The 55,523-nt window shown below is 54.6% G+C and carries 64 protein-coding genes and 1 pseudogene (1 of these 65 cut by a window edge); 2 read left to right on the top strand and 63 right to left on the bottom strand.

The window, feature by feature from the left end:
• Positions 1–177 precede the first annotated feature (177 nt).
• The 16 genes from H9X81_RS06295 to H9X81_RS06220 form a co-directional block, all read right to left on the bottom strand.
• Entirely contained in the window at positions 178–1,338 is a 1,161-nt protein-coding gene (locus tag H9X81_RS06295; RefSeq protein WP_191392790.1) for a M20 metallopeptidase family protein, read from the bottom strand.
• 209 nt (positions 1,339–1,547) lie between these two features.
• Positions 1,548–2,036 carry a hypothetical protein gene (locus tag H9X81_RS06290; protein WP_204720651.1) on the bottom strand — a complete coding sequence of 163 codons (489 nt, stop codon included), beginning with the start codon at positions 2,034–2,036 and terminating at the stop codon, positions 1,548–1,550.
• 47 nt (positions 2,037–2,083) lie between these two features.
• Entirely contained in the window at positions 2,084–2,959 is an 876-nt protein-coding gene (locus tag H9X81_RS06285) for a hypothetical protein (RefSeq protein WP_204720650.1), read from the bottom strand.
• Between the two features lie 39 nt (positions 2,960–2,998).
• Positions 2,999–3,682, bottom strand: a complete 684-nt coding sequence (locus tag H9X81_RS06280) for a hypothetical protein (RefSeq protein WP_204720648.1) — start codon at positions 3,680–3,682, stop codon at positions 2,999–3,001.
• Between the two features lie 329 nt (positions 3,683–4,011).
• On the bottom strand, positions 4,012–4,437 hold the full coding sequence (locus tag H9X81_RS06275; protein WP_204720646.1) for a hypothetical protein: 426 nt from the start codon (positions 4,435–4,437) through the stop codon (positions 4,012–4,014).
• The gene (locus H9X81_RS06270; RefSeq protein ID WP_430673031.1) at positions 4,434–5,957 is read right to left on the bottom strand and encodes a DNA methylase; all 1,524 of its coding nucleotides are present in this window, start codon (positions 5,955–5,957) and stop codon (positions 4,434–4,436) included. The genes H9X81_RS06275 and H9X81_RS06270 overlap by 4 nt, the downstream gene beginning before the upstream one ends.
• Positions 5,958–5,995: 38 nt before the next feature.
• Complete coding sequence (locus H9X81_RS06265; RefSeq protein ID WP_204720642.1) at positions 5,996–6,451, bottom strand: low molecular weight phosphotyrosine protein phosphatase; 456 nt, start codon at positions 6,449–6,451, stop codon at positions 5,996–5,998.
• Positions 6,452–6,805: 354 nt separating this feature from the next.
• Positions 6,806–8,380, bottom strand: coding sequence for an ABC transporter permease/substrate-binding protein (locus H9X81_RS06260; protein ID WP_204720640.1), 1,575 nt, complete (start codon positions 8,378–8,380; stop codon positions 6,806–6,808).
• A 4-nt stretch (positions 8,381–8,384) separates the two neighbouring features.
• Positions 8,385–9,524, bottom strand: coding sequence for an ABC transporter ATP-binding protein (locus H9X81_RS06255; protein ID WP_204720638.1), 1,140 nt, complete (start codon positions 9,522–9,524; stop codon positions 8,385–8,387).
• 188 nt (positions 9,525–9,712) lie between these two features.
• Positions 9,713–10,603 carry a hypothetical protein gene (locus H9X81_RS06250; protein ID WP_204720636.1) on the bottom strand — a complete coding sequence of 297 codons (891 nt, stop codon included), beginning with the start codon at positions 10,601–10,603 and terminating at the stop codon, positions 9,713–9,715.
• A gap of 23 nt (positions 10,604–10,626) precedes the next feature.
• Positions 10,627–11,280 carry a potassium-transporting ATPase subunit KdpC gene (gene kdpC, locus H9X81_RS06245; protein WP_204720634.1) on the bottom strand — a complete coding sequence of 218 codons (654 nt, stop codon included), beginning with the start codon at positions 11,278–11,280 and terminating at the stop codon, positions 10,627–10,629.
• Between the two features lie 18 nt (positions 11,281–11,298).
• Positions 11,299–13,353, bottom strand: coding sequence for a potassium-transporting ATPase subunit KdpB (gene kdpB, locus H9X81_RS06240; RefSeq protein ID WP_204720632.1), 2,055 nt, complete (start codon positions 13,351–13,353; stop codon positions 11,299–11,301).
• Between the two features lie 15 nt (positions 13,354–13,368).
• Positions 13,369–15,120, bottom strand: a complete 1,752-nt coding sequence (locus H9X81_RS06235) for a potassium-transporting ATPase subunit KdpA (RefSeq protein ID WP_204720630.1) — start codon at positions 15,118–15,120, stop codon at positions 13,369–13,371.
• A gap of 21 nt (positions 15,121–15,141) precedes the next feature.
• Complete coding sequence (gene kdpF, locus H9X81_RS12090) at positions 15,142–15,219, bottom strand: K(+)-transporting ATPase subunit F (protein WP_177502764.1); 78 nt, start codon at positions 15,217–15,219, stop codon at positions 15,142–15,144.
• 271 nt (positions 15,220–15,490) lie between these two features.
• Entirely contained in the window at positions 15,491–16,189 is a 699-nt protein-coding gene (locus H9X81_RS06225; RefSeq protein WP_191392803.1) for a response regulator, read from the bottom strand.
• Positions 16,182–18,839, bottom strand: coding sequence for a sensor histidine kinase (locus H9X81_RS06220; protein WP_243424046.1), 2,658 nt, complete (start codon positions 18,837–18,839; stop codon positions 16,182–16,184). Before H9X81_RS06220 ends, H9X81_RS06225 begins: the two co-directional genes overlap by 8 nt.
• Positions 18,840–19,041: 202 nt before the next feature.
• Here H9X81_RS06220 and H9X81_RS06215 point away from each other — a divergent pair, with 202 nt between their 5' ends.
• Positions 19,042–19,293 carry a hypothetical protein gene (locus H9X81_RS06215; RefSeq protein WP_204720626.1) on the top strand — a complete coding sequence of 84 codons (252 nt, stop codon included), beginning with the start codon at positions 19,042–19,044 and terminating at the stop codon, positions 19,291–19,293.
• 253 nt (positions 19,294–19,546) lie between these two features.
• On the opposite strand, the gene H9X81_RS06210 is transcribed toward H9X81_RS06215, so the two are convergent.
• Genes H9X81_RS06210 through H9X81_RS06200 form a run of 3 tightly spaced genes read right to left on the bottom strand, consistent with a single transcriptional unit; the run spans position 19,547 to position 22,188 of the window.
• Positions 19,547–20,266, bottom strand: a complete 720-nt coding sequence (locus H9X81_RS06210; protein WP_204720624.1) for an SDR family NAD(P)-dependent oxidoreductase — start codon at positions 20,264–20,266, stop codon at positions 19,547–19,549.
• A 17-nt stretch (positions 20,267–20,283) separates the two neighbouring features.
• Positions 20,284–20,826: a flavodoxin family protein gene (locus tag H9X81_RS06205; RefSeq protein ID WP_204720622.1), complete on the bottom strand. Its 543-nt coding sequence runs from the start codon at positions 20,824–20,826 to the stop codon at positions 20,284–20,286.
• Between the two features lie 27 nt (positions 20,827–20,853).
• The gene (locus tag H9X81_RS06200; RefSeq protein ID WP_204720619.1) at positions 20,854–22,188 is read right to left on the bottom strand and encodes an MATE family efflux transporter; all 1,335 of its coding nucleotides are present in this window, start codon (positions 22,186–22,188) and stop codon (positions 20,854–20,856) included.
• A gap of 144 nt (positions 22,189–22,332) precedes the next feature.
• On the opposite strand from H9X81_RS06200, the gene H9X81_RS06195 reads away from it, so the two are divergent.
• On the top strand, positions 22,333–22,707 hold the full coding sequence (locus H9X81_RS06195; RefSeq protein ID WP_204720617.1) for a winged helix-turn-helix transcriptional regulator: 375 nt from the start codon (positions 22,333–22,335) through the stop codon (positions 22,705–22,707).
• A 284-nt stretch (positions 22,708–22,991) separates the two neighbouring features.
• Here H9X81_RS06195 and H9X81_RS06190 read toward each other — a convergent pair whose 3' ends face one another.
• The 44 genes and pseudogenes from H9X81_RS06190 to H9X81_RS05975 form a co-directional block, all read right to left on the bottom strand.
• Positions 22,992–23,471, bottom strand: a complete 480-nt coding sequence (locus tag H9X81_RS06190) for a hypothetical protein (protein ID WP_204720616.1) — start codon at positions 23,469–23,471, stop codon at positions 22,992–22,994.
• A 574-nt stretch (positions 23,472–24,045) separates the two neighbouring features.
• The gene (locus H9X81_RS06185) at positions 24,046–24,552 is read right to left on the bottom strand and encodes a hypothetical protein (protein WP_204720614.1); all 507 of its coding nucleotides are present in this window, start codon (positions 24,550–24,552) and stop codon (positions 24,046–24,048) included.
• 463 nt (positions 24,553–25,015) lie between these two features.
• Positions 25,016–25,729, bottom strand: coding sequence for a YjfB family protein (locus H9X81_RS06180; protein ID WP_204720612.1), 714 nt, complete (start codon positions 25,727–25,729; stop codon positions 25,016–25,018).
• A 12-nt stretch (positions 25,730–25,741) separates the two neighbouring features.
• Positions 25,742–26,521: a hypothetical protein gene (locus H9X81_RS06175; protein WP_204720610.1), complete on the bottom strand. Its 780-nt coding sequence runs from the start codon at positions 26,519–26,521 to the stop codon at positions 25,742–25,744.
• Between the two features lie 24 nt (positions 26,522–26,545).
• A complete protein-coding gene (locus H9X81_RS06170; protein ID WP_204720607.1) occupies positions 26,546–26,851 on the bottom strand; it encodes a barstar family protein in 306 nt (101 codons plus the stop codon).
• Positions 26,842–27,177 (bottom strand): hypothetical protein, encoded by a 336-nt coding sequence (locus tag H9X81_RS06165; RefSeq protein WP_345941527.1) that lies wholly within the window; start codon positions 27,175–27,177, stop codon positions 26,842–26,844. Before H9X81_RS06165 ends, H9X81_RS06170 begins: the two co-directional genes overlap by 10 nt.
• 69 nt (positions 27,178–27,246) lie before the next feature.
• Positions 27,247–27,606: a hypothetical protein gene (locus H9X81_RS06160; protein ID WP_204720603.1), complete on the bottom strand. Its 360-nt coding sequence runs from the start codon at positions 27,604–27,606 to the stop codon at positions 27,247–27,249.
• Between the two features lie 20 nt (positions 27,607–27,626).
• Positions 27,627–28,205 (bottom strand): hypothetical protein, encoded by a 579-nt coding sequence (locus H9X81_RS06155; protein ID WP_204720601.1) that lies wholly within the window; start codon positions 28,203–28,205, stop codon positions 27,627–27,629.
• Between the two features lie 13 nt (positions 28,206–28,218).
• The gene (locus H9X81_RS06150; protein WP_204720599.1) at positions 28,219–28,731 is read right to left on the bottom strand and encodes an SF0329 family protein; all 513 of its coding nucleotides are present in this window, start codon (positions 28,729–28,731) and stop codon (positions 28,219–28,221) included.
• Positions 28,732–28,798: 67 nt separating this feature from the next.
• A complete protein-coding gene (locus tag H9X81_RS06145; protein WP_071432728.1) occupies positions 28,799–29,149 on the bottom strand; it encodes a hypothetical protein in 351 nt (116 codons plus the stop codon).
• A gap of 54 nt (positions 29,150–29,203) precedes the next feature.
• Positions 29,204–29,953: an SMI1/KNR4 family protein gene (locus H9X81_RS06140; RefSeq protein WP_204720597.1), complete on the bottom strand. Its 750-nt coding sequence runs from the start codon at positions 29,951–29,953 to the stop codon at positions 29,204–29,206.
• Positions 29,954–29,982: 29 nt separating this feature from the next.
• Positions 29,983–30,312 (bottom strand): DUF4274 domain-containing protein, encoded by a 330-nt coding sequence (locus tag H9X81_RS06135; protein ID WP_071432732.1) that lies wholly within the window; start codon positions 30,310–30,312, stop codon positions 29,983–29,985.
• 16 nt (positions 30,313–30,328) lie between these two features.
• Positions 30,329–31,438 (bottom strand): hypothetical protein, encoded by a 1,110-nt coding sequence (locus H9X81_RS06130; protein WP_204720595.1) that lies wholly within the window; start codon positions 31,436–31,438, stop codon positions 30,329–30,331.
• A 19-nt stretch (positions 31,439–31,457) separates the two neighbouring features.
• Positions 31,458–32,321, bottom strand: coding sequence for a CbrC family protein (locus tag H9X81_RS06125; RefSeq protein WP_204720593.1), 864 nt, complete (start codon positions 32,319–32,321; stop codon positions 31,458–31,460).
• 15 nt (positions 32,322–32,336) lie between these two features.
• Positions 32,337–37,931 carry an immunity protein Imm33 domain-containing protein gene (locus H9X81_RS06120; protein ID WP_204720590.1) on the bottom strand — a complete coding sequence of 1,865 codons (5,595 nt, stop codon included), beginning with the start codon at positions 37,929–37,931 and terminating at the stop codon, positions 32,337–32,339.
• Between the two features lie 15 nt (positions 37,932–37,946).
• Positions 37,947–38,297, bottom strand: a complete 351-nt coding sequence (locus H9X81_RS06115; RefSeq protein WP_204720588.1) for a DUF6547 family protein — start codon at positions 38,295–38,297, stop codon at positions 37,947–37,949.
• Positions 38,298–38,322: 25 nt separating this feature from the next.
• A complete protein-coding gene (locus H9X81_RS06110; RefSeq protein WP_204720586.1) occupies positions 38,323–39,171 on the bottom strand; it encodes a hypothetical protein in 849 nt (282 codons plus the stop codon).
• 79 nt (positions 39,172–39,250) lie between these two features.
• Positions 39,251–40,225 (bottom strand): hypothetical protein, encoded by a 975-nt coding sequence (locus H9X81_RS06105; protein WP_204720584.1) that lies wholly within the window; start codon positions 40,223–40,225, stop codon positions 39,251–39,253.
• Positions 40,226–40,238: 13 nt separating this feature from the next.
• The gene (locus H9X81_RS06100; RefSeq protein WP_204720582.1) at positions 40,239–40,517 is read right to left on the bottom strand and encodes a hypothetical protein; all 279 of its coding nucleotides are present in this window, start codon (positions 40,515–40,517) and stop codon (positions 40,239–40,241) included.
• Positions 40,518–40,530: 13 nt separating this feature from the next.
• Positions 40,531–41,217: a hypothetical protein gene (locus H9X81_RS06095; protein WP_243424045.1), complete on the bottom strand. Its 687-nt coding sequence runs from the start codon at positions 41,215–41,217 to the stop codon at positions 40,531–40,533.
• 16 nt (positions 41,218–41,233) lie between these two features.
• Positions 41,234–41,530: a DUF6881 domain-containing protein gene (locus H9X81_RS06090; protein ID WP_204720578.1), complete on the bottom strand. Its 297-nt coding sequence runs from the start codon at positions 41,528–41,530 to the stop codon at positions 41,234–41,236.
• Between the two features lie 18 nt (positions 41,531–41,548).
• Positions 41,549–41,878, bottom strand: coding sequence for a hypothetical protein (locus tag H9X81_RS06085; protein ID WP_204720576.1), 330 nt, complete (start codon positions 41,876–41,878; stop codon positions 41,549–41,551).
• Positions 41,868–42,311 (bottom strand): Imm51 family immunity protein, encoded by a 444-nt coding sequence (locus tag H9X81_RS06080; protein ID WP_204720574.1) that lies wholly within the window; start codon positions 42,309–42,311, stop codon positions 41,868–41,870. Before H9X81_RS06080 ends, H9X81_RS06085 begins: the two co-directional genes overlap by 11 nt.
• A gap of 23 nt (positions 42,312–42,334) precedes the next feature.
• Positions 42,335–42,793, bottom strand: coding sequence for a C-GCAxxG-C-C family protein (locus H9X81_RS06075; RefSeq protein ID WP_243424044.1), 459 nt, complete (start codon positions 42,791–42,793; stop codon positions 42,335–42,337).
• Positions 42,781–43,650 carry an NADAR family protein gene (locus H9X81_RS06070; protein WP_204720572.1) on the bottom strand — a complete coding sequence of 290 codons (870 nt, stop codon included), beginning with the start codon at positions 43,648–43,650 and terminating at the stop codon, positions 42,781–42,783. The genes H9X81_RS06075 and H9X81_RS06070 overlap by 13 nt, the downstream gene beginning before the upstream one ends.
• Positions 43,651–43,691: 41 nt before the next feature.
• Entirely contained in the window at positions 43,692–43,910 is a 219-nt protein-coding gene (locus H9X81_RS06065) for a hypothetical protein (protein WP_430673030.1), read from the bottom strand.
• 12 nt (positions 43,911–43,922) lie between these two features.
• Positions 43,923–45,404, bottom strand: coding sequence for a hypothetical protein (locus H9X81_RS06060; protein WP_204720570.1), 1,482 nt, complete (start codon positions 45,402–45,404; stop codon positions 43,923–43,925).
• A 15-nt stretch (positions 45,405–45,419) separates the two neighbouring features.
• Positions 45,420–45,656, bottom strand: coding sequence for a hypothetical protein (locus H9X81_RS06055; protein ID WP_204720568.1), 237 nt, complete (start codon positions 45,654–45,656; stop codon positions 45,420–45,422).
• A 66-nt stretch (positions 45,657–45,722) separates the two neighbouring features.
• Positions 45,723–46,454: a DUF4241 domain-containing protein gene (locus tag H9X81_RS06050; RefSeq protein ID WP_430673029.1), complete on the bottom strand. Its 732-nt coding sequence runs from the start codon at positions 46,452–46,454 to the stop codon at positions 45,723–45,725.
• A gap of 36 nt (positions 46,455–46,490) precedes the next feature.
• Entirely contained in the window at positions 46,491–46,838 is a 348-nt protein-coding gene (locus tag H9X81_RS06045) for a hypothetical protein (protein WP_204720564.1), read from the bottom strand.
• A gap of 5 nt (positions 46,839–46,843) precedes the next feature.
• Positions 46,844–47,170 carry a DUF5713 family protein gene (locus H9X81_RS06040; protein ID WP_055270415.1) on the bottom strand — a complete coding sequence of 109 codons (327 nt, stop codon included), beginning with the start codon at positions 47,168–47,170 and terminating at the stop codon, positions 46,844–46,846.
• A 16-nt stretch (positions 47,171–47,186) separates the two neighbouring features.
• Positions 47,187–47,733: pseudogene (locus H9X81_RS12085) on the bottom strand (hypothetical protein).
• A gap of 16 nt (positions 47,734–47,749) precedes the next feature.
• Positions 47,750–48,754 (bottom strand): DKNYY domain-containing protein, encoded by a 1,005-nt coding sequence (locus H9X81_RS06030; RefSeq protein ID WP_204720562.1) that lies wholly within the window; start codon positions 48,752–48,754, stop codon positions 47,750–47,752.
• Positions 48,751–49,305, bottom strand: coding sequence for an SUKH-3 domain-containing protein (locus H9X81_RS06025; protein WP_204720560.1), 555 nt, complete (start codon positions 49,303–49,305; stop codon positions 48,751–48,753). Before H9X81_RS06025 ends, H9X81_RS06030 begins: the two co-directional genes overlap by 4 nt.
• 32 nt (positions 49,306–49,337) lie before the next feature.
• Positions 49,338–49,775 carry a hypothetical protein gene (locus H9X81_RS06020; protein WP_204720558.1) on the bottom strand — a complete coding sequence of 146 codons (438 nt, stop codon included), beginning with the start codon at positions 49,773–49,775 and terminating at the stop codon, positions 49,338–49,340.
• Positions 49,765–50,268: a DUF2004 domain-containing protein gene (locus tag H9X81_RS06015; RefSeq protein ID WP_204720556.1), complete on the bottom strand. Its 504-nt coding sequence runs from the start codon at positions 50,266–50,268 to the stop codon at positions 49,765–49,767. Before H9X81_RS06015 ends, H9X81_RS06020 begins: the two co-directional genes overlap by 11 nt.
• Before the next feature lie 13 nt (positions 50,269–50,281).
• Entirely contained in the window at positions 50,282–51,121 is an 840-nt protein-coding gene (locus H9X81_RS06010) for a DUF2262 domain-containing protein (protein WP_204720553.1), read from the bottom strand.
• Positions 51,122–51,135: 14 nt separating this feature from the next.
• Positions 51,136–51,726 (bottom strand): hypothetical protein, encoded by a 591-nt coding sequence (locus tag H9X81_RS06005; RefSeq protein ID WP_204720551.1) that lies wholly within the window; start codon positions 51,724–51,726, stop codon positions 51,136–51,138.
• Positions 51,727–51,739: 13 nt separating this feature from the next.
• Complete coding sequence (locus H9X81_RS06000; protein WP_204720549.1) at positions 51,740–52,360, bottom strand: hypothetical protein; 621 nt, start codon at positions 52,358–52,360, stop codon at positions 51,740–51,742.
• Positions 52,357–53,451, bottom strand: a complete 1,095-nt coding sequence (locus tag H9X81_RS05995) for an ankyrin repeat domain-containing protein (RefSeq protein ID WP_204720547.1) — start codon at positions 53,449–53,451, stop codon at positions 52,357–52,359. The genes H9X81_RS06000 and H9X81_RS05995 overlap by 4 nt, the downstream gene beginning before the upstream one ends.
• Positions 53,452–53,467: 16 nt before the next feature.
• Positions 53,468–54,055 carry a hypothetical protein gene (locus H9X81_RS05990; protein ID WP_204720545.1) on the bottom strand — a complete coding sequence of 196 codons (588 nt, stop codon included), beginning with the start codon at positions 54,053–54,055 and terminating at the stop codon, positions 53,468–53,470.
• Between the two features lie 16 nt (positions 54,056–54,071).
• Entirely contained in the window at positions 54,072–54,614 is a 543-nt protein-coding gene (locus H9X81_RS05985) for a hypothetical protein (RefSeq protein ID WP_204720543.1), read from the bottom strand.
• A 13-nt stretch (positions 54,615–54,627) separates the two neighbouring features.
• Positions 54,628–54,861, bottom strand: coding sequence for an Imm17 family immunity protein (locus H9X81_RS05980; protein ID WP_204720541.1), 234 nt, complete (start codon positions 54,859–54,861; stop codon positions 54,628–54,630).
• An 18-nt stretch (positions 54,862–54,879) separates the two neighbouring features.
• Positions 54,880–55,523, bottom strand: the 3' portion of a protein-coding gene (locus H9X81_RS05975; protein WP_204720539.1) for a DUF2262 domain-containing protein. It continues 199 nt past the right edge of the window; 644 of the gene's 843 nt are visible here — the last part of the coding sequence; its start codon lies beyond the right edge, outside the window; its stop codon occupies positions 54,880–54,882.

Genomic DNA, 55,523 nt, shown 5'->3' with positions numbered 1-55,523 from the left:
TCCCTCTTTCCGTTCCGATGTTCCGGCCTCTGCCGGGAAATTTCTGTCAGTTTCAGTTTAATGCTTTCACTGCGAAAAAGCAACCGTTCGGGCTCTGCTGTCCGGGCAGAACTTCCGAATAAAACGAAAAGGGGCGGACAGCTGTCCGCCCCCTTCTGATGATTCTGACCGGGAAACTCAGTTGTTTTCGCCGTTGAGGAAGTCCCAGGCCACCTGGCAGTGCAGAGCTACGCCGGTGGGGAAGCTGTCCTCGTCAAAGACTACATAGTCGCTGTGGTTGGGATATTCTCCGCCGGCACCCAGACGGGCAAAGGCAGCCTTTGCCAGGACCGTGTACTCGGAGAAGTCCTCGCCGCCCATGCCGGGCTGAGCCTGCAGAACCTGAGCCGGGTCGCTGACAACCTTACCGGCAGCCTTGCGCACCAGATCGATGGCATCGGGGTCATTGACCAGCACTTCGGTGAGCATATCATATTCCACCTCTGCCTCACAGCGGTAGGCAGCGGCGGTGTTCTTGGCAACACGCTCCACAATGCCGGGCAGCTGATGATGCAGATCCACATCGTAGCTGCGGATGGTGCCTTCCAGCACAGCCTCACCGGACACGATGTTGAAGCGGCTGCCCGAATGCAGGCTGCCCACTGTTACAACCAGCTGGGTAGCAGCTGCAACTTCCCGGCTGACAATGGGCTGCAGGTTCATGACCAGAGCCGCAGCCGCAACAGTGGCGTCAATACCGGCTTCCGGACGGGCGCCATGGCTGGCCTTGCCGGTCACCTTGATGGTGAAGCGGTCAGCGGCAGCCGCACTGGCGCCTGCCATCATGGCAACGCTGCCCACATCCATCTGGGAACCGATATGGATGCCGAAGATGAAGTCCACGCCGTCCAGACCGTGCTGCTGGATTACAGCCTTGGCGCCTCTGCCGATCTCCTCCGCAGGCTGGAACAGCAGCTTGACGGTACCGCACAGCTGATCCTTGACCTGCATCAGCACCTTGGCAGCGCCCACCAGCATGGCGGCATGGGTATCATGTCCGCAGGCATGCATGAATCCGTCATTCTTGGAGGCAAAGGGAAGCCCGGTCTTTTCCGTGATGCTCAGCGCGTCAATATCCGCACGCAGCGCAATGGTCTTGCCCGGCTTGCCGCCCTTGATCTCCGCAATCAGTCCGGTCGGCTCGAACCGGCGATAGGGAATCCCCAGTTTGTCCATTTCCTTGGCGATCTGCTCTGTGGTGCGGAACTCCTGGAAGCTCGCCTCCGGATGCTCGTGAAGATCCCGGCGAAATGCCACTACTTCCGGCTGTACAGCCTCTGCCATTGCTCTAAAATCCATATCAAACCCTCCCTGGTCTTGTTGGCTGCGGAAAACAGGTATCTGCTGTTTCCTTGTAAAAATATTGCATTTATTGTAGCACGGTAAAGTGAGAAAGTCAACGGAAAATATTCGCTGGATGCGATGTTTTCTTCTGTCTTCCTGTCCGGCGGCATACAGAAAGAGCCGCCTTCCGGCAGCTCTTCCTGCAGATTTCCGTCTATGGCGCTTCACGCCTCACAAAGCAGATGATCCAGTTCGGCCCGGTATCCACGCTGCCAGACCTCGAAGATCAGATAGGACAGCACCCCGAACAGAACACTGGGCCAATAGGAAGCTGTCCCGGATATGCCCAGCTCCAGCAGCAAAAATACCGGGGAAACCATCGCAAAAGTCCGGAGCTGATCCAGCCCATCCTGGCGCTGGACCCGGAGATCCTCGATCCCCTCGCCCATATCTTCCGGCGGAGCGGTGCTCAGTTCCTGGATCTTATCCTGCCAGGTCCAGACCAAGCCAAACTGGGTTTTGGGCTGCAGGAAGGTGAGGACAAACCCCATCAGGAGCATGCCTCCCACCTCTGCTTTGGAGCCGGAGGAAAACACACCGTTTATATAGAGCACCAGTGCCAGTGCCGCAAACAGCTCCATCAGAATCAGCGCCTTCATCGGGCCGAGCTTCCGGCGCAGAACCATCAGCCCATTCTGAAGATTCTCTCTCATAGTGCTCCCTCCTGTCGTCCGGCATCCTTACCGCCGCCTGCCCGGGTTTATGAGAATACCCCGGACAGCGTGCTGAATGCCTCTTTCTCCACCAGATACCAAGCGGAGTCATGCTTCATCAGTCCGGCTCCATCCTGTGTCTGGCTGCTGAATATATAGGAATCGCCTTCCCCGAAGCTCACTTCGATGGTTTCGCCTCCCGTATCCGGGGTGAACTCGCCCTCCAGCGGACGGGCATCCGCAATCCAGCCCCGGATCTGCTCCTGGAGCGCTGTATCCCAGACCACCCGCTCGCTGGCACGGTACAGGCTGGACTTTTTCAGCACAATCTGTTCTGTGCCCGAGGTCTGCGCCGCATCTGCCCCTTCCGGTACAGCCGGCAGCGCAGGAATCACTGCGTCCGCCCATGTGCTCAGTCCGGCGCCGCCCTGGTACAGAACCCCGTCCTTGGCAATGTAATCCGCATCGCTTTCCCGGTAGAGCTGGTAGCGGTGTTCACCGCCGTCCATGCTGTACACCAGCAGGATCTCCACCGGCTGGGCATCGCTGGGAATGGCCTGATCACTGGGAACCACGCTCTGCAGCTCTGCCGCAAATTCCGCCGCCTTCTGCCCGTCGGAGACGACAACCATTTCGGCCGCAATGGCATTCCGGGCCGTTACATTGACCTGCACCGGTTCAGCTTCCGCCGATGTGACAGGCCGGATGCTCACCGTCCGGGGCTGACTGGAAACAGGCTCCTCCGGCTCAGCCGTTTCCTCCGGCTGGGAATCTTCGGAGGGCTGCTCCACGCTATCTGAAGAGGACTCCATCGTCTGGGAGCTCTCCTCCTGGGAGCCGGACACCTCCTCCCCGTTCTGGGAACAGGCGGTCATCATCAGCAGGCAGCTGACGCACAGAATCCCTGCAATCCATCGTTTCATTGGATCTTCCTCTCCTCACTGATATAAGGCTGCGATATGTTAACCCGCAATATTCTGGATGGGCATCCCGCTGGTTTCATCGATCTCCAGAATATGCCGCTCACTCTCCCCGCCGATCTGCACAATCAGCCAGTTGCTGTTCAGCGTAACACTCCACAACCGGCTGCCGCTCTGGTCGAATGCCGCCACATTGGTGGCTCCGCCTGTGGCAGGATTTCCCAGCTCCGCCATCACGGCAGGAGAAAGCCCCTCCAGTGTATCGAGGACAGTATTGACCTCCTCTTCGGTCAGATCCCGCTCGGTATTCATTGTGGAAACCAGTACCCGGGCAATGGAATCCCGGTCCGCGATGGCCTGATTCCAGGCTTCCAGGTCCGCCTCGGTTCCCAGCACTTCGGTGCCGGTTCCAAAGATGCTGCCGTCATTCATCACAACGGCCCCGGTGATCCCCTCTGCCGCCGGTTCGCTGGCGGACGGTGCCTGCGAAGCGGCATCGGGCACACTGGAGGACGGCAGATCCCCGGCAGAGGCGGCATCGCCCTCCGAAGATCCATCCTCAGAGGCGGGCTCTTCCGTCTCGGACGAGGACTCCGGCTCCTCCGCCTGACTGGACTGGGAGGAGTTCTGTGGATTCTCCTCTTCGGTCTGTGAACTGCATCCTGTGAATGCGGCGCTGAACACCAGAACGGAAACCAGCACCAATGCCATAATTCTCTTATTCATACAAATCTTCCTCCCATTTATCTGTGTCCATGGATTCCAAATAGGTCTTTATATATTTCATACACTAAATCGATAAAAACTACAACCGGGAAGCCTCAATTCCACCCTGGGAATCTCAGGTAAATCCGTCCCATTTTATGGGAATTTTCCACAATATTTTCGCTCCGGACCTATAAAAATGACCTGCCGCATGTGTAAAAACTCACATACAGCAGGCCGCAAATCTATTGACTTCTACAAAATTCAGGCTTTATGCAAATTCCTCCCGCCGCCGGGCCCGGAAGCCGCAAAACAGCCTGCAGCCCGGCATTCCGCCTGTATTCCCGGGATCACTCCCCTGGCTCCTCCGGCGCAAGGATCTCGAGCTCCAGAACTGTATCCAGGGCGATCCGGCTGCCGTCCTCCAGCACCAGACAGCGGGCATAGGTATCGATCTGCCGGAGCCGTCCCTGTGCCACCTCATACCGTCCGCCCTCCTTCTGGCTGTCGGCCCGAAACCAGGTGACGGCAACCTCCGGATGCTCTGCCAGGCGCTCGGTCAGCAGGCTTTGCTTCTGATCCAGCAGGGCTTTGGCGTCCTCGCTCAGCTCGATCTGCCGGTCGGTCAGGCGGGCGGTTTCGGAGATGGCTGCTCCATGCCCGGTGAGCGCCGCAAAGGGAGAGAACTGCGCCGCCCGGTCTGCCATGGACATCCGCGGATGCCTGGATGAAGTGTGGTGCGGCAGATGGATCATATCATCGTATTTTCCGTTCACTGCTGATGCCCTCCGATCTGCTGGTTCCGCTCTTTGGCGGTGGCGCCCTCCTCCAGATTCATGGCCTTCAGGATGGCATTCTTCCCATATTTCTTCTTGATGCCCAGCATGGCCTCCTGGAGTTTTTTCTCCCGGGCGTGGGCAGCGTCCTGTTCAGCCCGCTGCCTCTCCTGGGCCGCATAGTCGGTGAACAGATCCAGCTGTTCCGGCTGCTGACGCTGCCGGGCTGTGACTTCGTCCACCAGATGGTTGGCGCTGATGCTCAGCCGCCGGACCAGCAGAGCCGGGTCCATGATCCGGTCATAGAGCGCACTCACCGCCTCCATCAGATCATGGGCCGAGGAGGAATACTGTCCCAGATTGGCAGTGCCATGGGCATGCTTGGGAATCCTGCGTCCGTAGTGGTCGGTGGTCACCGGGCCGGTATAGTGCTTCCGGCGCTCCGGATCGGTGAGGTTTTCAATGTCATACCCCACGGTGAGCACCAGCTGATCGGTGAGCAGCCCCTTGTCCACCAGATCCAGCGCCAGGGAATCTGCCATCTCCCGTACCACCAGCCGGGCCTGCTCAAAGGTGTAGGGATTCTGCAGCACCTGCCCCGAAACCACACTCTTGTTTTCCGGCTTATAGGCTTTGACATCCGCTATGGTACAGGGCTCCCAGCCCCAGGCATGGTCGATGAGCAGCTCCGCATTGACGCCGAACAGCTTATAGAGCAGTTCCTCATTATAATAGTCTCCGGCTCCGCCCAGCGAGCACCGGGCAATATCCCCCATGGTAAAAAGCCCATGGGCTTCCAGCTTGGAGGCATAGCCCCGTCCCACCCGCCAGAAATCGGTCAAAGGACGGTGGTCCCAGAGCAGACGGCGATAGCTCATTTCATCCAGCTCGGCAATCCGCACCCCGTATTCATCTGCCGGGACATGCTTGGCTTCGATGTCCATGGCGATCTTGGCGAGATAGAGATTGGTTCCGATCCCCGCTGCCGCAGTGATGCCGGTGGTTTTGAGAATATCCAGAATGATGGTCCGGGCCAGCTGCCGCCCGGTCATTTGAAAGGCTTCCAGATAACTGGTGGCGTCAATGAACACCTCATCAATGGAATAGACATGGATGTCCTCCGGAGCCGCGTATTTGAGATAGACCTGATAGATCCGGGTGCTCCACTCGATGTAGTGGGCCATCCGGGGCGGTGCGACAATGTAATCCAGCGCCAGTTCCGGAGACTGCCGGAGATCCGGGTCATGCCAGGAGGAACCGGTGAGCTGGTGTCCGGGAGCCTGCCATTTCCGCTGGGTATTCACTTCCCGGACCTTCTCCACCACCTCAAACAGCCGGGCCCGCCCTGAGATGCCATAGGCTTTCAGGGATGGCGAAACTGCCAGACAGATGGTCTTTTCTGTCCGGCGCTGGTCTGCCACCACCAGATTGGTCGTCATGGGGTCGAGTCCCCGCTCCACACACTCCACCGAGGCATAGAAGCTCTTGAGATCACAGCAGATATAGCACTTTTCCATTATGCCCCGGCCTCCTTTCACGATTGGGGTTATGGCTGCGGTCAGTCAGCTGTCAGTGTGCGGAGCAGCCCCTCGCAGCCCTCGAGAATATCCGTCCAGGCTGTATCGAAATCCCCCGAGTACCAGGGGTCGGCAACCTCTCCCGGACGGCCGGTATAATCCATGAGCAGGTGGATTTTGCCGTCGGGGTCGCCGCCGCAGATCTGCTGCATCCGGCGCAGGTTTGCCCGATCCATGCCGATGAGCAGATCCCAGCGTCTGTAATCCTCCCATCGCAGCTGCCGGGCTGTTTTGCCGGAACAGCCGATCCCATGCTCTGCCAGCTTGCGCCGTGCCGGCGGATAGACCGGGTTCCCGATCTCCTCAGTACTGGTTGCGGCGGATGCTATTTCGAACTGGCTGGAAAGTCCAGCCTTCAGCACCAGGTCTTTCATTATAAACTCAGCCATCGGACTGCGGCATATATTGCCGTGGCACACAAATAATACCCGAATCACAGCGGTAAATCACCTCATTTTCTTTATTTTTTATTATAACACAACCACTGGTCCCGGCAAAAGCCCCGGGCTTCTCCCACAGATGCTGCACTCCGCTGGTATATTTCCCCGGCGATGGATAGACCATACCCCAAGCGCCCTGCAAAGCCGCTTTATTTGGGGTAATACAACGCCCACTGTTATAAAACTATGAAGCATCACCGGATAGTCCGGCGAAAAAACATGTTTCCCATCGTGCCACGGCTTCCTGAGCTGAGATGGCACTCTTGCAAGGCTCGGCAGAACGCTTCTCTGCCCTTTCTCTTTTCGCACAAAAAGAGAGGGGATCTCTCCCCTCTCTTTGACAACAGATGTTCAGACCAGACCCTTTTCCACCAGGAATTCATGTGCCACTTCCTGGGTGGTCATGCCCTCCACATCCACCTTGTAGTTCATCTCCCGCATCTCCTCGGTGGAGATGGCATTGTCCAGCAGCGGCAGAACCTCCCGCAGTTCCGGATACCGCTCATAGACATCGCCCCGGATCACATTGACGCACTGATACGGCGGGAAGAATTCCATGTCGTCCTCCAGGCAGTGCAGCCCGGATTTCATCAGCAGCGCATCGGTTTCATAGGCATCGGTCACTTCCACTTCGCCCGAAAGGATTGCCTGATACCGCACATTGCCATCCAGACCCCGCTCCTCCTTGAACTGAACGCCATGTTCTGCCTTGAGCTTGGGCAGCAGATCCTCCCGGATCAGGAAGGAAGTTGTGGCGCCCAGCCGCAGCGACGGCGCCTGCTGCACCAGCTGGGACAGAGTGGTGAGGCCATAGGTCCGGGCTGTCTCCTCGGTCACAGCCAGCACATAGGTGTTGCTGAATCCCAGCGGCTCCGATACCTCAAAGCCGAACTGCTCCTTCATGCCGGTCCGGACATTCTCATAGACCCGTTCCGGATTGGTATCCATGGGCAGATGCAGCACCTGCGGCGCCAGCATGCCGGTATAGTCGGTCACCATATCAATGGAGCCATTTTCCAGCGCCGGCATGGTGATCATCAGGCCGTTGAGGTTGTATACCCGCTCCACCGGGATATCGGTCCTGGTCTCGATGAGCTCCACATAGATGTCCCCGAGGATCATGCCCTCGGTAAAGTTCTGAGCGCCGACCAGCAGCCGGTTCTCATCCTTGGAAAGGCTGCGGACCAGCGAGCTGACCGATGGAACGATCAGCAGCACAGCACACAGGGCCAATGCCACAGCCTGACGGACCAGACGCTTGCGCCGGGGCATATAGACGATCTTATCCGCGGGCTTGAGTCCTTCGGGGGTGATGGCTTTTTCCACCTTGCCCAGCACAAAATCCACAGCCAGCGCCAGCAGACAGGCCGGGATTGCGCCCAGCAGCACCAGGTTGGCGTCGTTGGCGTTGAGACCCATATTGATCATCCAGCCCAGGCCTCCTGCGCCGGCAAAGGCAGCGATGGTAACGGTACCCACCGCGGTAACTGCTGAAATGCGGATACCAGCCATAATAAACGGCAGAGCCAGCGGGAGCTGGATGCGCAGCAGCTGCTGGGTTTTGGAAAGGCCGATGCCGCTGGCAGCCTCCAGCAGTTTGGGGTCAATGCCGGTGATGCCGGTATAGGTATTCTTGATGATGGGCAGCAGGGCATAGATCACTACCATGATAATGGCAGGCTTCTGACCGATGCCCACAAAGGGTACCATAAAGGCCAGCAGACCGATGCTGGGAATGGACTGCATGAGGTTGGCAATGCCGATGACAATGGCAGCAGCCTTGTCATTCTTTGTAATGGCGATACCGATGAGACCGCCGACAATCAGGGAGGCCAGCACTGCCAGTGAGGTCATTTCCATGTGTTCGATGGTCAGTTCCAGCAGTTCTCCCCGGCGTTCCATGAATTGGGTAAGAAATTCACTCATAGCTTTACTCCTCCACACCTTCGGTGCTGTCACGGCGGTACCGCTTGCTCAGAGTAGCCAGCAGACCGCTCTTGGTCAGACCGCCCAGCAGTTCATTTTCATGGTTGACTACCGGGATAATGCCACTGGCATCATAATCCACTGTATCGATGATCTCCTGCAGGGAGGTGTCCGCGTAGACCGAGATATAATCCTGTGTGATATATTCCTCCAGCGATGCAGAATAGTCCTTTACCTCCTGCAGGTTCTTCAGCCAGATAATGCCCTCCAGACGGTGTTCCCGTCCGCTGGTCACCAGCAGTGAATCCACCGTATTGTGCCGCATGATCTGCAGTGCCTGCAGAACAGTGCGGTTCTTGGAAATATGGATCACTGCCTTTTTCATGATGTCCTCTGCATGGATATAGGCCGGATTGCCCCACAGCCGGTTCTTGCCCACAAACTCCTCCACATACGCATTGGCCGGACGCTTGAGGATCTCTTCCGGACGGTCAAACTGGGCGATCTGTCCATTCTGGATAATACAGATGCGGTCCGCCATCTTGATGGCTTCGTCCATATCATGGGTGACAAACACGATGGTCTTATGAAAACGCTTCTGCAGCTTGACAACTTCATTCTGCAGTTCTCCCCGGGTCACCGGGTCCAGGGCGGAAAAGGGTTCGTCCATGAGGATAATATCCGGATTGGCAGAAAAGGCACGGGCAACTCCCACACGCTGTTTCTGTCCGCCGGAGAGCTGTGCCGGAAAACTGTTGCGGAAGGTATCCGGGTCCAGGTTTACCATCTCCAGCACTTCATCCACCCGGGCCGGAATCTTTTCGGACGGCATACCCACTGTTTCCAGCAGCAGACTGATATTCTCCTCCACAGTCAGGTGCGGGAAAAGGCCGCCGTCCTGGATCACATAACCGATCCGGCGGCGCAGGGCAATATCCGGGATATCCCGGATGGAAACCCCATCGATGAGAAGGTCCCCTCCAGCCAGGGATGTGAGCTTGTTGATGGTTTTGAGCAGAGTTGTCTTGCCGCAGCCGGAGGAGCCGATCAGCACGACAAACTCGCCGGACTGGATGGTCATATTGATGTCGGTGAGGACTTTGTGGTCCTTGTAGCTCTGGGAAACATTCCGAAATTCAATCATCTGTCCGTTCCTCCTTGAAAGATGTTTTCCAGATGCAGTCCCGGTTTTCTGTGAACTGCATCCGGAGGTTCCCTTCCCCTACATTATACCAGAATTTTCCGATTCTGTACGCAAAAATCACAAAATATATCTGTATTTTTAACAGTATTTTATCTAATTTTTAGAAAAACAATCTGATTTGCCCAACTTTAGAGTTCCTGCAAATTCAGCGGGAACAGGATTTTCATCAGGGCCCGTTCCGAATTCCTGACACTGTCCGCACCGAAATAGCGCCGGCGTCCCTGACCATCACAGAGCATGAACCTCCGCTGATCCGCCTGAATGGAATATCCCAGCCGCTTCATCGCTTCGTACAGGGACAGCTCCCATTCGATCCGGTTTTCCAGAATCCGGCGGGCAATGGCATCATACAGCCACTGGAATTCCACGCACTCCCGGTCCTCTGCCAAAAACGCCATCCACAGACGCACCTTCTGTTCCAGGCTCAGCGCCGCCAGACATGCTTCGGCTTCGGGGCATTTGAAAACGCTCTCATAACAGTACAGTCCCGGTTCCGGCAGTTCCCTGCCGCTCTCCCCGCCCAGACTGTCCCCGCATTTCCATTCTACTACCGCCAGTCCCCGTTTCCAGTCCATGGCCTGCAGCAGCTGCTGCACTGCCTCCGCTTCATGGGAACTGCCGCAGGTCAGGCACAGGCAAAGCGACTGGATCGTTTCAGCCTGCCGTCCGGACAGGGTCGATTCCCTTATCCAGCACTGTGCCTCTTCCCGGGCAAACCGGTACCAGACAGTTTCCTGAGAACAGGGCTCTGTCCCATACAGATCCGCCTTCCAGCGCGGCGAGAGATCTGCCAGGGCGCTGCCGAACATCTGGCAGAGGTCCTCCCCTGTGCAGGCGCAGTCCCGGAAAAGCAGGCAGACTGTGCTTCCACTCTCCGTATCCCGGCTGACGATGGGAGCTGCCTTCAGCCAGTGCTGCAGCTCATACAGCACGGTCAGCAGCATGCGCACCGTGGGGTTCACCGCCGGACTATCCAGTTGGATGCAGTTTGCAGGCTGATAGACATGCAGCTCTTTCATCGCACTTCTCTCCTTTCAGCGGTTCAGCAAACGCCCATTTCCTGCGCCAGCTCCAGATTGACCCGAAGCACATTGACCGTCTCCTCGCCAAAGATCCCCAGGAGCTTGCCTTCGGTGTTGTTTCCGATGATCTCCCGCACCTTTTCCTCACTCAGGCCGGAAGCCGCTGCAATCCGGGGCACCTGTACCTCAGCGGCAGCCGGGGAGATATGCGGGTCCAGTCCGGAACCGGAAGCGGTCAGCAGATCGGTGGGAATATTCTCTGCCTTCACAGTCGGGTTCTTCTCCAGGAAATCGGCGAGATCCTGCTCCACCCGCTCGGTCAGAGCCGGATTGGTGGGCGCATAGTTCTCGGAGCCGGAAGCAAGACCGGCAAATTCACTGCCGTCCAGATAGAACCGGCTGCCATTCTCATCTTCTGTATAGACATTGTAGTGATAAGCCGAGGGACGGCTCCAGAGATAGCAGTCGCTGACAAACTCCTGCCCCACATGTTCAGAGCCGAGGGTCTGACCGTTGACTGTGAGCAGGCTGCCATTTGCCTGCCAGGGGAACAGCACCCCCGACAGCCCTGTAAGCAGGCAGGGATAAGCAAAACCACAGATCAGCATCAGTACCAGGGCAACTGATACCGACTGCCGGGCCGATCTGAGAAAATCTCTTACTGTATCACGCATGAAAAATCCGCACCTTTCTTACAGCCCCAGGCCCAGGGCAAGAAGCACCGGGTGAAGCAGGGTATCGATGAGTTTGATTCCCACAAAGGGAGTGATCACGCCGCCCAGACCATAGATGAGCATATTCCGGGCCAGCAGCCGTCCCGAGGACATGGGGCGGTATTTGACGCCCTTCATTGCCAGCGGGATCAGGCAGGGAATGATAATGGCATTGAACACCAGAGCCGAAAGCACTGCGCTGTCCGGAGAGGACAGTCCCATGATATTCAGCACTCCCAGCTGGGGGATTGCCGCCATGAAGATCGCCGGGATAATGGCAAAGTACTTGGCAATATCATTGGCAATGGAGAAGGTGGTCAGGCTGCCGCGTGTGATGAGCAGCTGCTTGCCGATCTCCACCACTTCCAGGATCTTGGTGGGGTCGGAATCCAGATCCACCATATTGGCAGCTTCCTTGGCTGCGGTGGTGCCGCTGTTCATTGCCAGGCCCACATTGGCCTGGGCCAGTGCCGGAGCGTCGTTGGTGCCGTCACCGGTCATGGCAACGATCTTGCCCTCAGCCTGTTCCTTCTTGATGACAGCGATCTTATCCTCAGGCTTGCATTCCGCCACAAAGCCATCCACGCCGGCTTCCCGGGCAATGGTCGCAGCGGTAAGCGGATTATCACCGGTGCACATGATTGTCTTGATACCGATGGCACGCAGCCGCTCAAAGCGCTCCTGCATTCCCGGCTTGACAGTATCCTTCAGGTAGATGACACCCAGAATCTGATCGTTTTCACAGACAACCAGCGGTGTACCGCCCATACCGGCAACCTGATTGACCAGCTCATGCAGGTCGGAGGGGATCTTGCCTCCCTGGGCTGTGACATACTGTTCAATGGCCTCCGAGGCGCCCTTGCGCACCCGGGTTCCATCGGGCAGATCCAGACCGCTCATACGGGTCTGCGCTGTAAACTCATGGAACTGGACCTGATCCGGAGCGGTGGTCTGGTCGCCGAGCCGGCGTGCCAGTTCCAGGGTGGATTTGCCCTCGGGGGTTTCGTCACGCAGGCTGGTCAGAGCGGCACAGCGGATCAGTTCAGAACGGCTGGCCCCGGATACCGGCATGAAATCCGCCGCCAGACGATTGCCGAAGGTGATGGTTCCGGTCTTATCCAGAATCATGGTGTCCACATCACCGCAGGCTTCCACTGCCTTGCCGGACATGGCAATGACATTGAAGCGTGTAACACGGTCCATACCCGCAATGCCGATAGCGGACAGCAGACCGCCGATGGTGGTAGGGATCAGGCAGACTGTCAGCGCAATCAGGGTGGAGATGCGCAGCTGTACGCCCACATAGGCGGCAATGGGATACAGTGTGACGATCACAATCAGGAAGATGATGGTGAGCGAGAGCAGCAGGGTATTCAGAGCGATCTCATTGGGGGACTTTTTTCTGGAGGCGCCTTCCACCAGAGCGATCATGCGGTCAAGGAAGCTGTTGCCGGGATCGGAGGTGATGCGGATCTTGAGCCAGTCGGATACAACGGTGGTGCCGCCGGTGACCGAGCAGAAATCTCCGCCCGACTCCCGGACAACCGGAGCGGATTCACCTGTGATGGCGGACTCATCCACCGAGGCGATGCCCTCAATGACCTCGCCGTCACCGGGGATAATCTCACCGGCGGAAACCAGGACAATATCGTCCTTCTTCAGCTCACTGGAGAGAATCACGGTTTCACTGCCGTCCTCTGCCAGGCGGCGGGCTTTGGTATCCTTCTGGGTCTTTTTCAGACTGGCTGCCTGCGCCTTGCCCCGTCCTTCGGCAATCGACTCGGCAAAATTGGCAAACAGCACGGTGACAAACAGAACCGCCGAAACGATTGCGTTATATGTACGCAGGCTGGCTCCGGTATCTCCAAACAGTCCCGGGAACACCGAGAGGATCAGTGTGATGAAGAAGCCGATCTCGACTACAAACATGACCGGGTTTTTCGTCATATACAGCGGATTGAGTTTTATAAAGGAACCGATGACTGCCTGCCGGAGCATCCCGGGAGTCATCTGTTTCTGATTTTTTCTGCTCATGATAACTACTCCTCCTCAGGCCCACAGAGTAAGCTGTTCTGCGATGGGCCCCAGCGCCAGCACCGGGAAAAAGGTCAGCGCCGCAAAGATATAAACCACAAATACCAGGATCACAGCAAATCCGATTCCGTCGGTATGCAGTGTGCCGGTTGTTTCATTGACAAACCGCTTCTTCATCAGGGAGCCCGCTACTGCCAGCTGAAGCACCATGGGCAGATACCGCCCCAGGAACATGACAGCGCCTGTTGTGATATTCCAGAAGAAGCTGTTATCAGCCAGGCCCTCAAAGCCGGAACCGTTATTGGCTGCCGAAGAAGCATATTCATACAGCACCTGGGTCAGGCCATGGTATCCGGGATTGGTGATCCCTGCCAGGCCAGCCGGGACAGTTACTGCCAGTGCGGTAAAGGACAGGATCAGCAGCGGATGAATGATGATGCACAGGGCTACCAGCTTCATCTCACGCCCCTCAACCTTCTTGCCGAGATATTCCGGGGTCCGTCCGATCATCAGGCCGCAGATGAACACAGCCAGAATGGCATACATGATCATGTTCATCAGACCCACGCCCTTGCCGCCGAATACCACATTGAGCATCATGTGCAGCAGCGGAACCATGCCGCCCAGCGGGGTGAGGGTATCATGCATATTGTTGACGGTACCTGTGGTAAAGGAAGCTGTCACAGCTGTGAACAGCGAAGACTGCGCGGTGCCGAACCGTACCTCCTTGCCCTCCATACTGCCCATGGACTGGCTCAGTCCCAGATCGGACAGCAGAGGGTTGCCCTGGCTTTCCGCCCAGAAGCAGACCGCCAGGCCGATGAGGAACAGAATCCCCATGGCGGCAAAGATGCTGCGGCCCTCTTTTCCGAAGAACCGGGCAGTCAGGCTCTGGCGCACCGGCTGGGGAACTGTGCTGCCGGTGCCGGGCTCTGTGCGGCGGTCATGCACCATTCTGCCGAAGGTGACAACGCAGGCGCCGGGCAGGAGCATCATCGACCAGAGCTCGATGAGATTGGTGAGAATGGTGGGGTTTTCGATGGGGGTAGAAGAGTTGGCTCCCAGGAAGCCGCCGCCATTGGTGCCGAGGTGCTTGATGCTCTCCAGCGCCGCTACCGGACCGGTGGCAATGATCTGGCGTGCGCCCTCCACTGTATCCACCACGATATTCCCGGAGAAATTCTGGGGAACGCCCTGCCATACCAGCAGCAGTCCTGTGAGAATGGAGAAGGGCAGCAGCACCCGGGTGATAATACGCACCAGATCGCTGTAAAAGTTGCCCACCTGATCGGAGGTCCTGCCAGCCAGGCCCCGGATAAAGGCGATACAGGCCGCATAGCCGCTGGCTGCCGATACAAACATCATAAAGATGATAACCAGCATCTGCGAGAGATAGGAAAGCCCCGTTTCACCGGCGTAATGCTGCAGGTTTGTATTGGTCATAAAGCTGATGATTGTATTGAATGAGAGCGATGGGTCCATGCTTCCGATCCCATTGGGATTGAGAAACAGCAGGCTCTGGAGGCGCAGGATCAGGTATCCCAGCAGGATCATCACAAGGTTGGTGCCCACCAGGGTACCGGCATAGCGTTTCCAGTCCATGGAGCGCTCGGGGTTTACACCGCAGAGCTTATAGATCGCGTGATCCACCCGGTCCATAACCGGATCGGCAAAGGTATGCTTCCCTGCCGCGATCCGGTAGACATAGTTTCCCACCGGAATCAGCGGCAAAAGATAAAGAATCAGTGTCAGAACAATCTGAAGCACAAAGGCTTCCCCCTTCCGGATTCAGAAATTCTCCGGGTGTACCAGTGCATAAAACAGGTATCCCCCCAGGAGCAGTACAATTATTCCAAGTACGATCATTCCATGTTCCTCCCTATTCGGTCCGGCTGACCTGCCGGTGACACCAGTTCAGCAGAACCAGTACCAGTCCGGCACAGCCAGCCAGCAATCCAGCCATTAACAGATCCATCATAGCGATCTCCTCCTTTATTTCCATGCAACCATTGTAGCAGGTTTGCCGTGAAGCCGGTCTTAGCGTTTCAGGCAGGATGTTAAAACCGTATAAAGGAAAATCCATAGAAAAAAGCCGCCCTGCAAATACAGGACGGCTGAATGAAACAGGATTCTGACCCTACTGACGGATCATGCGATACCCCACTCCGATATGGGTCTGGATATAGCGGGGAGCAGAGGGGTCCTTTTCAATTTTCTTGCGCAGCGTAGCCATAAAGACCCGCAGCGAAGGGGTATCGGAAGCCAGGGCACTGCCCCAGACTTCCTTGAGAATATAGTTGTGGGTGAGCACTTTGCCGGTATTCCGGGCCAGCACACAGAGCAGTTTATACTCGATGGGGGTCAGGTGGATTTCCTCCCCATCCAGATATACACAGCCGGCTGCATAGTCAATGGTCAGGCTGCCGTTGTGATAGACTGCCGTATTCTGCTGGGCTGTGCCATAATCCGCACGGCTCCGTCTGAGGGCAGCACGCAGGCGGGCCAGCAGCTCATCAATGCTGAATGGCTTGGTCAGATAATCATCGGCACCGGCATCCAGTGCCTCCACCTTATCCTGATCCTCACTCCGGGCGCTGACGACGATGATCGGCATCTCGCTCCATCCACGGATCTTGCGGATAATATCCACGCCGTCCATATCCGGAAGCCCCAGGTCCAGTATAATGACATCCGGATTGTAGGAGACGGCATCCAGCAGGGCTCCGGACCCGGTTCGGGCTGTATGGTACTGATATTCCTGTGTATCCAGGGTAGTGCGCATCAGATTGGTGATGGCAGGATCATCTTCCACCACCAGAATTTTCGGTTTATACATGTTGAATCTTCACTTCCTCCAACGGCAATGTAAAGGTGAATATCGATCCCTGGGGACGGTTATCCGAAACCGTGATGCTTCCTCCATGGGCATTGACTATGGAACGGCAGAGATTGAGTCCCAGTCCCAGACCCCGGCGGCTGTCGGCCTTGCCATGTTCGGCAGTATAGAACAGATCAAACAGATGCTCCTTGGCCTCGTCTGAAATACCCGGGCCGTCATCCGCAACCGAGATCACTGCCATATTCTCTTCCCGCCGCCCGGACAGGGTGATATTGGAACCTTTCTGTGTATATTTTACAGCATTATTGATGAGATTGATAATCACCTGCACAATCAGACGGGCATCCATCCGGGCCATCAGGAGATCATCTTCCAGTTCCATATGGATCTGGTGCTCACTCGACTGGCGATCAATATGGGCCAGCGCCTCATGGAATACATCGTCGAGCAGTTCCGCCTCCATCTGCAGATGGACTGTTCCGTTCTCGATCCGGGTGATCGAAAGCAGGTTTTCGGTGAGATTGATCAGCCACATGGCATCGTCATAGATCGAGGCGTAGATCTGCTGTTTCTTCTCCTCGCTGAGCTGGATGCTCTTTTCCATCAGCACGCCTGCATTGCCGCTGATGCTGGTGAGCGGGGTGCGCAGGTCATGGGAGATGGCCCGGAGCAGATTCGAACGCAGCCGCTCCTGACGGGTCTCCAGTTCAATGGCCTGCTTTTCCTTCTGGAGCTTGCGCCGCTCCAATATCAGACCGCATTCATTCAGAATGGCGATGAGGACATTCTTCTCAAAGACTTCCAGCGGAGGCCAGTTCCGGACCGGGATCGCCACAATCCCCATGACGCCCAGATTTCCGCGCACCGACAGATAGAGGTTCTGGGCCTGCCGGAGTGTATCAGTGCCGGCACCAGCCCGCTTGTTGTTTCTGATAACCCAGTTCGCCACGCCCTTTTCTTCCAGGGTCAGGGAAGCGAGCATTCCCGCTTCCTCCGCCGGGGTCACACGGAATTCCGGCTCCTGATCCGGAACTGCCAGCGCATACAGCACCGGGCGGTCCAGCAGCGACTGGATCTGCTCTGCGGCAACCCGGATGATCTCCCATTCGTCCCGCCCCTGCTGCAGTTTCTGGTTGCAGTTCATGAGCAGCTCCATATAATAAGCCTTCTGTGCCGACTGCCTGGCCTGTTTTTTCACACGGGTCGCCAGACTGCTCGAAAGCATGCTGACAAGCAGCATAATAAAGAAAGTAACCGGGTAATCGGGGTCATCGGCTGCCAGGGTAAACCGCGGCACTGTGAAGAGGAAGTTGAATTCGATCACACTGAGCAGCGAGGCCAGCGCCCCATAGAAGTGACCGGGTGTCCAGACAGCGGCGATCAGCACGCCAAGCAGATAGACGGTGATAATATTGGCTTCCCGGAGCCCGAGATTGTAAAACCCCAGATTGATCAGCGATGCCGCACTGGTAATCAGCAGCACCTTGAGGATGTCCAGTAGATGGACCGGCTGGGTTTGACGGGGCTTGTGCATCCACTTTCTGTGGTAAATGGGCTGATTATCCGGGATAATATAGACATCAATATCCCCCGCCAGACGGGTGAGCTGATCCACCAGGGTACGGCTTTTGAGCAGCGGAGATGCCTTGTGATTGGTGCGGCCGATCACAATCTTGGTGATGCCGCTGACCCGGGCATATTCCGCAATCTGTGCAGCCGGGTCATCGCCATATACAGTGGCAATCTGCGCACCCAGCTGTTCTGCCAGCCGCAGATTATCCCGCAGCCGCCGGAGATTTTCGCCGGTGAGCTCCCGGGTTTCGGGCGTTTCCACAAACAGGGCTGTAAAACCGCTGTGGAACGCCTCTGCCATCCGGGCAGCTGTGCGCAGCACCTTGGGATTGGAAGGCGAACTGGACAGGCACACCAGAATATGTTCCCCTGCCTTGGCAGCTGTTTCACTGCCCCGCTTCTGGGCATTCCTGCTCAGCCGGTCTGCTGTCCGGCGCAGCGCGATCTCCCGCAGTGCCGCCAGATTATCCCGGACAAAGAAGTGATCCAGCGCCCGGGAAGCCTGATGCTTCTGATAGACCTTGCCGGACTGAAGCCGGGCAATCAGGTCATCCGGTTCAATATCCACCAGCTCCACCTGATCTGCTGAGTCAAATACCGAATCGGGAATCCGCTCGTTTACCGAAATCTGCGTAATCGAAGCGACCAGATCATGCAGTGACTCCAGATGCTGCACATTGACTGTGGTATAGACATCGATGCCTGCATGGAGCAGCTCTTCCACATCCTGATACCGTTTGAGATGCCGGCTGCCGGCAGCATTGCTGTGCGCCAGCTCATCCACCAGAATCAGCTGAGGACGGCGCTCCAGTGCCGCATCAATATCAAATTCCCGCAGCTCAATGCCCCGGTACTCCACGGTGCGGGTGGGCAGCTGTTCCAGTCCATCCAGCAGTGCCAGCGTATCCGGACGGGTATGCCGCTCGATGTATCCCACCACCACATCCACGCCCTGCTTCTGTGCCAGATGGGCAGCTTCCAGCATGGCATATGTCTTGCCGACTCCCGCCGCATATCCAAAGAAGATCTTCAGCCGGCCCTGCCTGCCTTTCTGCTGTGCTTGTGCATCGTACATATCAGTCACCCCTCTCATTCCACACTGACTCCATTATAACAAATTTTTACTTGCCGGGATATTAAAATGCTCTTCCCGGTATTAAGATCGCATTAAGATTTATCCGTCATTTATCAGGTCTTAATTTCCGGAGAAAAGCCCTAACACCCTCTTTTTGGAAAAAGGGCTATACTGATGGCAGATCAATCGGAAAGGATGTTTGATGATGAAACGCATATTCCGCTTTGCAGCCAAGCCTGATGTATATGTGGACCCGACCTGGGGTGATCCCGACCGTCTGCCTGAAAACAGCCAGTCCCCCGACTCCGCCCCAGTCCCCACCGCACAGCTGCTGGACCATCCTCTGGAACTGCGTCTGCTGATTCTGATCGGAGTTCCCATAGCGATCCTGCTTGCGGTATGTGCCGCCTCAGCCCTGTTCGGCGGAATCTGTCTGGCACTCCTGGGTCTGTAATACATCTTCTCTCTCCGACCGCACCCTGAACAGCAGACAGCGCCGGCAGGGAAAGAGCGCCGCATGCCGGTCTGGCAGAAACCCCGGATCATTTTCCGAACTGCCAGATACCTGAAAGCCGCAAAGCCAAAATTTCATCGGACCTCAAATTGCAAAAAGGCCGGACACGCTCTCAGGCGCATCCGGTCTTTTTTGCTATGCTGTATGAATACTCTCTGCCGGCGGAGGAGCCGGGGAAAGCCTTGCTTTCCAATCAGTCTGCCTGCTTTGTCTTGGCAATGACGATCTCACGCACACAGACCTCCTGCGGCATCTGGTAGGCAAACCAGGCACAGTCCGCAATCTGGGAAGGCTCCAGACCTCCATCGATCTCCTGCTTCCAGAGGTTGTAGTTATCCTTGATCTCCTGGTTGGAGGTATGCGAAAGGAGCGGGGTTTCCACAACACCCGGAGCAATGACGATCATCCGCACATTGCTGCCGGAAACCTCCCGGCGCATACTTTCGGTCATGGCATGCACGGCATATTTGGTTCCGCAGTATACCGAGTGGTTATCAAATGTCTTTCTGCCCGCAATGGAGCCGATATTGATGATGGTGCCCTCATTGCGCGCAATCATATCCGACAGCACTGCCTTGGTGCCGGTCAGCACACCCTTGACATTGACATCGATCATCCGGCTCCACTCGTCAAAGTCCTGTTCTGCGGGGTATCCCAGCAGCATCAGACCGGCGCAGTTAATCAGCAGATCGGTCTTTCCATAGAGTTCCTCAGCCTCTCGAACCGCAGACTGCATGGCTTCCAGATCGGTAACATCCACACTGCGGCAGAGACTGTTGGGAAGGTTCAGTTCCTCCATCACTTCCCTTCTCCGGGCCAGCATCAGAACCGGATGTCCCTCCGCCGAAAACCGTCTGGCAAGTTCCATTCCGATTCCCGAGCTGGCACCTGTTATAACTACCAGTTTTTTCACTGCAAATCTCTCCTCTCTTATCGCGCAATCTTCTCACAGGCGTCCTGGAGCTGAGCCAGAATTCCTTCCTGCTGCATCACTTCGCCGTGCTCGTATGCCGCAAATGCCAGCGAGAAAGCCATATCCCAGTGCAGATACTCGGCAATACACCGGAACTGCTCATCAATCAGACGATACTGGGGATTGTCCAGGCCGTTTGCCCCTGTAACAACCACGCCGATCTTTTTCTTCATGGTCTTGAACTGGGAATCCTGGGAATAGAACTTATCCACCACCATTTTCAGCTGAGCCGACATGCCCCACCAGTAAACAGGTGTGCCGAAGATCACCGCATCCGCTTCCGCGATCTTGCGGATCACAGCATCCGACTCATCCGGACGCACACAATGTCCGCCATTTGCCTTACAGGCATCGCATGCCACACATCCGCTCAGCTGCATGGAGCAGATATCCAGAAGCTCCACTGTATGCTCCTGAGCCAGCATGGAATCCAGTGTACGGACCACCTTGCTGGTGTTTCCATGAAGTCTGGGACTTCCGTTCAGAATCAGAATTTTCATTTTCAGTTCTTCCTTTCTGTCAGTTTGTTATTGATTCAGCCAGTTGGCCCGTCTGTAATAGAAGAAGAATGCCACTGAACTGAGTGCCCATGTCAGCGGATAGACCGCATACACCATCAGAACACTATGAGTGAACGGGATGCTGACTGCAAGGAAAGCAACCCGGACCACACACCAGAAGGTCATCATAATCAGCATGGAAACCACAGCTTTGCCGGCTCCCCGGATCACAGAGGCAACCGAATGGGAATACGCCAGGAGGCAGTAAAACAGCGCTGCGGTCCGTGCCTTTTCCACGCCGAACTGTACAACAGCCGGAGTGGAATCAAATGCCGCGATCAGCTGGGGTGCAAACAGCATCACGATCACTCCGATCAGTTCCGCCATGACAACGGTTACCAGAATGCCAAACCGGGCTCCTTTCCGGGTGCGCTCGGTCTGTCCGGCGCCGAGATTCTGTCCCACGAATGTTGTCATCGCCATGGTAAAGCTGTTGATGGGCAGGAACGCAAAGCCTTCAATCTTGGTATAGGCGCCGTATCCCGCCATAGCCATTTCGCCAAAGGCGTTGATATAGGACTGTACCACCACATTGGCAAACGCAATAATCGAATTCTGAATACCCGAGGGAAGTCCGATCCGGATAATCCTCCCCAGCATCGGCAGGTCAAAGCGGATGCTGGAAAGGCGCAGCTGATAGCTCTCTTTGGTTCTGAGCAGCTGCACAAAACAGAGGATGGCGCTGAACACCTGTGAGATCACCGTAGCCAGTGCCGCACCGCTAACCCCGGTATGGAAAAATCCGATGAACAGAATATCCAGCACCAGATTGATGACCGATGAAGCCATCAGGTAATACAGCGGATGCTGGCTGTCGCCGACTGCCTGCAGAATGCCCACAAATACATTGTACAGAACAAATCCCAAAGACCCGGAGAAGTAAATCTGCAGATAGGAAATGGATTCAGGCATTACACTTTCAGGAGTTCCCATCCAGGCCAGGATCTGCGGCGAAAGCAGAATTCCCACGATGGTCATCAGAAGTCCTGCCGCTATGCCAAAGGCAACAGTGGTATGCACAGCACGCTGGATGTTGGGGACATCTTCCGCCCTGAAATACTGGGAAATAACCACACCGGCTCCCGCGGAGATGCCGCTCAGGAATCCAATCAGCATAAAAATAAGGCTGCCCGAAGAGCTGACAGCCGCCAGAGCGCTGCTGCCCAGGAAATTTCCTACAATCAGGGAATCGACTGTATTGTAGAGCTGCTGAAACAGATTGCCCAGTAAAAGCGGAAGAGCAAAGAACATCATCCGTTTACCGATCGAACCACTGGTCATAGGTTCAATGACCTTTTCCATGAAATACCTCTCCCATCACAACATGGAGTTGCATTATTGCAAAAATAGACTATACTGGTATTATATAGTTTCAAAATTAAGGCCACAAGTACGCACATTATTTGCATAGTGTGAAAAAATGTTCACTATTGGAGGACGAAAGCGATGGAAAAGATTATAGTGACATCGGAAATGGAAGTAACTTTGAAAATGATCGGCGGCAAATACAAGCCTTTGATCCTGGAAAGCCTGATCCGCAATGGCACCCAGCGTTTTGGTGAACTGATGCGTGCCATCACACAGGTATCCCAAAGGACACTGACCAATCAGCTGCGGGAACTGGAGGTTGATGGACTGATCCAGCGCACCGTATATGCGGAAGTACCGCCCAGAGTAGAATATTCCATCACTGAAAAAGGACGGTCGCTGGAGCACATTCTGGAACTCATGTGCGAATGGGGAGAAAAAAACATTGACGACCGGTTCATTATGACAAACCCACAATGCAATGACAACGACTCCTCACCGGAGAATGAATGATGCTCTTCCAACGGAGCTGTTTTCATCCGCACAAAAAAGCATCCGCCTGTTGGCTTCGAAGCAACAGACGGATGCTTTTTATTATGAATATTCCCGGGGACAGTGATTGGCAGGGATTTCAGCGGCTGCACCCCGGTTTGCAGCTTCTCAAATAGAACTCCTGTGTGCTGCAGCCTGCAGGAATGATGCCAAAAATCATGATGGCTGCTAGCACTATAATCATAACTCTTTTCTTCATTGGAATATACCTCACCTTTATGGGGAGGAACTTCTGCTGAAAGCACTCAGGTATCAGGATTGGTACCAGGCGGCGGCAAACTGCCATGGCGTTCAAAGGTAATGTACTCTGTGGGGAAATTCATCTCCTCTGCAAGGCGCAGCACTTCGGATTTGATCCTGTCAGCATCGCTGTCCTCATCTGCTTCCAGGAATACCAGAATACCTTCCCCCGCACCGCCATCAATCCGGACCGCACTGGCAGCAGTTCGATAAGGGCATTCCAAATCCGTGAGCGCTTCAGTGAGGGCTGCAACCTGTGCCTGAGAGCATTCAGCCGGCTGATAGATCACCTCCCGGCAGGGTGTGCCTGTGTAGGCCTCCACTGCCGCCCGAAGTGCTTCCTCGTCAATGGCACCGATGGTGAGAATTCCGTCTCCCGGATTCAGATAGGCATAGCTTTCAGCAGAGACTGTCTCCTCCAGATATTCCCGGAGAGCCCAGGCAGTCCGGAGGCGTTCTATTTCAGCCAGTTCTTCCGCTGTCATATCCGGATCGGTATCCGGGTTTTCCAGTACGACGGAATCTGGCGCTTCAGGAGCCAACTGGGAATTTCCAGAATCTGACGAAACAGCAGAATCGTCAGCTGTCTCACCGTCTGAACTGTCCTCCGATACAGGTTCTCCGGATACAGATGTCTGCTCCTGCTCAGTTGGCTGAGAGGAACGGTCCGGGCTACTGTTCTCTGTATTTGCGCTGCAGCCAGTCAGTACAGACCCAAACATCAGACCCAATGCCAGTATCAGAGTTATGGTCCTCTTCTCCATAAAAACGCCCCCTTTTGATTTCAGTATACCATTTTTCAGAAAAATTTCCCATAAAATTCGATACATTCCCCTCTACGATTTTGATAACTGTTTCACCTGGTAAATCAAAACCCCGGAATATGCAGCATTCCTTTCGCCCTGCGTCTGGTCACACGGGCCAAGAGATTCCCGGCTTTATTGGGAATCAGATCATCGATCGTATCGGATTTGACCTATCTGCAGCTTCCTGTGTCAGAACGATCCGATAATGACAAAAAAGCCCCGGTACGAGCTGTTCTGGTACCGGGGCTTTCCATTAACGAGTAGGATTCTGCTGAATGCTCTCTAACGTCAGGTCGGTTTTCTCTAAACCATAGGCAATGGGGCCGCCTCCCTGCGCTACTAATTCATAGGTTGTTTTGTTCTTCTGGCGCATCCGGACCCGCATGGTCATTTCACCGAATGGCTCCTGTCTGGTACTTCCGGATTCTGTGAGATACTCCTGTTCGCTGCTGAAAGTATAGATGGCGCAAAATTCCTGCTGCGTTCCGTAAACGGTTACAGACTGCAGGTTGGTATTCAGAATTTGCTGACTATCAGACAGCTGATTTCTTTGCTCTGTCAGCTGATCGAATAGTTCCAAAATAACGCCAGGATATTCTTCAGTTACTTCAAATTCACAGACAGGCTCAAGATCTGCCACCCATTGCTCCAAGGCTTGATCCTGTTCTGCGGAAGGCACTGCAGAAGCAAGCTCCTCAGAAGCAATGTATCTCCTCTGAAGTGTAAAAATCAGGAGCAGTATCAAAAGAAGCTGTTTCATTCTCATACCTCCAATCCGGATTTTATACAGGACACCCCTACTGGGACAATCTCGCTGTCCCTTTCATCACAGGAACGATAGCTTGCGATGCTATTTATATTATAGCACAAAATGGAGAGGCAAAGGGCATCTTGTTACTATGCTGAGCGAAACGCAATACCAAAGCCAAGCCTATAATCTAATCTAAAACACATAAATGCTTCAGATCTCTCTGCCGCGTGTGCAAAATTCTGGCAAAGAAAATGAGCCTGGAACGCGAATTGCGTCCAGACTCAGTCTGTGGCAGGTGGGAACACTTTAGATCTCCTGTCTGGCCTTGCCTATTTATGTCCTATCGCATTTGCGTCATGCATACCCGTGCGAAACGATCCCTCCCTGCCATGACAGTAATCTGATCATAAATAGGTAACCATGGAGATATTTTCTGCCGGGCGTTTTTGTTCCATAAAACCCTCCCAACCGCTTATGCTTGTTCCTCACTTTTTCCAATCACATCCGCTAATTGAGCACTGACAGTATCTATGTAGAGATACACCCCGTCCCTGTCGCAGTGGTACAGGTTGGAATAACTTGTACTCTCATTCGGACTGATGGGGTTTGGTTCTACCACTTCAGTGGCCTCCAGCAGGCCGGCGCCCAGCTCTGCAGCGGCAGAAAGTGCCTTTTTCAGCACAGCAATCTGTCCATTGCTCCAAAGCTCCTCCAGATCTTCAAGCACTTTGGGGTCCTGCTCCATGTCTTTGAGAAGCAGCATAACTTGATCTGGAGACAGATATACACCGGAGCAATAGTTTTCGATGATTCGGTTCTGCATGGGGTTTGGAAAGGAAACAGGAGTCACTTGATCCCACGAGGTGAAGTACCGCTCATATTCCGGCTTTTCTTCCACCAGGAAAGAAAAGGCACTGCCTCTGGTGTAATAGTAATCCCGGAAAAAGCCCTGGATCACTGCAATATAGAAGCCATGGCTTTTGTCAAACAGCTCGTCGGATTCTGTTCCAGCCCCAACCCGCAGGGTATCCAGATATTTTTCTGCATAGAAATTCTCTATTCCATACTGTGCGGCGAGTGCCAGCACCTTTTCCTCCTGTCCCTGCTGTATCCAGGTTAAGGGAGTAAAATACCATTCCCGCATTTCCTCTGGTGAAATCGGGTGAAAACTCACATCGTATCCCATAAAAAAACCTCCTTAGTAATCCAGCAGGATGGGCACCTGCTGTTCCTCTGCAAACCGCATAGCCTGCCAGAACATGGAGAAGGCAAACTTGGCCAGGGATTGGGTATCAAACTGGGTATGCTCCTGAATATCTGCCCTGCTGATTTTCCCATGCGCGGGAATAATGCCGTCTGTCGGATAGCCTTCCGTTTCACTCCAGCTCAGAATGGTTTCCTCATCGGCCTGCCATGCCAGCTGGTTCAGCTTCTCCAGCTCCTTCCGAAGTCCGCCCAGGGTGGCAATTATCGCCTGATCGTCGGTGGGCAAAGGTGCCTGGAAAAAGAAGGCATCCTCCAGAGGCAGCCACCAGGTCGCTCCATAAAACAACGACCACACCCGTTCCTTGTCCGCTCCAAGACGGGCGATCAGGGGATGTTCGCCGAAGTTCCAGTCCTTTTCCACAGTAGGGGGCACCGGCTCATCGTATGTACGGTAGGCAGCCACCAGCAGCATAGCGCCGAAGGCATCCCAATCTGGCTTGTCGGTGTAATAAGGCTTCTCATTATCCTCCGGCCAGGGAGTATAGGGGGGCTGGCCCGGCTGAGAAATGGCGCTCAAGATTTGATCCCGCCAGTTCTCTACCGCCGCCTGGACCTCAGCCGGGGACATTTCTTCCTCGTTGTCAGCAGGTTCTCCATTCGGTGTGATCCGGTTGAAGGTGTAGCCGTTTTGCTCTGCCCACTGCTGCACAACAGTCTTCCAGTTGTGCGAATAGTATCGGGTCAATGTTCCGGCGTAGATGTCAAGTCCCATAGTGATGCCTCCTTTTTTGCTTGGTCAAAGCCGTTCCAGGGTACAGTCGTGCCCGGAATGGTCTGTATCCAAAATGATTTCCACAATGGTGTCCATTGTCTCTTTTCCGAGATTGCGGACGCTTTTTTCATAGGCCAGCCACTTGATGTGGATGGGCTGTCCATACGCATGCCGCCCAAAACCGCCCCGGAGAATATCGTTGAAAGCATTCAGGTTCCGACCGATCTTCCGGTCCAAACCAAATGTAAACACCCGCTCCACCTCGTCATAAAAACCGGCCATATTGGAAAAGCGCCGGCCGTCAATGGTGAACACCTCTCTCATGTCCATATAAACGGCTCCTTTAAGTGGTATTTCTCCATGATCCTATTTTCCAAGGTTTCATAGGCATCCATATCCTCTGGCTGCGCTGGAATGCCCTTTTCCCACCAATAACCGTTCCCATGGTAGAAAAACATAGCCCAGTAATAAGGCAGCTCATGGCTGAATATCGCCACTCCCATGGCATCAGCCACTGGCTCTGCCAGCGGTGAGCGTTCCACTGTCTGGGAGGCTTCCTCATAGGAGATCCCCACCAACTCTACCAGCAGGTGCTTCACCAGTTCACAGAAGCTGTACTGGTTGAATATGACCTGACCATCCTCATCTTTGAACACAAGCCCATCTCTCACCATGGTATTCCTCTCCATTTCTTAACCTATATCCTTATCATGGGCATAGTCCCGTCAAGTCATTTCATACAGCAGGGCAGCGTCGCCCTGCACCAGTTCCAGATGGGAGCGCAGCGTTTCAAGCCCGCTTTGCACCGCCTCGGTGGGCAGATCCCAGTCTGGGGCAATTTCAGCGGCCAGTTCCGGGAGGTCCTGCTCCCGCAGAGCTGCCAGCACATTAGACGCCAGCGCTCCCTCCAGCAAAGCGCAGTCCAGGGTGTCCTCCGTCTGGGGAGCAGGAAAACGGACATCCAGATCCAGCTCGCTCTCACACCAGTCCCAGATGGCCATATAGACCGCGCCGGAGCAGTCGCCGTTGGACAGTTCCTGCCGCCGGCCGTCTTTGAGAAGATAAAAGGATGCGATCTGTGACATAGAGATTCCTCTTTTCTATTTCACCCCACATTAGGTGGAACACTGTTTTTTACATTATCTTTTTGTAAGTGTTGAATTAAAGCAATACTTCCTGCGGGCATAATCTCCTTCAATTCTTCCACTGTAAAATCTTTCATAAATCTGATATCACTTTTCTTTTTTGTCCCTGGAGTAAGGAATGCATCAACATAATCTTCTCTACAAAATCCGTCCCATGGCAAAAAACCAAACCACGCATTTAGCAAATGGTCGAAGTCCGTTGATTTGTTTTTATATAAACCAAGCGTTGGGGATATATCACTTTTATAGTTTGGAACATTTGTGTATGAAATAGTTTTATTCCCTATAAGATGTAATCCATATCCTCTTTGCGGGTGTCTATTCAGTGTTGTAATGATGATTGGCTTTGTTAAATCCAAGCTGTCAAGATTCTCTACCAATTCTTCCTCACTTGAAAACAGCACATCAAAGAATGCCATTGTATATTGTTTGTATTTTTGCCCTTCCAACTCAAAACGGCAGCAAAGTTGACCGATTGTCCATGCTGTTTCTTCCAATTGAATACTTAAGATTGCGCATTCAGTGAGAGCTTTTGACAAGATAAATCCCTCCTTAATCCTCCATCAGCCCTTCTACCTGCATCCGGATCACATAGAAGGCCCGCACCCAGTCCAGCTCCTGTTCCATGGATTCCTCCAAGGCCAGCAGACGGCGCTTTCCCAGCCTGCGGTCCAGGAGGGCAAAGATGCGGACAAGAGGATTCTCGCTGACAAGGCTTTTCTCAATGCTCTGGTTGTCAAAGATCCCAAACGCCTCATAGAACACCTTTTGGTCAAAGGTGCCCTGCTCCAGCGCAAAGGCATGAGCCTGGTTGATGGCCCCTTTTGCGGAGTCGTGATCCTTCAGCGTTGTGGACCTCAAATGATGAAATTTCGTCCACACATTCTCAAAATAGGTGTAATGGTTGCTCCGCAGCACTTCCACGCCGTCCATGCGAATGGCTGCCCGGCCCTCATGGTCAGCGCTTTTGCTGTAACGGGTGACAAAATACTGGATGTGCCCCCGGAGCGCCGGGCACAGGTAATCATTTTCCAGCTTGTTTCGGATTCCGCTCCAAGTTGGCATAGCGACCGCCTCCTTTCGGCTGTGGCTGCGGGTAAGGTAAACTTCCCAATTGATTAAAATTTAAAGATTACATACAATCCTCGATATATGATCGTTCTATAAATTCTTTTACTGCAAATAGATCTGTAAACTCCACATACCGGGGAAATCCGTCCGCATTATGTGCTGAGTAAGTCAAATGGAACATATAGTAGATGTCCCTTCCTATTCCGCTTCTGACAACATATAGCACATCATCATTGGAATCACACTTCGCAACCGCCCGGATTTTTTTGCCGGATAAGAAGTGGCCTTGTCCTATTTCTTTGTTTAGTTCAACGACAAATGCTCCGTCCGCCTGTGTGAGGGGAAGCAGATACCAGTTAAAATCCTTACCATATTTATCGTACAGATCACAGAACATTTCTTCTAATGTCATTGTTCATTTTTCCTTCATCCATTTACAGTTCAGCTCTCAACCGCCGCGTTATTTTTATTGCTCATTGAGATACCTCGCCAATTTCTTCTCCAGCAGTTCTGTCATACCATTGCAGAGGCGCTTTACCTTGTCCTGCTCATGGGCGTAGTACCAGATGGTTTCCTCTCCGGGGCGGAGCAGGAGCTGGTCGCCGTCCGCTTCTTTCCAGAACTCGCCCAGCACACAATACCTCTCTCCATGGATGGTCAGATCAAACATCCCGGAAAGGGAAAGGATCACGCCTGTGGATGCCTGGATGCCTGCGGTCAGCAGGAAAAACTCCCTCACCTGGGACGGGAGCGTGAAGTCCAGCACGCTTTCTTGATTCCCAATCTGCTCCTCCGTGGCGGCAGGCTTGATCTCATCAGAGGTGTCCAGCACCTTTGCCAGCGCCTTGGAGAACTTGGGGTATCGGCCAAACAGCTCCGGGTGGCTGGCCTTGAATTCCTTTTGCTTTTCCCGCTGCACTCGCTCCTGCTCCTTGCAGAAAGCGTCCAGTTCGGCCAGATACCGCTCCTGGTAGAGATTGCTGGCTTCAAATGCTAAGCCGCTCTTTTCCAGAATGGCGATGGCTCCCTTTTGGCTGCCAAACACCGGGACCCACTGGAAGCCATGCCGGCAGGGCTTTAGCTTCAGAAACTCGCCCCGACTCAGCAGGGCTTCCAACTCCGTCTCATGTTCGTCCCACCAGCTCCTCCAGGTTTCGGGAGTTTCCCGCCCCTCGACCAAGTCCAGGAGTTTTTCAGTCAATGATTCTTTGTTCATAGGTGCGATTCTCCCTGATAAATGAAAAACTATAAATCCGTAAGAAAGATTTCCGCAGCTCCCTTTTTCCGCAGTTTATACTTCTGCACCTTGCTCAATGGAATTTCAAACGATGCATCTGTCTTAGGAAATCTGTTGTCTAAGATGTCTTCATATAGGACGGTAATAAATGGATTCCACTTTTGCAGCTTAGTTCTTTTCGCTGATTTTTCCAAGTATTCGTACCCGCCGGCCAAATAGAAAATCTCCAACGCCAATGCCAAATCGCAGTCCGGGTCAGCGAGGATTGTTCTTGGGACTTCGAACCCGTCATCCCAGTTATACTCATCAAGTTTATTCTTCAAATCAGCATACGCCATTTCCTCCGCCTCCGTTTCAGAGGTTGCAGGAATAGATGCTCATAGCCCCGTAATCGGTGTGCAGGACCAGTCCACTCTTGGTAAAGGCAAAATTCACCTGGCGCACCACAAAGGGATCATCAATGGTGGCCAGCAGCTGGCCGTTGCCGATATCCCATACTTCTATGGGGGAGCTGCCACGATCCTGCTGAACAGCCATCAGGCTGCCCCTTGTCTTCACCGCGCAGGTGTCTGAAAAACTCAGTCCCTGCCGGACAGAAAATGGGAAAGGATTGGCTATCTCCTCTCCGGTCTGGGTCAGATAGAACCTGCCGCCCACTGAGAAACACTGGTCATCTGGAGAGAAGAAGGGATGCCAGCCCTCATTGGGAATCACTACTTTTTGGGCGGACTTCAGATCGACCAGCACATACTCACCCTCGGTGACGCGGTAGGCCGCTTTGCTCTGCCGGGGAGAGAGCATCCCAAAGCAGTAATAGGCAAAATTCGGGTCTTTTGACTTCTTGCATTTTACCGTTTCCCGCCACACCTCCGTGTTGCTGCCAAAGTCAAAGACGACAATCTCCTCGCCTGTGTACCAGAGGGCCAAGTCGCCGCTGGCATCCAGCATGGCCTTCATGCTGTTTTTCTTGTTGGCAAAGGGCGTGATTTCATGGGTGCGGAGTGAGAACTGCTGGAGAAGATAGCTGTTGTTCAGAAGAAGGGTGTCATTGGGGCAGAGGACCTGCTCATAGGTCATTCTCTTTGCGCCCAGGGAAACTGTTTCGAGGATCTCCCCGCTGCCATCGAAGTGATAGAGGGTCTCGTCCTCAAAATCTCCGACCACTCTCGTCAGGAAGAAGTCGTCCCGTGTGAGGGCGGCAGCCAAGGGCATAAAGCCGTTGCTGTCCTTGCCGACAAACCGATGGCACCGCGCCTGTCCAACAGCGGCATCCGGATTCTGATAGACAAATCCTTTCCGCATCTGGCCCATCATAGCGCTGGCCGCCTTACTCTTGACCTGGAAGGCGGAGTCGCACAGGATCTCTTTAACCTTCCCGCCATGGAGGCAGGTTCGGATGGTATGTCCATCAATTTCAATCCGCCACTGCTTATTTGTGGCGGGGTTGAGGAAGGTTTTTTCCATTGGTGCAGGCACCTCCTTATCAATCAAAATCCATCCAGACCAGGTGTTTTCCGCAGTGGAGGCACTGGAACAGATAGCATTGCAGATGCCCGCCATTGACGGATTCCTGAATCATTTCCTTCTGTTCGTCATCCCACATGGGATCGTCCAGCACATCCTCCAGCACACCCAGCGCCCGCAGTTCTCTGGCACCCACATGGCCCAGATAGGCGCAGTAGTCGCCGCAGTGGGTGCGCCAGTATTCCTGCTGCCAGCCACAGTAGCCAGGAGTTCGGTGGATGAGCTCGTCCAGTCGGGCCGGGTCCTCCACGCCATCATCCACGGAGCAATCGTCCTGGAAGCTGCCATCATATTTCCGGGCCGCCTCGCCGCTGGAGATACACTCCGGGCACAGATACTCAATATCCTCCACAGCGTAAAAGGGGCCTGTATAGAAAATATGGGTCGTCTTGCCGCAGCAGTCGCAGGCAACGCCATCCGCGGACTCCTCAAAAGCGCCGGTTTCCAGCGGATTGGGGTGATACCGGAAGGTGGGCAAGCCCAGCTGAGCCTGCCGCTCCTTCTCTTTCTGCTTTTCCTCCGGCGTTTTGGGCTTGGGGAGAGCATAATGATTGCCCCAGTTTTCCGCATATTCCTTCAGCGTGCCCAGCCGCTTGAGTGTCTTTTTATCGGAATGATTTCCGATTTGGCAGAGCAGTTCGTAGGCATCCTTCTTGAAGTCCAGCAGATCATACACATCCACCAGCACCTCCTTGGCCTGTTTGTCTTCCGACTGCTCCAGTTTCTCCTTGAAGGTATAGAGAGCGCGGACACTGTCTGGATTTCCTTTTGTCTCTCGAAACTGCTTTTGGAGTTCAATATATTGCTTCAGGTATTCGTTCATGGCCAAAATCTCCCATCAATCCCACCAGAAGTACCAGACGGTGGACTGCCACAGGGCATCTGCCAAGGAGCCAATGCTCCCATCCTCATTCTGATCCAGATCCGGGCAGAAGCCATACAGTTCCACCGCTGCATCCATGGCCTTCTCCTCGGGGACGGGAGCCGGGAGCAGGAACTCCAGCTCATCGTGGCTCATGGCGGCAGGCACCGCGCCGTACTGCTCGAACCAGTATTTGGCCGCAGCCATCAGCTCCGGCGTGTTGGGGCAGTCGTTCCAGTTTCCGAAGGGCAGGTAGGCAAAGATCTCCCAGGGGTTCTTGACCGGAATTTTCGCCAGAATGAGAGGGTGGGTCATATCGGTGCCGGAATCCCAGTAGCAGGAGATACGGTTATTCTCATAGCCGCCTTCCATCTCGCCCAGGATTTCCTCCTCCCAGTCCATATCGTCATCCTCGGCTTCTTCCTTGCGCTGGCCGGTCATTTCCTCCAAAACCGCCTTTCCGTCTTTGACGGAGGTGGAGAGCATCTTCTTCCGGTACTCCGTTACAGTTTTGAGGTCAAATTCGTAAATGTCCGCATCATTCTTTGGGTCGGCGTTCATCACCAGACACTCAAGCAGCGTTTCGTCATCCGCCTTGATGAGTACCGGCACAAAGCCTTCTTTGACACTTTCCCGTTTGGCATAGCTGTATGCCGACATAATGGGATCATCGTCCTTCATGGAGGGGAAATAGGTGCATTCACAGTCCAGATACTCCATCAACGCCTCAGCCAGTTCAGAGGGCTCCAGCGTGTCCTCGTCGAAGTCCTGTCCCTGCCAGTTGGTGAAGCGTTCCTCGATCACCTTTGCCATGGCCTGGTAGTAGTCCTCGTCAAAGGGGATGAACAGGTAGGCTTCATCTTGGAACTCATTGGAGTGATACCGCTCCGGGCCGAAGAAGCGGAGGGCGTTGTCATCAACATCGGCAGGATAGTAGGGGCTGTCGCCCTCTCCATAGTAATAGCCTGCAAAAGCACGGCCTTTCTGATCGAATAGCACAGAGAACAAGCAGCCGTCCAACTCATTCTGGATGAATGCCCGCAGGTCCACACTGGCAGGGTCGGCTTTGACCTGTTTGGCCACTTCGCCGTATTCTTTCAGAAATTCCTCGCCCATCAAATCATGCTCCATGCACCAACGCAAGTAGATGGCCATATGGTTGTAGGCATTGATGGGGTCAATGGGCAGACCCTTCTCCTCAATGCTCTCGATATGATAGGAGGCATCGTCCATTTCACCGTCAAAATCATCATTGGAAAGGGTGCCACGAGTGATAGCATCCTGACGATCAGGCTCCACCACAAAGCTGATGCCGTTCATTTTGTCCAGCAGGGCGTCCGCGTCATGGGCCAGCTTGTATTCCAATTCATCCCGGTAGAGAGGGATCACCTGATAGAAGTTGACCTCCTCGCCGCCGGGCAAGATGCAGACCTCGCTGCCATCTTCGGTGTCCTGGGGACCGGTCAGAATGGCGGCGCACAGCTTTGTGCCTTTTGCGAAGTCCTCCTCATTGTCCATGGTATGGCCGAAGCCCAGCCAGGTATCGCTGGCAATGGGAAGGCGGGCCAGGGCTTTCAGCAGACGAATGGGCCAGTACCATCGCTCATTCTTCAGGTCCTCACGCTTCAGTTTCCAGTTCCTCGGCAACGCGATGGCAAGCTCCGCCCGCTCCAGCTTGTATTCGGCCAGTTCCTCCGGCACATTCATCCGGTGGGCACCCATGCCCATGGTGACCAGGGTGTAGTAGTCACGCTCCTCGGAGGGCGGCACCACGCAGATGTCCACATGGATGTCCGGCGAAGACAGCTCGTGGAACACATTCTCAAACTTGCCGAAATACTGCTGAATGTGAGCCTCGACGGCCTCCATCTCATCCTCGGTGTAGACCTCGGGAACACCGGTTTCTTCATCCTCGGGAGCTTCGCCGTCCGGGTCATCGTCACCATCGTCAGGGTCACCGTCCGATGACGCCCAGGAGATTTTCAGAGTCATCTGCTCCTCCGGCAGGCCGACGCCCGGGCTGCGGGTGATGGTGTGCTTATCATCTGCATCAAAACCGATGGTCTCCCCATCGTGCAGTTCCACATCATTCTCCAGCACATAGGACACAAGGCTGGCCAAAAAGTCCCGCAGATCGCTCGGCTTGGCATCGGTGCCCAGCACCTCCATCTCGTCTTTGCCGAACACATCCAGGCCGTAGGTGTAGCCATTCATGCCATTCTCATCCTGCCAGAGGCCGAACCAGACCCAGTTGAAGATGGGCAGCTCGTCTTCCTGCATCATGTCGGCAAAACCCTCATAGAATTGGGGCTCAAACACCACGCCGCTGGTATAGATGCCGGTGGCATATTTCTGGCGGCAGCAGGCAGCCACCACCTTGGCGAACAGCTTACCCTTTTCCAGCAGGTCCTCCTCTTTGCCCAGCACCGCAACCATGATGTGGGCGCTGTGTTCCTTGGCAACCTTGACTGCATCCTCCCACATATAGTTGTTTTCCGCATTGGCCTCGGCCTCGCCGCCGGGAATGGGATAGTTGTTCAGGCTGACCGCACCAACCATATCGCCCACTTCAAACACCAGTGCGTCGTCGTCTTTCTCCTCGCTGGCGTCGTATTCCTCCACTGGAATGTCCCATTTTTCCTTCATGTCCCGAATGAACTGCCCTTTATCCCATTCTGCCTTGGACAGCAGCACAAAGCCGGTGAAGACACCTGTGTGGTCACTCTCGTCTTCGTTCTCTGCCTCGGCCCGTTTTTCTATCTCCTTCTGACACTCCTGAATCACCGCCGGGGCGTTCTCGTCCTCCGGGTCCAGCTCCGCCCACCGCTGGGCGTAGGGGATGGCCTTTTCCTCCTGATGGTAGAGATACTGGTATCCATAAGCCATCCGCATATTCCACTGGGCCTTGTCCTGGCCTTCCTCCCGGACAGATTCCAGCACCTGGATGGCCCGTCGGAGAGCCTTATCCCCCTTGTAGTTGGGGGTTCCCTCCTGATGATCTCCCAAAATAGCGTAATTCTCCAGCGCCCGTGCCATGGCGTAGGCAATGCGGTAATTTCGCCAGTCCTCCGGGATGGCGTTGAGCGCCTGAATGCAGCGGGTGTACTCATCCTCGTCGTTCCACTGCTCGATCTGTGCGAAGAATTCTTCCTCATTCTGCTGTGTATAAGGGATATAGTCCATATCCGTCAGCGTTTCGTCCAGCTCGGGGACCTGATCCTCATCGTCCGGTTCCTCCTCGGGCGGTGTTTTCAGGTTCACAGTGCCTGCCTCCCGGCGGAAGGTGTGGAAGCTGGCCCAGGGGATGTCACTGCCCTCGAAGAATTCCTTGGCCATCTGGAGTGCCGAGTGAATGTCCCAGGCGATGAAGTCCACATAGCCGCAGAAAAGGCCGGTGGCTCCGCCGGTGAGGGTGAGTACCTCCGGCCCGTCGCCGGTGGTGAACACTTCTTCCAGCTTATCCCGGAAGTCGAAGATCTTATCCGTTCCTTCCTCCTCCCGCAGGGTATCCAAAGGATAGCAGAAGAAGCCCGCCACCGCGCCGTCGGCATGGAGAGCGTCCATGAAGTCATTGTCGGCATCCAGATAGCCGTTGATGAGCGGCACGCAGTTGGTGGAGCCGGCAATTACATCCAATCGCCAGTCGGCTCCCGGGTCCTTGTTGGGTTCCATTTTGTAGCCAAGGTAGCTGTTCAGATAGGCTTCCGGGTCGGTGGAGAGGTTTACTCCCTTTTCCTTCAGCTTGTCCGGCAGCTGGGACATGGGGATGGACGGCTCCGCCCTGGGGGCCTCCAGTACATCAAAGCTGTCTATGTATCTCATGTGGGAAATCTCGCCCAACACCTGGTCGGTAAGGGTGGTGAGCATCCACCAGGCTCGGCCTTCCGCCTCCCGAAGCATGGGCAGCAGCTTTTCGCAGTAGGCGGAGATGGTGAAACTGTTTTCGCCCTCCTCCTCCAGCCAGATCTGCACATCATCCCCAGAGATGTCCCAGCCATCGTCGGTGCGAAGGCCGATGTTTCGGATGGGCTGACGGCCCACCAGGATGTTCCAGTGCTCCAGCACCTCCTTGGGGGCGTGCTTCTGGAAGTAAATCAGCTCAAACAGCTTGACCTTATCCCCCTCCGGGGTGAGGATCAGCTCATACTTCTCGCCACCCACGCCCATCTCGAAAGAGATTTCGTCAAACGCCTGGTTCAGAATCCCTTCCACCCGGTCCACCAGCTCCTGGCCCCGGGTGTGGTCCTTGTCCTCATCCATCATCCGGCGAAGCTGGGCTTCCTGCTGAGCAAAGTCCTTCCATGTAGATTCCGTCCGCTCCCGGAAGCACTCCGAGAACTGAGGCAGAGAAATGCCCTTCTTGCACCCGTCGATCAGCTGCATGGTGTCCTCGTCGTCGGGGCGGGCCTCCAATGCCCTTTCAAAGTAACGAAGAGCCCTGCCCTCCTGATCCAGATAGTAATAGGAATAGCCCATGCGAAAGTTCCAGTAGTAGTCTCCCTCAAAGTATTCCTCATGAGGTTTCAAGAGAGCGATGGCCTTTTTGAGCATAGCTCTGCCTTCCGGCGTTCTGTGATCTGCCTCGTTGTTGTACGCCCTTGCAAGCTGGCTGTCCATTTCCGGAGTGCGCTCCTCAATGCCCTCCAGTGTTTCAATGATCTTCTGATGCTCGTTGTTCTCATGCCACTTCTGGCACTGCTGCAAAATGTCCATATCCTGGTCCTCCTCATCCTGTTCCGGTTTCCAGTCTTTGATCTGCTGGAACACGCCGTTCTCATCCCGCTCAAAGGCGCAAGGGGCGGGCGTATGCAGCAGCACAATGATGTCGGGATCGTCGTTGCAGATTGTGTTCAGCTTATAAATCCCGGCATTGTTGGGGTCGTCCATATACGCCTCACTCTCATCACCGGCGGTGAAGCGCCAGCCACTGTCCCAGTCGCCGTCCGGCTTTTCCCGGTAGCAGTAGCCGATCTTGCAGCCCTCCACCGTGATACGGTTGGTGGCGATACAGCCATCTGCTCCCTCCCAGCCAGGAAGGAGATGTTTCACATCCTCCGCTTTCACATGGTAGTCCCGGTTGCGGCCAGCGGCCTCGTACAGCTCCTTCCGCAGCGCCTCCACATCCCGAGCCATTTCGTGGATTTCCTCGTCGTCCATCATCTCACTGAGGTCATATTCCATCGGGTTCTGGGCAAAATCCGCGAGGGCCTTGTTCATGGCGTCGTGCTCCTCTGGCGTGGCGGTGATGCGGATGCGGCGGGAGGGGGTGTTGTACTCGTCCAGATCGTGGAGGTTCACACTGCCGCTGACGCTGCACTCCAGCAGGATGGCGGCCAGGTCGGTGACCACATCAATGGCGAAATGGAAGTCCATCTCCACGCCATTGGAGTGGGTGAACTCCAGATACTCCACAGTCTGGCGGAAGTCCCAGTTCTGCTTGTCCAGCCCAATCTTGGCAAAAATCTCGCTGAGAGGAATTTCCTCTTTCTTCTGGTCTTCCAGAAACGCCACAAGGTTCAGGCTGTCATCGGAACCTCCGATAAAGTTGCCCCAGTATTTTTTGATATACATCTGTCACGCCTCCTTTTATTCCGGCCACTCATCTCCGTTACAACGGCTGATGAAGTCATAATGCAAACTCTCAAAATGGTCGTTGGGATAGGATTCACCGTCCTGATGAAGCTCCAAACCATCCAAGTCCATCATTTTATTGATATAAGCAAGGGTAGTATAGATACCCGCAATATGTTCTTCCTGAAGCATCTCGGCCAGCACACCTTTCTGCTCTGGTGTCAGTGTTGCGAGAAGATCATTTTTCGCCTTGTTGTCCTCTGTCTTGGGGAAACCATCACCCTTGACCCACAGGGCTGTCATGCTGTCTTTCCGCTCCACAAGGCCGTCAATGAATGCTTTATACAGTTCCAGCTCCTTGCTCATAGCAGATCCTCCATTCCCAAGCAATTTACTTTCGGATCAAACTCCCGTCATCAATGAAGGCAGCTTCCCGGATGCGCCGGAGGGATTCCGGCTCCAGCAAAAACTCCCGCAGATTCGGGTCCTCAAAAAAGGACATGGGACGCACCTGCGTCGGTCCGGCAACCGCCCACAGCCGCGATGCTGCCAACCGCTCCGCTGTCTGGAGCGCCTTCTCCCGTTCACCCAAGTAGAGATAGCGGGCGATTGCGTCCCGATAGGAGGAGTCAGCCATGGGCACGCCTTGAATCTCCTCAAAGAGATCTACGGCATCCCTGGCGGTTCCGAACATACAGCAGTGGTTATAGAGCTTCCGCCTGGCATCGGGATCGTCTGGCGAGAGCTTCTTATACTGTTCCACCAGCTTTGCCCAGAGCTGTTCCTTTGTCTGCGGTTTCTCCGGTTCATGGTAGGGGAAGTTCTTATCGTTGTCCGCAAAGGGCATAACACCCCGCTTGAGATAATCCATCAGGATGTCACAGAAACGATCCCGCTGGGGGAGGCCGTTCTCCGCCCGGATGCGCGCCTGTTCTTTCGTCAGCGCCTCAATCAGCTTCTCCTCCCGGTGGAGCTGGATGGCGGCCACCGTCATGGCGATCATGTGTTCATCGCTCACATTGCTGTAATACCACTCCTCCAGCCAGGGCAGGATGGCCAGATCCAAAGCCAGCGCCTTTTCATAGTCCAGGTTGAAATATGCGACCTCGGCCTTGACCGCCGCTACCTGATGGGGATATTTATCGGCAAAGGATTCCAGCGTGCCCAAGGCTTCTTCTTTGCCGTCCATAATCTCATAGCAGACCATGCGGACTTTCTTGGGAAGTTTCACGACATCCATGTTGACGCCTCCTTCAGTCTTTTTTCTGTAAGTAGTAGGTTCCACACCGGCCCCACAGCCGGGTGTCCAGTTTTTTCTTCTAACCGTCCATATCCACCCGGATAATAGGCCGGTAGAAGTCATAGTCGCCGTTCAGCTCCTTGTCCTCCTGCACTTCCGGCTTGCAGTGCGGCGAACAGGGCAGGAAACCGAGGAAGATCCCCAGTCCACCGCAGATGCTGCGTCCGCCATCCCCGCCGCAGGTGGTAAACTGCTCGGACTTCACGACCTCCCGCATATAGGGGTCATAGGCGATGGACAGGCCGAAGAAGTTGGGCTCCTCCATGTCGTAGGGCCTGTCCCCGTCCTCCTCCATATCCTCGAACCAGTGCAGATGCATGGAGTAGTCCATCCCATCTCCCCAAGGGAACAGGGTGCGGCACCCGCCGCCGCACAGATAGGACCACTCGTCTGCCGTAGGCAGTGAAAGACCCTGCTTTTCCAGCCCGGCAAGAAGCGCATCGTAGTCTGTGCGCTTATAGATCCAGATCTGAAAGCCCTTTTCCGTCCGCTCAATGCGGGTCGACTGGTGCATAGTAAAGCTGTCAAGGTCGCTCCAGGCAAACTCCCGGAACTGCTTCAGCCAGTCAGGGTGGGCGATCAGCCTGGGATCAGCCATTGTGACCGGCTCCCAGCAGAGTTCCTCCAGTTCCCGGCCCACCAGCATAGGGCCAATAGCTGCCTGCCGAACAGGAGCCATACTTTCCCGGATCATCTCCTCCGGGTCCTGTTCCATCTCCCATTCCTGGAACAGATAATCCAGTTCCTCTCGGCTGTCCTGACTGAGCCCTATGGCGAACCGTTCCCAGCCCAGGGTGACGGTATCGCCGGGAACGAAGACAAACTCCCGGCCATCTTTCTTAAATATGCCGGTGGTACAGTTCTGACCCCAGCGGTCAAAGGGCTGCAGGCCGAGAAAAGTCATAGCATAACGAGCGGCAAGACTTTCCATCAGCGCCTGTTTCTCGGTGATTTCTATTTGATTGAATTGGGTGCGAAATAGTTTTTCGTTCATAGCAAATCCTTTTTCAATTCGCTTTGCCAGACTGTGATTTGTTTTCTACAAGGTGAACAGCCTCTGCCAACAATGTGGAAAGCTGATTTCCCTCTGTGGTTTTATATTGCTTGATTGGATGCATCCAATCAAAATCTCGAATGATAGAAATGATGTACCTGTCCTGATACCATCCCATGTCCAGCAGGAGTCTGTTGGGATATTCCACTTGCAGCATATCTTCCTTTCGCATGGCATCCAGAAAGGTGACCTTTCCCGTGCCAAAATCCATCTTGAGCCAGTCTTGTCCCACAAAATCTCCCTCGCTATTCTTTGAAATACTCCAGATACAACTCCCGTACGGAATAGGGGCCCACAAGGTTCGTTTCCTGCCGGCCATCCCAGAAATACACATGAATTTTGCCCTCGTCTCCAATGTACTGTTGCTCCTCAAAGGGTGCGGGAAAGGGAAAACTTTCCACCATGCTCCAGTCAATCTTGGGTTTCAGCTCATCAAACTCCTCGCGTTTGAGCCTTTTGAAGTTAAACACCAGTGCTGCCCCAATCCCATCGAACAGCAAGTCTGCGTATTCTCTGGGGGTGATGCTCTCGCTCACGTTGGCGGCATCAACATTCACATCCAGAACCTTGTTGCCGCAGTTTGTCCAGATTTTATCGGGGGAGAACCAGGTGGCGCGTTCCGCAGCGTCCGCAAAGTCCTCACGGGGATACCATCCGTTTGCGCTGTCCGGCTTGACGCCTTCCCGAAGCTGTCCGTTGTACGGGGAAAGCGGATAATATCGGTGCCGCACCGGATCAAATCGGCCTAAGGCAATTTTCAGCAGATACTTATGCTTTTCGCTGCGCATGAGCTTATGGGGCTTCACGATATGTTCTTCGATCAAACTCCAAATGTACTCATCCACATGGATGGATACACGGGGACGGCTGAATAGTGTGATTTTGTTGGTGTCTGTATCCACATTGAGCCAGACACGATTGATTTCAACCATTGTCATTCCTCGCTTTTCAAAACGCTCCGCTATAAAATCGGCTTTCCCAGATGGCCTCAAATTCCGCCTGCTCTATGATACAGGCGTGGAACTCCTCACCCCAGACATGGGCGTTCAATTCCTCCACGGTGGGGATCGGCGTGATCTCGATGGCGCCGTCGTAAAGGTCAGGGATGTTGCGGGTGCGGCCATCCGAAAAAATGTCAATGGAGCGGAGGGCCAGCCGCTCATCTTCGGTATCCACTTCATAGAGGATGACCAGTGGTTCTCCCTCCGGTGCGTCCTCCCAAAAAAGTTTGATGTACTCAATCATATCGATGCCCTCATCGTATCATTTGAAATAGTAATACCAATTCCCGCCAAATTCCCGGTCACATTCCTCCTGTGAGGCAAAGGTGCAGTCCTTGATTCCCTCAATGGGGTAATCACGCTTTATCAGCTGCTCTCTGTGATAGGAATTGATCTGTTCCGTAAGGCCGCTCTGCTGTGCTGTTTCTAATTGTGCGTCGGTGGCAAAGATATAGGACACAAAGTAATTGTCTGGCTGGATGTACCAGCCAAACTCAACGGCCTGCTCTATGTCAGCGAAGTGGTATTTCACATCCTCCATGCAGGCTTCTATTACTTTTCGCCATGCAATCTCCTGCTCCTTATTTCTCATGTTCCACCTCACCTATACCCAGATAAGTCCCCATCGTTTTTTCATTGTCACAGGCCGCCCGGATCATTTTGGACAGTAGCATCAAATCATCGATGTATTGGGAGTACACGCAGAACACATCTTCGTCGGAGTCGAAGTGAAACAGATCCACACCGCTGTTATTTTCCTCAAACTCCCGGATCACGCCCCGAACAAGCCGTTCCCAGTCTCCGCAACTGCCGCTCAGTCCCAGCCTGCGGAATTCCTCCGTCCGGAATCCGTCGCTGATTTTCAGAAGAAGGGAGATGGCATAGGGGTGGTGAGGAATGAGAAAGAATGGCGCGATCTGCTCCGGCTTCACCCAGATTTTGAAGGGCGGACGCGGATCGGGTATCCAGGGCAGCATTTCCCACTGGTCGTCCGGTCTGTTTCCGTATTGGGAAAAGTCTTTCATGTCTTCCCTCCCTTTCCAGCATATCAGGAACTGAGCTGTCCCCCATTTATCGGCTGGAAAATCCTGCGGCCCGCCAGCAACTCCTCCAACTTCTTGGCCAACGCCTCCACAATGGCGTGGCAAGGGTTTTCATAACCCATGATTTCCAGCTGTTGCAGCTCGACACAGTGGAGCGTTCCATAGAAGCCCAGCATAAAGTCGGTCAATTCGGAAATCATCTGATAGCCTTCCATGTTGCTCACATCCGTTTGGCCCTCTTTGGCGGTCATCAGCCCAATGATTCCCACCGCCACGGTGAAGGCGCCGCAGCAGGAGTGCTCGGTCTGCATCCCAAGGCCCATGACGGAGAACATTTTCCGGGTCTCCTCGGACAAATTCAGATGGTAATATTCGTTGCAGGCCATAAACATCGCCTCGGCGCAGGTCAGTTCCGTGCCGATGTGGTAGTGGTTGACCAGTTCATAGAGTTTCATTGTTGCCATACCATACTCCAATCGCAAAGCATTTCATTCTGTGTCACCCGGCGCAGCTCGTCCCGCACCTCCATCAGCGCAAAGCCCAGCAGATTTTGTCCCCGCCACTTCATGGGGTCCTGAGCCTCGGGGGAGTTGGCTGCGAGGCGGATGCCCCAGATGGCATCATAGGGGCTGGCCTCCACCAGCACGCTGTCCCCGGTGGAAAGTAAAAACTCCCGCAGTTCGCGGTTCTGGCTGAATTTGTGCCAGTTGCCAAGCAGCACAATGGCGTACTTGAACTTGTCCCATACCTTCTGCTCAAAGCCCCGCACCTTGCGGCCCAGGGCCTTGATCTGCTTTTGGTCGCTGCATTTCAAAATCTGGTCCCGGATCTCTTTGTCGCCGAACAGCTCGGCCTTGGCAGCCATCATATACTGCTCCATGCAGAGGTAGGAGTCAGCCGTCGTATAGAAGTCCTCCATCCACCACTGGCTGAGGCAGCTTTTTGTCAGCTGGCTATCCTTGGCAGGCTGATGGCCCCAGAACAGGCATAGCTCTCGTGTTCTCCCCGCGGCAAACTCCTGCTGGAGCCACTGGCAGGTGTACTTGGGCTGGCCCTCCGGCTGCCACGCATCCACCAAGAAGTCACCGTGCGTCAGCACCTCAACCCTGTCCTCGTCATCCCACCAGCCCTTCCAGGTCACTGGCTCGGGAAAGAGAGTGCGGTATTCCGTCCGCTCCTCTGGTGAGAGGGTGTCCAGCCAATCGCCAAATCGGTCTATGTAATCCTCCCCATAGCCCATGCGCCAGCCAATGGAGTATCGCTCGATCTCCCGGTGGGCCAGCCATGGGGGAGGCATTATTTTCTTATCTTGCAGTGCCATAGGGCTTGTCCTTTCCTGTCAGATATCGCTTAGTTCTTCTTTTACATCCAGTGGGCGCCATTCAGAGAAGTGATCTGTGCCAGCTCTGATTTCGTCAGATTTTTCAGGAAAATGCAGTATTCGTCCGGGTGGCCTCCCACAAATTCCATTTTAGGCATCCCGATCTGCTCCAGGTCGGTGATCCAAAGGCAAAGCTCTCCTGTCGTCCAACAGCGCGTCAGGGTAAGAATTTGGCCATTGTAAATTACTGTCTGGTCCATTCTCGCCCCTCCTCAAAAATCACGAAGCTCATCAAACTTCTCAATCAGGGAATCTTTCTGAAGCGCATCGCCCGGCAGGGCATCCAGAATACCCCGCAGGGCCATGTAAATTTCATCCCGCTCCTCGGTTTCGATAAAGCCCATCTTGTTGAAGGTCTGGGTGTAGGCTGTCACCGCATCTAACGCCTGGGCCTGGGCGTCTTCACCCGGTTCAGCGGCCAGCTTCATCAACTGGGAACGGGTCTTGCGGTATTGATTGGCTGCCTTTTTCGCAGCGGAGGTGGGAATATGCTCCGCGCCGTCCCAGCCTCGGAATGGATTATCCAGGTTTTGCGCCAGCCACTCCGGTTTCCGGGGCTTGGTGAGGCGCAGATCCATTCCCGGCTTGCTTTTCCAGAGCTGTTTTGCCGCTTTTGCCGCATCTTCCGGCAGGCTGGTCATCCAGAACCAGCGAAGCTCCGGCATCTGCTCCGGGGTGGGGATGTCAGCTGCGCCGAAGCCGAACAGGTCGAAGGTGGAGAGGTTCGTCAGTTCCCAGAACCCTCCCACGGCGGAGAAGTTCCCCAGGTTTCCCGGCGCGCCCCAGAGCCTCAGTTCCTTCAGGTGGGGATGAACAGCAGCAAGTCCGGTCAAATCAAAGTCCTTCAGCTCGATGCCATGCAGCCCTCGTAGGTTCGGCAGTTCCGTGTGCGGGCGGTATTCCCCGATAAATTGGAGGGTCAAACCGCTGCCATCTTCGGGGGCATGGATGGTACAGGCGTCCAGCCCCTTGTTCTGGAACAGGAGCTGCTCCGTTCCCTCACACAGCCATAGCTCCTCCAGCCCGGTCATGTCCAGCATCAGCTTTCTGATGCTGGTGCCCCGCAGATCAAGTGTCCTCTGACCGTGGTTCAGCAAAGTCACTTCATCAACAAAGGGGTTTTCCCGCAAAAACTCCAGCAGATCCGGGTGCCACCGCTCGCAGATAAGGGTGGAGAGGCAAGGCAGCGCCTTTAGTTCCAGCGCCGAATCGAATGGTTCGTACTGGTCCGTCACCCGATGGCTGCTGACCTTCACCGGGATACCGCCGATCTCCGTTTTCTCTTCGCTCTCCATGGCCTCCTTGAAGGCCCGCCGCCGTTCCTCCGGAATGGCCTGCCACCGGATCTGGAGATACGTATCATAGCCGTCACTCCAGCCGCCATAGGAGCGGCAGGGCTGGTCGGTGAAGGGCGGCAGTGTGCCCACTAGCGTGTACTGGGGCGGGACCTCCAACGGCACCCGCAGCAGGTGGAGGTCGCGGGACCAGTACATGAAGTCCTTGTAGAGCGGGCGGAGATGGGGCAGTTCCTCCGCAGTCAGAGGGGCGTCGCCCACCCAATCCAGAGAGAGGACCACCGCCCAAGATTCTTCGCTCACCGTGTCCGGCGGCGCAATATAGGCCACCTGACAGGCGGTGTAGCGTTTCAGATATTGGTTATAGACTGTATAGACCTCTCCGGCGTTGGCTTTCATGGCGCCACGCTCCTCTCATCCGTTCTTTTCCAGATAGAATCCCCATACACAGTTGGAGAACTCCCCGGCGGCAAAGCGGTGGATCTGCCCGTCAATCTCCACCTGCCAGACCTCGAAGGTATGGTCTTGGTGATAGATCGGGTCTTTGACTTTTACTCGCTTGCCGGTGGTTTGCCAGTCGTAGTCAAAGATGTTCACACCGAACAATTTACATTGACCGTCTGGGCCAAAGGCTTCATATACCCAAGGCATACGTATCCCTCATAATCCAGTCCACTGTCCGCGCCCGTCTCGGCCATTCCATCGCTGTTCACCTCCTTACGCCTGCTCCTTGTAGCTGGCTTCAATGTCGATGAAGCGCACATACACGGCGCAGACTTCGCCCTTTGCATCATAGCCGAAGTAGACCGGATAGTAGCCGTCACCCCAGCCGGAAGCAAAGATGGGCAGATTGCAGTCCGTGTCCGGTACCGTCCAGTTGAGCCAGTCGCCGTAGTCCCCCTGATATTTGGGGTGGGCTTTGGCGTTTTCCTCCAGCAAATCGCAGAACAGGTCGTTGTAGGGGTCGATGTCCGGGTCCTCCTCCAACCGCTTGGCCCAGTATGTCTGGAAGGCCGCCTGGGTCTGGATATCGGCCACACAGCCCATTCCAGCGTCTACGCCAAAGCCAAAATACTCGTCCTCGCCCAGTTCCTCGTCCAGATCCTCTTTGCCGGTCATGCCCAGCTCGTAGCGGACAGGCTTTTCCCGGCTGACCTCCACCTTGACGCAGGCGTAGCGGTCACCATATTTCTCACTGGGCACCACACAGATCTTTACGGGATAAGTCCCGACGGGGATTGTCTGTATAAAGGGCGGTGTATCCTCCAGCTCCACCAGCGGATCGCAGGCGAAGATCGTCCCGGTGGGGAAATGGACGGTGCCAATGTCCAGCACATCCACGCCCATATTCCCGATCACTTTCTCTGTGAAATGGGCGTCCAGGTCCGTTTTGCATGCCAGTTTGTCCTTGATGGATTCGTATTTGTTCAGCCATTCAGTAGTCGGCATGGTAGTTTCCTCCTGTTGATTCGGTTTAAGCATAGGTCAGCTCTCTACAATGCGTACCTGGTTTCCTCCAATTTCAATTTCCAGCTTTACGCCATAGTCCGCCGCCCAAGCAGGACACTTGCTGAGCAGGGCCAGAATGTGCTCATCCGGCTCCCGGCCAAGGGTCACACGCAAAATCACGGGCCAGCCACCATATTCCTTTTGAAACTCCTCACTCTGGGTGTGGTTCAGATAGCCCTCCATCTTGTCCAGCAGGGCCTTCTGCGTTTCCGGGGAGCCGTCAATAAAGCCGTTGCAGACCAAAACCATCACCACTTCTCCGGCTTTGGTTTCTGCCAGAATGTCGATCTTATCCAGGTCGCCAAACATATTTTCAATGGACATTGTTTTTACCAGTCCCTTTCTCGGATGGCCTCCTCAATATCAATCGGAATGCCGAACCACTCCAGAATGTAGGCCACAGTGACACCAATACAATCCCGGGCCACCGTTTCGATCTCGCTGTCGTTCTCGTCAAACTCCTCTTGGAGATCATTGATGCCGCAGACCGCCTCGTCCAGCGTCTCCTGCACTACTTCAATGTCGGTTTCGCCGCTCTCCAGCAGGTCGATGACCTTCTGAAGTTCGTCCTTTACCTTGTCTACCAGAAAAGCAGGATAGTAATCGTCCTGATACATCTCGTCCAGCAGTTTGTAATTGGGGTCAAATGCTTTCATAGGGATTGCTCCTTTCTCATTCAAACATCAGGCCGTATGATTCGGTCAGGCTGCCATCATCCTCATGGAACATACACTGATACAGAGGCTGGCGCTGTGTTGCTTTGCGGAACCGCTCCAGAACCGGAGCCAGCGGCTCATCGGTAGGGATGCCGAGCGCATCAGCTACCCGCCGCCAGCTGTCCATATCCATATCTTCCAAGTTGATGCTGCGCTGCCTCTGTCCGTATTCCTCCAGTGTTTTGGAGTTCGCATACTCCTTTGCGTCACAGCAGTCGTGCCAGCAGATGCAGCTCACAATCAGTGAAAAAAGGTCATCCATGCTCTCAGCCAGACGGCCTGCCTCCCCCCTCGCTGCTGTAATAGCCGATGGAGCCATCTTCCAACAGGTGGTATTCTCCGCCGGAGCCATCTCTGGCAAAAGCCATACCGGGCAGTGTGAAGGTTGCTCGACCATCCACCTCATCCCTCGGAGACAACTCATCCAGCAGAAAGAAGTCAAAAAGGGAATCAAACTTCTCTGCCAGATCAGGGTCATCACGCAGTGCTTTCAAATAATCCATAGCCGTTTCCCTCCGTCTACTGTTCTGGTTTTAACTCATGCAGCCTTTCCAGCCACAGCGGTTCTTCAATTATCTCATCGTTTTGGTAAAAATGTTCCTTGTCACGGGCAAGATGATCGGCAAGCGGTGGTGCGTCTGGCGGGGTGCATACCGTAAAACTGTCCCGATCCGCCCCCATAATCTCCCGGTTGAGGTAGTACACCCGCCTGGCATCGCGGGAATACCAGTGACTGAGCAATTCCCATGAGGGCAGATCCGCCTTGGGAAGCTGCTTGCCGTAAGCATAGATTCGCTTCTCATCCCTGGCAAAATAGGTATCGCCCAACGAGCGGAAAGAGGAAACTTCCGCGCCTTTGATGATCTTTACCTTGCCATCTCCGTTGTGGAAGTAGACCTGCCGGCTGTCCTTTGCATATCCCTGGGGCGCACCCGAATCGTTCTGACCGTTGTCCAACACCTGGAAGGCTGCCAGCTCTACATCTGGGATTCTCCCGCTGGTGGTATAGACGGCTGTTTTGTCCATCGCGTAGGCATAGTTTAACACCTGAAACGATGCTGGGTCTGCTCCACGCAGGCGAATCCCACCGACAAAGCAGGCCGTAGAGGATTTGCCCCAGTAATGCCAGCAGCAGAAGTCTTTGGGCGAAACACCCTTCAACAAGCCGTTTTCATATAGGCCAGAGAAATAAACGGCTCCATCTTGAAGGAAAAACTCATTGTCCACCGGCTCTGTGCTGGTGATAGGTTGCAGCAGTTCTTCGTGATGCTCTGTTATGTTCAGTTCAATCTCGTCGTCGCTATAAACTAAGTAGAGCCCATAAGGGGCCTTTCTATCGAAATGCAGTTCAATGTCATGATATTTGAGGATCAAAGGTTTCCCGTGGCTTCTCATGGTGGAAACAGCATCGGGATTCCCGAAGATTTCTATGACCTCATCCTGTGACATACCAAATTTCAGCGGTGAAATGTTCTGGGGATTCTGCAATATTTGATTGCGCCAAATAGTAAAGTCCTGTTTCATAGTTTTCCATCCAATGCCTCAACCGTTTTCATGGCAGCGGAATCAAATTTACACTGCCGCAGGTCCCGCTCAATCAGGGCAAACACATCCGGAAAGCACTCGATCTCATCCTGATACTCATATTTCGCATACAGTTTCCCGTACTCGGAGATCCAAACCTCCGCCGGGTAGTAGTAGCCGATATGACCGATAGGCTGGCATTTTTCACCGGCAGCCTGTTCGATCTCTGCCAGTTCACAGCCGGACATATCCCGAAAATAGGCTTCTTCCAAATGGTTTTTGATCCCGTTGACCAGGTAAGGAAACAAAGCGAATTGAAAGTCAGCTGCCCAGTTCAGTTTTTTCTGCGCCAGATACCACTGACAGCACAGGCCGAAATACTTGCGGTAAAACCGCTGGGTGGTCTTCATCATCGGAACTCCATGATCGGCGTAATACTTCTCCGCAATGGAGATGTCCACTTTTCGTCCTTCCTGCCAGCCGGCGTACTCCATCAGCTGCTTGACCTTGCTGCCCAGATCGCCGGAGATGGGGATGCGTTCTTTGATCATGGTGGTTACCTCCATTACCAGGTTTCAGACATTTACAACTCTGCCGCAAACTCATAGGAAACCGCAATGATGTCGTAAACATCATCGTATGTAAACAGCCGGTAGTGCTGATAGATGCTTTTGTCAAAGTCTTCCCGCACTGGCAGAGACTTCAGCCAGGTGCTGTCCTCAATTAAATCGAAGGAACTGCCATCCAGATACTCCGTCCCAGCCAGATTTTCATAGGTGTCCAATTCACAAGTAAAATAGGTCAGCACCTGCCGGAAGGTGAGTGTGTAGGGAAACCAGTCTTTTTCGTCCCTGCACTGGGAGATTAGATGGCCATTGATGTCCCCCGTAAAGGTCAGATTGTTCAGAGCATCCTGTTTCACCTGGTCCAGATAGATGCAGTCCCGTCCCTTCAAAACACCTAAGCAGGTATTAACAGCAGTCGCTTTTTCCATAGGCAATTCTCTTTCATCAGCTTTCATGGGTAATACAGAAAATCTCCTTGTTCAAGTCAAAGTAGATTACCATCAGCTCGTCGGTGATCTCCGGGTTGAAGGACAGATCCATAATGAAAACTTGTTGATCCATCTCGTCATCCACCAGACTGCCGAACCGCTTGAGCTTCAAAAAGTCCACCATCTCGGCAAAGGACAGCTTGGATGGGTCGGTTCCCGGAAATAGTTCCGCCGCAATATCCGGGCCTACATCGTCCCGGTGGAACTCCATGAAAAATGTCACAACGCTATGGTAGCGGCTGTCCTCGTCCGCCAGCGCCGCTTTGATAGCGGCTTTGGCCTTCTCCGCCAATTTCTCCGCCTCATCCAGCATTTCTCCCACCGCATCCATGGCAGCAGGATCAGCAGTCAGTTCTTCCTCTACATCGAAGAGAAAGGGCAGTCCCGATTCCTCGGGAAAATTGAAGATCTCCTCACCGGGTGTATATGTAAAATCAATGCGTTTACAGTTCAGTTTCATAATGTTATCCTCCTTATCCCTCAATATTGGCAGCTTTGAGGCCCTTTTTCAAGGAGCCGTAGACCGTCACCGCATGGTCGGTGAACATCTCGTCGCAGTCAAACCAGGCGGTGAAGCTGCCGCCGGAGGTGACGGACAGGCTCGTCAGGCTGATCCGCCGGGCAAGTTCTTCCTCTGTGATGGGGTCTGTTTCCGGGTCACGGGGATTTTCTTCATCTTGGGAGAGCCAGTTGTTGGCCAGCTCGGTCAGGTTCTTGGCTGCAAGCTCCCGCATGGCTTTGTCCCAGGTTTCGCAATCAGCCAGCAGCTTCTTGGCGGCACTGCGGGCGCGGGTCCAGGAGGGATTGCTTTCGGCATTGACCTCCAGAGAAAGGCTTACATTCTTTCCGCGCCACTGGATTTCACCCTCGAAGGTATCATAGTCCTTGTCCAGTGTCAGTTCTCCCAGCACCTGGTCCTGGATCACCACCGGCTTGTGGTACTCGTCCAGAACGGCCTGAAGTTCCGGGCAGTCCTCATGGGCATTGACTATCTCGGAGATACACCAGGGGCGCACCACCAGATCCTTTGCCCATTCTTCTTTCATCCGGCGGATCTTCAGGCGGCAGATCTGCTCCTTGCCAAAGCGTCCCCAGCCTTTGTCACTATTGCGTTCCTCCTCGGTGACCGGCCAATCCAGCCGCTCCTCTTTGGTGCTGACCTTGCCGGTGTCACAGAACACGATACCCAGCGTCACAACGGTCATTTCCCAAAAGTTGCCTTTCCAGTTATATCCGCCCCCAATGCAGCGATTGATCAGCGCGACCACTTCCTGCTCCTCGGGCTCATACATCTCATAGAATTCTTCAAACACTGGTGCAGCCTCCTTTACAGCAGTTCCAGCACTTCGGCAGCGGGCTTGTAAAACTCTGCCGGGACTTGCTCCAATACATCCTGGTAGGCCTTCACCGCCTGCCAGGAGTAGTAATAGAAGCTGTAGAACAGGTCATCAGGGAAAACCTCGTCCTCCTCGTAGCGCATCTCATCTTCTTCCTCGTCGTATTCCTCTGACCACAGGTATTCTTCCCGGAGCAGATCGGAGAACAGCGGCAGCGGCTCGGCGTGTTCCATCTCATCCCCGTCGTGGAAGCACTGGAGGATGCAGGAGAAGAAGTCCAGCAGTTCCCCGAACAGGAAATGGGCCACGGGGTTCTGCCCGCTCTCTGCGAGGGCCTTCTCCAGAATTCGGCACAGGAACACCATGCCAAAAGGGGTAGCGTGCCACAGAGTACTCTGGTGCTCCATGTTGGTGGTGAGCTCGTAGAGGGACTCTTTGACGGACGCCAAATCACGCATCTGTTCCAGCACTGTCAGGTGTGCGGGAAAATTCGTCCCCCGGCCATAGGCGGTGGTGAGCCGGTGCCACGGGGCATCCGTGACCTTGAGATGGGTGATGTAGGTTCTGGTTTCTTCTGTCATGTTGCCGCCCTCCTTATCCCTTTTTCTGGCTGCGGTATTCCTTCTCCAGCGCGGTATACCACCGATTCAGCATGGTTTCCAGACTGGTTTTTCCTTTGCGATCTGTAAAAACGAGGAACTTTTGCATCAGTCTGGGGAAAAGATATTTGCCCGCTGTTGTCAGATCCTGATTGAGATAGACCATCCGCAGGATACGGCCCTGCCGGTCCAGAGGGTTCTTTTTCAGCAGTTCCTTTTCAAAGCAGAAGCGCAGGAATACCACATTCTCGTCGTAGAAGTCCTCCACCACTGCTGCGCCAATGCTGGTGTATGTGATGTCGTACACCAAACGGCTCCAGTCAAATTTCTCAGCATAGAGCAGTTTTAGTGCCTTTGCCCAGTGTTCCTCCGGGATCACCAGCATCCTGTGTTGGGCGGTGCTGGAGTAGCCTCGGTAGACGGGTTCCGGCTGCCCCAGCAGCTCGCTCACACTGTCGGTATGGACGAAGCACAGCTCCTCATCGAACAGGCCGCCGATAAAGTTGCCGTTGCAGTACAGCATATAGTTCTTGGACTTGGCTGGAGAAAAGGAGAGGTTGTATTCCTGCGAGTCCAGGCTTTTATGTACCTTGTTCAGAAATTCCATTGATGTCATGGTTTTGCTCCTGCTTCCTCCAACTCGCCCTCGATCATCCCGTTCAGATACCGTCCGGGATCTGCGATGAAGTCATCCCATTTGGCCAGAGGGTGGAACTGCTCATGCTCGATGTCCAGATACCACAGCTTTTTGTCCCTGGGGCTCCACAGCAGCAGATAGTCGCTGTAGTTGTCCATCTGCACCATCAGGGAGAGCAGCTTCTTCCGTTTCCAGGTCATCTCCTGCACATCCAGGAAGGAGTAGAGCTCCGCCCACTTCACCCATTCCTGATCCGGGAACTCCAGCCGCAGGGGGCCGGTCTTCAAGTATTCCACCAGCTTGGCGGGCAGCTTGTAGGGCATGAGCTGCCGGATCTTTTCCTGCTCGTTGTGCCATTCCTCTGGCTCCAGGGCCTTCAGGTAGTCGACCAGCTCCTGATTTTTGTTCTGCACCGCCACACTGTAGGGTCGGTCGCCATATTTGTCAATAAGGGTGATGTCCGCTCCCTGTTCCACCAGCCAGCGCACCATGGGGAAATTGTTGGAGCGGGCCGCCTCGGTGACAGGGGTGGAGGCGTTCGGAAACACCATGTCCGGCTTGTGGTAATTGATGTCTGCCCCTTTTTCCAGAAGCAGTCGGGCAAGTTTGGTATTGCCCTCGGACACAGCGGCCCGGAATGCCTCGCCGCCAAACTTGTCCACTGTGATCCCGGCTTGCTCCAGCACCTGGATGTTCTCCGGGCGCTTGCCCCAGCGTACTTCCTGGAAAGCCCGCTCTTTCTGCTTCAGGCTGAGTTTTGCGGCCTGTCCAGCAAAGAGCGCCACCACCTCCGGCCCACAGCAGCGGGCGGCGGTGAGCAGCAGAGGCTGTTCCTCTGCCAGACCGGGATCAGCGCCATGCTCCAGCAGGAAGTGAATCATGGGCACATCATTCCGAAAAACCGCGATCTCCAATGGCATCAGCTTGATGTATTCGCTGAGCTGGATGGGAACATCCAAATCCAGACCGCCCTGGAGCAGCGCCTCCAGCTTGGGAGTGTCATGGTCACAGATGGCGGCAGCCGTTTCCGGGAGGGTCTCCCAACGGCCAATATATGCAATTTGGTACATAAGGCACCTGCTTTCTCTATCCCACAATGGTGGTTTCCTTGACGGCCAGATTGTCGTAATTCATGGCGATCAGCTTCCCGGCGGCCTCTGGGGTACACATGAACCAAGTGCTCACGCCCCAGGCGTCCATCCTTGTAACGGTGAAAAAGTCGGTTTGGGCAGAAACAGGTTCTCTTGCGTCAATATAGTAGTCGGAGTAGAGATACACCAGATCAACCTCCCGCTCCGGCAGCCACTTGGCCCGACGCGCACGCGGTTTACCATTTTTCAGCGTCTTTTCCCTGGGGTTCTCAAACCACGCCAGTTCCTTGAGCTTCAGACCGGTGAAGGTATCCATGAGTCGCCGGGCAATCGCCCGGTGGGTAAATACTCCGCAGTCCCAGGAGCCCATCAGCCATGTCTTTATAAAATCGCCCACCTTGCTGCCAGGAGCAGGCGGCCCGTAGACGCTCTCATCCGCCCACATGACCTCCATCTTTTCACATTGGTCTGGGCGGGGACAGAACTGCTTGTTGCCATAGCGGTACATGATATTTACATAGCCATAATCTTCTCCGGTTCGGTCATGACCGACGGCTTCCACTTGATAGGCGGTTATGGACATTGTGGTTTCTCCTTGCTCATGCCAGCTCTGCGTCCAAAATCTGGACTTGTTTTCCTTCCTCGTTCACATAGTAAAGTGCGATATAGTCGATACCGTCCCGCTTGACCTGTTCCCAAGGCATACGCTCGCCGTTGATCAGTTCCACAGTATCCGCCTCATCCGGTTCGAAGTCTTCTTTCTCGTCCTCGTAGTCCACGCTGTACCCCAGCTCCAGCACCAGCTTGGAGGCGGGGATCTCATACCGCTTGAGGGGACGGTGTTCCAGCGCATCCGGATCCTGCTCGTCACAGAACAGATTGTCGTAGCCATGCCGCCCGCCGTCAAAGATGACGAATTCCTCGCCGCTCTCCGGGTCGCGGGCCGCCACCAGTCCAGGGGCCTCGCCGCCATCCACAATATAGGGCTGCGGCTCCCCCTTCACCGTGCGCAGGTCTCCGTAGTACCACACCTCCAGCAGCTCATGGCCGGTGGAGGAACACAGGGTCACAGTGGGTAAGCGCTTTCGCGCCCACTCCTTCACATGGCCCTCCAGCCAGGTGGGATAATTTTCCTTCATCATATCAATATCCTCCTTACTTGATTGCTGGCACAAGGCTCCAGATGCTGGTCACAATCAGCACAAGCCCCAGCAGGAAGAAGATCACCCGCCGGGAGCCGCGGCCATAGCGGTGAGAATCCGGTTTTCCGGTGGGGTCACAGAGCCAGTTCCAGTTCATGATTGCCCCGATCAGCAGGACAGCGCCGATGATCAGGGTTACCCAGTTCCAATGTTCCTGTAAAAAAACCGTGATCTGCTCACTGTTCATTTAGGTTTCCTCCTCTGCTTATCCCTGTATATCAGCATCAATGGAGCCTTTTTTCAGTGTTCCATCCACCGTGATCACATGGCCCCAGAACATATCGTCGTCCTCATACCAGGCGGTAAAACGACCGCCGGGAGATACTGTAAACTCAGTGAGCAGGATGCGCCGGGTGAACTCATCCTCGGTGATGGGGTCTTTCTCCGGGTCTCGGTCGGTCTGGTCATTGTCCGCCAGCCATTCGTTGGCCTGAGCAGTGAGCTTCTGGGCAGCCATCGCCCGCAGGGACTTGTCCCAGACTTCCTGATCTGCCAGCAGTTTCTTCATCACATTGGTAACGCGGGTCCAGGATGCTTTCTTTTCAATCTCTACATCCAGTGAGATCCGGATGTCTTTTCCCATCCACTTACAGGTTCCCTCGAATATGCTCATCTCACGATCCAGCGTGAGGGTCCCCAGCACTTCGTCCTCCAGAAGAATGGGCTTTGTGTATTCCGCCCAGATCTCCTCCAGTGCCGGACAAGGTACGCCTTCCTCCAGTACCTCCGTGACATACCACTGGGGTTCGCTGAGGGCATTACCTTTCCAGGCACGGGCTTTGATCCGGTAGATCTGGCCCTTGGCAAACCGCTTGGAATATTCGCCGGCTTCCCGCTCCTTGTCCGTCA

Source organism: Hydrogenoanaerobacterium saccharovorans (assembly GCF_016901815.1).
Lineage (GTDB): Bacteria > Bacillota > Clostridia > Oscillospirales > Ruminococcaceae > Avimicrobium > Avimicrobium caecorum.
Note: the sequence above shows the minus strand (reverse complement) of the source record. Positions and strands in the feature narration are given on the sequence as shown.

Bases quoted from the DNA above. Each gene is read 5' to 3' on its own strand.
- H9X81_RS06040 (WP_055270415.1), bottom strand. From the start codon at position 47,170: ATGAAAGCATTTGACCCCAATTACAAACTGCTGGACGAGATGTATCAG.
- H9X81_RS06080 (WP_204720574.1), bottom strand. From the start codon at position 42,311: ATGAAAGACTTTTCCCAATACGGAAACAGACCGGACGACCAGTGGGAA.
- H9X81_RS06140 (WP_204720597.1), bottom strand. From the start codon at position 29,953: ATGAACAAAGAATCATTGACTGAAAAACTCCTGGACTTGGTCGAGGGG.
- H9X81_RS05980 (WP_204720541.1), bottom strand. From the start codon at position 54,861: ATGAACAGTGAGCAGATCACGGTTTTTTTACAGGAACATTGGAACTGG.
- H9X81_RS06050 (WP_430673029.1), bottom strand. From the start codon at position 46,454: ATGCCGACTACTGAATGGCTGAACAAATACGAATCCATCAAGGACAAA.
- H9X81_RS06280 (WP_204720648.1), bottom strand. From the start codon at position 3,682: ATGAATAAGAGAATTATGGCATTGGTGCTGGTTTCCGTTCTGGTGTTC.
- H9X81_RS05985 (WP_204720543.1), bottom strand. From the start codon at position 54,614: ATGATGAAGGAAAATTATCCCACCTGGCTGGAGGGCCATGTGAAGGAG.
- H9X81_RS06095 (WP_243424045.1), bottom strand. From the start codon at position 41,217: ATGGTTGAAATCAATCGTGTCTGGCTCAATGTGGATACAGACACCAAC.
- H9X81_RS06220 (WP_243424046.1), bottom strand. From the start codon at position 18,839: ATGTACGATGCACAAGCACAGCAGAAAGGCAGGCAGGGCCGGCTGAAG.
- H9X81_RS06065 (WP_430673030.1), bottom strand. From the start codon at position 43,910: ATGGACCAGACAGTAATTTACAATGGCCAAATTCTTACCCTGACGCGC.
- H9X81_RS06150 (WP_204720599.1), bottom strand. From the start codon at position 28,731: ATGCCAACTTGGAGCGGAATCCGAAACAAGCTGGAAAATGATTACCTG.
- H9X81_RS06255 (WP_204720638.1), bottom strand. From the start codon at position 9,524: ATGATTGAATTTCGGAATGTTTCCCAGAGCTACAAGGACCACAAAGTC.
- H9X81_RS06090 (WP_204720578.1), bottom strand. From the start codon at position 41,530: ATGATTGAGTACATCAAACTTTTTTGGGAGGACGCACCGGAGGGAGAA.
- H9X81_RS06130 (WP_204720595.1), bottom strand. From the start codon at position 31,438: ATGGAAAAAACCTTCCTCAACCCCGCCACAAATAAGCAGTGGCGGATT.
- H9X81_RS06170 (WP_204720607.1), bottom strand. From the start codon at position 26,851: ATGGACATGAGAGAGGTGTTCACCATTGACGGCCGGCGCTTTTCCAAT.
- H9X81_RS06000 (WP_204720549.1), bottom strand. From the start codon at position 52,360: ATGACATCAATGGAATTTCTGAACAAGGTACATAAAAGCCTGGACTCG.
- H9X81_RS06105 (WP_204720584.1), bottom strand. From the start codon at position 40,225: ATGAACGAAAAACTATTTCGCACCCAATTCAATCAAATAGAAATCACC.
- H9X81_RS06190 (WP_204720616.1), bottom strand. From the start codon at position 23,471: ATGACAGCGGAAGAACTGGCTGAAATAGAACGCCTCCGGACTGCCTGG.
- H9X81_RS06060 (WP_204720570.1), bottom strand. From the start codon at position 45,404: ATGAAAGCCAACGCCGGAGAGGTCTATACAGTCTATAACCAATATCTG.
- H9X81_RS06045 (WP_204720564.1), bottom strand. From the start codon at position 46,838: ATGTCCATTGAAAATATGTTTGGCGACCTGGATAAGATCGACATTCTG.
- H9X81_RS06075 (WP_243424044.1), bottom strand. From the start codon at position 42,793: ATGGCAACAATGAAACTCTATGAACTGGTCAACCACTACCACATCGGC.
- H9X81_RS06025 (WP_204720560.1), bottom strand. From the start codon at position 49,305: ATGATCAAAGAACGCATCCCCATCTCCGGCGATCTGGGCAGCAAGGTC.
- H9X81_RS06085 (WP_204720576.1), bottom strand. From the start codon at position 41,878: ATGAGAAATAAGGAGCAGGAGATTGCATGGCGAAAAGTAATAGAAGCC.
- H9X81_RS06145 (WP_071432728.1), bottom strand. From the start codon at position 29,149: ATGACATTAGAAGAAATGTTCTGTGATCTGTACGATAAATATGGTAAG.
- H9X81_RS06250 (WP_204720636.1), bottom strand. From the start codon at position 10,603: ATGAAAGAGCTGCATGTCTATCAGCCTGCAAACTGCATCCAACTGGAT.
- H9X81_RS06115 (WP_204720588.1), bottom strand. From the start codon at position 38,297: ATGAGCAAGGAGCTGGAACTGTATAAAGCATTCATTGACGGCCTTGTG.
- kdpC (WP_204720634.1), bottom strand. From the start codon at position 11,280: ATGCGTGATACAGTAAGAGATTTTCTCAGATCGGCCCGGCAGTCGGTA.
- H9X81_RS06200 (WP_204720619.1), bottom strand. From the start codon at position 22,188: ATGGAAAAGGTCATTGAACCTATGACCAGTGGTTCGATCGGTAAACGG.
- H9X81_RS06285 (WP_204720650.1), bottom strand. From the start codon at position 2,959: ATGAAACGATGGATTGCAGGGATTCTGTGCGTCAGCTGCCTGCTGATG.
- H9X81_RS06225 (WP_191392803.1), bottom strand. From the start codon at position 16,189: ATGTATAAACCGAAAATTCTGGTGGTGGAAGATGATCCTGCCATCACC.
- H9X81_RS05995 (WP_204720547.1), bottom strand. From the start codon at position 53,451: ATGTACCAAATTGCATATATTGGCCGTTGGGAGACCCTCCCGGAAACG.
- kdpB (WP_204720632.1), bottom strand. From the start codon at position 13,353: ATGAGCAGAAAAAATCAGAAACAGATGACTCCCGGGATGCTCCGGCAG.
- H9X81_RS05990 (WP_204720545.1), bottom strand. From the start codon at position 54,055: ATGTCCATAACCGCCTATCAAGTGGAAGCCGTCGGTCATGACCGAACC.
- H9X81_RS06070 (WP_204720572.1), bottom strand. From the start codon at position 43,650: ATGGCACTGCAAGATAAGAAAATAATGCCTCCCCCATGGCTGGCCCAC.
- H9X81_RS06295 (WP_191392790.1), bottom strand. From the start codon at position 1,338: ATGGATTTTAGAGCAATGGCAGAGGCTGTACAGCCGGAAGTAGTGGCA.
- H9X81_RS06260 (WP_204720640.1), bottom strand. From the start codon at position 8,380: ATGAGTGAATTTCTTACCCAATTCATGGAACGCCGGGGAGAACTGCTG.
- H9X81_RS06005 (WP_204720551.1), bottom strand. From the start codon at position 51,726: ATGACAGAAGAAACCAGAACCTACATCACCCATCTCAAGGTCACGGAT.
- H9X81_RS06180 (WP_204720612.1), bottom strand. From the start codon at position 25,729: ATGGGATACGATGTGAGTTTTCACCCGATTTCACCAGAGGAAATGCGG.
- H9X81_RS06185 (WP_204720614.1), bottom strand. From the start codon at position 24,552: ATGAAACAGCTTCTTTTGATACTGCTCCTGATTTTTACACTTCAGAGG.
- H9X81_RS06030 (WP_204720562.1), bottom strand. From the start codon at position 48,754: ATGAAACAGGACTTTACTATTTGGCGCAATCAAATATTGCAGAATCCC.
- H9X81_RS06020 (WP_204720558.1), bottom strand. From the start codon at position 49,775: ATGAAAGCTGATGAAAGAGAATTGCCTATGGAAAAAGCGACTGCTGTT.
- H9X81_RS06290 (WP_204720651.1), bottom strand. From the start codon at position 2,036: ATGAGAGAGAATCTTCAGAATGGGCTGATGGTTCTGCGCCGGAAGCTC.
- H9X81_RS06015 (WP_204720556.1), bottom strand. From the start codon at position 50,268: ATGAAACTGAACTGTAAACGCATTGATTTTACATATACACCCGGTGAG.
- H9X81_RS06110 (WP_204720586.1), bottom strand. From the start codon at position 39,171: ATGGATGTCGTGAAACTTCCCAAGAAAGTCCGCATGGTCTGCTATGAG.
- H9X81_RS06055 (WP_204720568.1), bottom strand. From the start codon at position 45,656: ATGCCTTGGGTATATGAAGCCTTTGGCCCAGACGGTCAATGTAAATTG.
- H9X81_RS06160 (WP_204720603.1), bottom strand. From the start codon at position 27,606: ATGTCACAGATCGCATCCTTTTATCTTCTCAAAGACGGCCGGCGGCAG.
- H9X81_RS06120 (WP_204720590.1), bottom strand. From the start codon at position 37,931: ATGTATATCAAAAAATACTGGGGCAACTTTATCGGAGGTTCCGATGAC.
- H9X81_RS06205 (WP_204720622.1), bottom strand. From the start codon at position 20,826: ATGAAAATTCTGATTCTGAACGGAAGTCCCAGACTTCATGGAAACACC.
- kdpF (WP_177502764.1), bottom strand. From the start codon at position 15,219: ATGATCGTACTTGGAATAATTGTACTGCTCCTGGGGGGATACCTGTTT.
- H9X81_RS06215 (WP_204720626.1), top strand. From the start codon at position 19,042: ATGATGAAACGCATATTCCGCTTTGCAGCCAAGCCTGATGTATATGTG.
- H9X81_RS06195 (WP_204720617.1), top strand. From the start codon at position 22,333: ATGGAAAAGATTATAGTGACATCGGAAATGGAAGTAACTTTGAAAATG.
- H9X81_RS06175 (WP_204720610.1), bottom strand. From the start codon at position 26,521: ATGGGACTTGACATCTACGCCGGAACATTGACCCGATACTATTCGCAC.
- H9X81_RS06135 (WP_071432732.1), bottom strand. From the start codon at position 30,312: ATGGCGTATGCTGATTTGAAGAATAAACTTGATGAGTATAACTGGGAT.
- H9X81_RS06125 (WP_204720593.1), bottom strand. From the start codon at position 32,321: ATGAACGAATACCTGAAGCAATATATTGAACTCCAAAAGCAGTTTCGA.